At 68.5% G+C, this 55595-nt stretch carries 58 protein-coding genes, 1 tRNA gene and 2 pseudogenes (2 of these 61 cut by a window edge); 38 read left to right on the top strand and 23 right to left on the bottom strand.

Features of this window, described 5'->3' with window-relative positions:
* Positions 1-124, top strand: partial view of a hypothetical protein gene (locus tag DK389_RS33860; protein ID WP_236960605.1) — the 3' portion only. It extends 17 nt beyond the left edge of the window; only the last 124 of its 141 coding nucleotides appear in the window; its start codon lies off the left edge, out of view; it ends in the stop codon at positions 122-124.
* Here the strand turns inward: DK389_RS33860 and DK389_RS33855 are convergent.
* Complete coding sequence (locus DK389_RS33855; RefSeq protein WP_236960603.1) at positions 103-264, bottom strand: hypothetical protein; 162 nt, start codon at positions 262-264, stop codon at positions 103-105. The two genes, DK389_RS33860 and DK389_RS33855, sit on opposite strands and share 22 nt — an antisense overlap.
* A gap of 50 nt (positions 265-314) precedes the next feature.
* On the opposite strand from DK389_RS33855, the gene DK389_RS33850 reads away from it, so the two are divergent.
* From DK389_RS33850 to DK389_RS04250, 4 genes are all read left to right on the top strand, one after another.
* Complete coding sequence (locus DK389_RS33850; protein ID WP_236960601.1) at positions 315-545, top strand: hypothetical protein; 231 nt, start codon at positions 315-317, stop codon at positions 543-545.
* A gap of 77 nt (positions 546-622) precedes the next feature.
* The gene (locus DK389_RS33845) at positions 623-778 is read left to right on the top strand and encodes a hypothetical protein (protein ID WP_236960599.1); all 156 of its coding nucleotides are present in this window, start codon (positions 623-625) and stop codon (positions 776-778) included.
* A 142-nt stretch (positions 779-920) separates the two neighbouring features.
* Positions 921-2183 carry an N-acetylmuramoyl-L-alanine amidase gene (locus DK389_RS04255; RefSeq protein WP_109887580.1) on the top strand — a complete coding sequence of 421 codons (1263 nt, stop codon included), beginning with the start codon at positions 921-923 and terminating at the stop codon, positions 2181-2183.
* Positions 2184-2365: 182 nt separating this feature from the next.
* Entirely contained in the window at positions 2366-4789 is a 2424-nt protein-coding gene (locus DK389_RS04250; RefSeq protein ID WP_109887579.1) for a penicillin-binding protein 1A, read from the top strand.
* A 123-nt stretch (positions 4790-4912) separates the two neighbouring features.
* Here the strand turns inward: DK389_RS04250 and DK389_RS04245 are convergent, their stop codons facing one another.
* Both DK389_RS04245 and DK389_RS04240 read right to left on the bottom strand, forming a co-directional pair.
* Positions 4913-5884: a DUF1775 domain-containing protein gene (locus tag DK389_RS04245; protein WP_109887578.1), complete on the bottom strand. Its 972-nt coding sequence runs from the start codon at positions 5882-5884 to the stop codon at positions 4913-4915.
* A gap of 42 nt (positions 5885-5926) precedes the next feature.
* Positions 5927-6250 carry a hypothetical protein gene (locus tag DK389_RS04240; RefSeq protein ID WP_236960597.1) on the bottom strand — a complete coding sequence of 108 codons (324 nt, stop codon included), beginning with the start codon at positions 6248-6250 and terminating at the stop codon, positions 5927-5929.
* A gap of 294 nt (positions 6251-6544) precedes the next feature.
* Here DK389_RS04240 and DK389_RS04235 point away from each other — a divergent pair, with 294 nt between their 5' ends.
* A complete protein-coding gene (locus DK389_RS04235; RefSeq protein WP_109887576.1) occupies positions 6545-7846 on the top strand; it encodes a L,D-transpeptidase family protein in 1302 nt (433 codons plus the stop codon).
* A gap of 603 nt (positions 7847-8449) precedes the next feature.
* Here the strand turns inward: DK389_RS04235 and DK389_RS32010 are convergent.
* Entirely contained in the window at positions 8450-9034 is a 585-nt protein-coding gene (locus tag DK389_RS32010; RefSeq protein ID WP_162560489.1) for a hypothetical protein, read from the bottom strand.
* Positions 9035-9352: 318 nt separating this feature from the next.
* Here DK389_RS32010 and glyA point away from each other — a divergent pair, with 318 nt between their 5' ends.
* From glyA to thiL, 7 genes are all read left to right on the top strand, one after another.
* Positions 9353-10657, top strand: a complete 1305-nt coding sequence (gene glyA, locus DK389_RS04230) for a serine hydroxymethyltransferase (protein ID WP_109887575.1) — start codon at positions 9353-9355, stop codon at positions 10655-10657.
* Positions 10658-10773: 116 nt separating this feature from the next.
* Entirely contained in the window at positions 10774-11283 is a 510-nt protein-coding gene (nrdR, locus tag DK389_RS04225; RefSeq protein ID WP_109887574.1) for a transcriptional regulator NrdR, read from the top strand.
* Positions 11284-11303: 20 nt separating this feature from the next.
* Entirely contained in the window at positions 11304-12434 is a 1131-nt protein-coding gene (gene ribD / locus DK389_RS04220) for a bifunctional diaminohydroxyphosphoribosylaminopyrimidine deaminase/5-amino-6-(5-phosphoribosylamino)uracil reductase RibD (RefSeq protein ID WP_109896005.1), read from the top strand.
* Positions 12395-13036, top strand: coding sequence for a riboflavin synthase (locus tag DK389_RS04215; protein WP_109887573.1), 642 nt, complete (start codon positions 12395-12397; stop codon positions 13034-13036). Before ribD ends, DK389_RS04215 begins: the two co-directional genes overlap by 40 nt.
* Before the next feature lie 133 nt (positions 13037-13169).
* Positions 13170-13691: a 6,7-dimethyl-8-ribityllumazine synthase gene (ribH, locus tag DK389_RS04210; protein WP_109887572.1), complete on the top strand. Its 522-nt coding sequence runs from the start codon at positions 13170-13172 to the stop codon at positions 13689-13691.
* Positions 13688-14173, top strand: coding sequence for a transcription antitermination factor NusB (gene nusB, locus DK389_RS04205; RefSeq protein WP_109887571.1), 486 nt, complete (start codon positions 13688-13690; stop codon positions 14171-14173). Before ribH ends, nusB begins: the two co-directional genes overlap by 4 nt.
* The gene (thiL, locus tag DK389_RS04200; protein ID WP_109887570.1) at positions 14170-15171 is read left to right on the top strand and encodes a thiamine-phosphate kinase; all 1002 of its coding nucleotides are present in this window, start codon (positions 14170-14172) and stop codon (positions 15169-15171) included. Before nusB ends, thiL begins: the two co-directional genes overlap by 4 nt.
* A gap of 18 nt (positions 15172-15189) precedes the next feature.
* Here the strand turns inward: thiL and DK389_RS04195 are convergent, their stop codons facing one another.
* Positions 15190-15498 (bottom strand): hypothetical protein, encoded by a 309-nt coding sequence (locus DK389_RS04195; RefSeq protein WP_109887569.1) that lies wholly within the window; start codon positions 15496-15498, stop codon positions 15190-15192.
* Positions 15499-15831: 333 nt separating this feature from the next.
* Between DK389_RS04195 and DK389_RS04190 the strand changes: the two genes are divergently transcribed.
* The 6 genes and pseudogenes from DK389_RS04190 (at position 15832) to DK389_RS04170 (ending at position 23592) form a co-directional block, all read left to right on the top strand.
* Complete coding sequence (locus DK389_RS04190) at positions 15832-17979, top strand: sodium-translocating pyrophosphatase (RefSeq protein WP_109887568.1); 2148 nt, start codon at positions 15832-15834, stop codon at positions 17977-17979.
* A gap of 474 nt (positions 17980-18453) precedes the next feature.
* Positions 18454-19305: a PAS domain-containing protein gene (locus tag DK389_RS04185; RefSeq protein WP_162560488.1), complete on the top strand. Its 852-nt coding sequence runs from the start codon at positions 18454-18456 to the stop codon at positions 19303-19305.
* The gene (locus DK389_RS32005) at positions 19302-19475 is read left to right on the top strand and encodes a hypothetical protein (protein ID WP_162560487.1); all 174 of its coding nucleotides are present in this window, start codon (positions 19302-19304) and stop codon (positions 19473-19475) included. Before DK389_RS04185 ends, DK389_RS32005 begins: the two co-directional genes overlap by 4 nt.
* 174 nt (positions 19476-19649) lie before the next feature.
* A pseudogene (locus DK389_RS04180) lies at positions 19650-20740 on the top strand (alkene reductase).
* Between the two features lie 253 nt (positions 20741-20993).
* On the top strand, positions 20994-22892 hold the full coding sequence (locus DK389_RS04175; protein WP_109887566.1) for a PAS domain S-box protein: 1899 nt from the start codon (positions 20994-20996) through the stop codon (positions 22890-22892).
* Positions 22893-22926: 34 nt separating this feature from the next.
* Complete coding sequence (locus DK389_RS04170) at positions 22927-23592, top strand: HAD hydrolase-like protein (RefSeq protein ID WP_109887565.1); 666 nt, start codon at positions 22927-22929, stop codon at positions 23590-23592.
* A 52-nt stretch (positions 23593-23644) separates the two neighbouring features.
* On the opposite strand, the gene DK389_RS04165 is transcribed toward DK389_RS04170, so the two are convergent.
* Positions 23645-24139, bottom strand: coding sequence for an outer membrane protein assembly factor BamE (locus DK389_RS04165; RefSeq protein ID WP_109887564.1), 495 nt, complete (start codon positions 24137-24139; stop codon positions 23645-23647).
* Positions 24140-24310: 171 nt separating this feature from the next.
* On the opposite strand from DK389_RS04165, the gene DK389_RS04160 reads away from it, so the two are divergent.
* The 6 genes from DK389_RS04160 (at position 24311) to DK389_RS04135 (ending at position 28603) form a co-directional block, all read left to right on the top strand.
* Positions 24311-24859 carry a ubiquinol-cytochrome C chaperone family protein gene (locus tag DK389_RS04160; protein ID WP_109887563.1) on the top strand — a complete coding sequence of 183 codons (549 nt, stop codon included), beginning with the start codon at positions 24311-24313 and terminating at the stop codon, positions 24857-24859.
* 11 nt (positions 24860-24870) lie between these two features.
* Positions 24871-25386: a YceD family protein gene (locus DK389_RS04155; protein ID WP_109896003.1), complete on the top strand. Its 516-nt coding sequence runs from the start codon at positions 24871-24873 to the stop codon at positions 25384-25386.
* 140 nt (positions 25387-25526) lie between these two features.
* Positions 25527-26561: a phosphate acyltransferase PlsX gene (gene plsX / locus DK389_RS04150; protein WP_109887562.1), complete on the top strand. Its 1035-nt coding sequence runs from the start codon at positions 25527-25529 to the stop codon at positions 26559-26561.
* 22 nt (positions 26562-26583) lie between these two features.
* On the top strand, positions 26584-27561 hold the full coding sequence (locus DK389_RS04145) for a beta-ketoacyl-ACP synthase III (RefSeq protein WP_109887561.1): 978 nt from the start codon (positions 26584-26586) through the stop codon (positions 27559-27561).
* Between the two features lie 150 nt (positions 27562-27711).
* The gene (locus DK389_RS04140; RefSeq protein ID WP_109887560.1) at positions 27712-28035 is read left to right on the top strand and encodes an integration host factor subunit alpha; all 324 of its coding nucleotides are present in this window, start codon (positions 27712-27714) and stop codon (positions 28033-28035) included.
* 73 nt (positions 28036-28108) lie between these two features.
* Entirely contained in the window at positions 28109-28603 is a 495-nt protein-coding gene (locus DK389_RS04135; RefSeq protein ID WP_109887559.1) for a MerR family transcriptional regulator, read from the top strand.
* Positions 28604-28763: 160 nt separating this feature from the next.
* Here DK389_RS04135 and DK389_RS04130 read toward each other — a convergent pair.
* The 6 genes and pseudogenes from DK389_RS04130 to DK389_RS04105 form a co-directional block, all read right to left on the bottom strand.
* Positions 28764-29629 (bottom strand): annotated as a pseudogene (locus DK389_RS04130) (MBL fold metallo-hydrolase).
* An 81-nt stretch (positions 29630-29710) separates the two neighbouring features.
* A complete protein-coding gene (locus DK389_RS04125; protein ID WP_109887558.1) occupies positions 29711-30721 on the bottom strand; it encodes an SDR family oxidoreductase in 1011 nt (336 codons plus the stop codon).
* Between the two features lie 124 nt (positions 30722-30845).
* On the bottom strand, positions 30846-34058 hold the full coding sequence (locus tag DK389_RS04120) for an efflux RND transporter permease subunit (RefSeq protein ID WP_109887557.1): 3213 nt from the start codon (positions 34056-34058) through the stop codon (positions 30846-30848).
* A 130-nt stretch (positions 34059-34188) separates the two neighbouring features.
* Positions 34189-35310, bottom strand: a complete 1122-nt coding sequence (locus DK389_RS04115) for an efflux RND transporter periplasmic adaptor subunit (protein WP_109896001.1) — start codon at positions 35308-35310, stop codon at positions 34189-34191.
* Between the two features lie 152 nt (positions 35311-35462).
* Positions 35463-35783: a rhodanese-like domain-containing protein gene (locus DK389_RS04110; protein ID WP_109887556.1), complete on the bottom strand. Its 321-nt coding sequence runs from the start codon at positions 35781-35783 to the stop codon at positions 35463-35465.
* 177 nt (positions 35784-35960) lie between these two features.
* Positions 35961-37247 carry a glycosyltransferase family 4 protein gene (locus DK389_RS04105; RefSeq protein WP_109887555.1) on the bottom strand — a complete coding sequence of 429 codons (1287 nt, stop codon included), beginning with the start codon at positions 37245-37247 and terminating at the stop codon, positions 35961-35963.
* Positions 37248-37393: 146 nt separating this feature from the next.
* Here DK389_RS04105 and DK389_RS04100 point away from each other — a divergent pair.
* Positions 37394-37471, top strand: a tRNA-Pro gene (locus DK389_RS04100).
* 419 nt (positions 37472-37890) lie between these two features.
* Here the strand turns inward: DK389_RS04100 and DK389_RS04095 are convergent.
* Together DK389_RS04095 and DK389_RS32000 are read right to left on the bottom strand one after the other, a co-directional pair.
* Entirely contained in the window at positions 37891-38301 is a 411-nt protein-coding gene (locus DK389_RS04095; protein ID WP_109887554.1) for a DUF1810 domain-containing protein, read from the bottom strand.
* 400 nt (positions 38302-38701) lie between these two features.
* A complete protein-coding gene (locus DK389_RS32000) occupies positions 38702-38872 on the bottom strand; it encodes a hypothetical protein (RefSeq protein ID WP_162560486.1) in 171 nt (56 codons plus the stop codon).
* Between the two features lie 253 nt (positions 38873-39125).
* Here DK389_RS32000 and DK389_RS04090 point away from each other — a divergent pair, with 253 nt between their 5' ends.
* Together DK389_RS04090 and DK389_RS04085 are read left to right on the top strand one after the other, a co-directional pair.
* Entirely contained in the window at positions 39126-39383 is a 258-nt protein-coding gene (locus DK389_RS04090) for a hypothetical protein (protein WP_162560485.1), read from the top strand.
* A 31-nt stretch (positions 39384-39414) separates the two neighbouring features.
* The gene (locus DK389_RS04085) at positions 39415-40839 is read left to right on the top strand and encodes an arylsulfatase (RefSeq protein WP_109887552.1); all 1425 of its coding nucleotides are present in this window, start codon (positions 39415-39417) and stop codon (positions 40837-40839) included.
* Positions 40840-41035: 196 nt separating this feature from the next.
* Here the strand turns inward: DK389_RS04085 and DK389_RS04080 are convergent, their stop codons facing one another.
* Positions 41036-42409, bottom strand: coding sequence for a transposase (locus DK389_RS04080; protein ID WP_109887551.1), 1374 nt, complete (start codon positions 42407-42409; stop codon positions 41036-41038).
* A 203-nt stretch (positions 42410-42612) separates the two neighbouring features.
* On the opposite strand from DK389_RS04080, the gene DK389_RS04075 reads away from it, so the two are divergent.
* From DK389_RS04075 to DK389_RS04045, 8 genes are all read left to right on the top strand, one after another.
* Positions 42613-43527, top strand: a complete 915-nt coding sequence (locus DK389_RS04075) for a LysR family transcriptional regulator (RefSeq protein ID WP_109895999.1) — start codon at positions 42613-42615, stop codon at positions 43525-43527.
* 120 nt (positions 43528-43647) lie between these two features.
* Positions 43648-44394 (top strand): SDR family NAD(P)-dependent oxidoreductase, encoded by a 747-nt coding sequence (locus DK389_RS04070; protein ID WP_109887550.1) that lies wholly within the window; start codon positions 43648-43650, stop codon positions 44392-44394.
* A 34-nt stretch (positions 44395-44428) separates the two neighbouring features.
* On the top strand, positions 44429-44827 hold the full coding sequence (locus DK389_RS04065; RefSeq protein ID WP_109887549.1) for a (R)-mandelonitrile lyase: 399 nt from the start codon (positions 44429-44431) through the stop codon (positions 44825-44827).
* Positions 44828-45250: 423 nt separating this feature from the next.
* Positions 45251-45460, top strand: coding sequence for a hypothetical protein (locus DK389_RS31995; RefSeq protein ID WP_162560484.1), 210 nt, complete (start codon positions 45251-45253; stop codon positions 45458-45460).
* Between the two features lie 42 nt (positions 45461-45502).
* Positions 45503-45742 carry a hypothetical protein gene (locus tag DK389_RS04060; protein WP_109887548.1) on the top strand — a complete coding sequence of 80 codons (240 nt, stop codon included), beginning with the start codon at positions 45503-45505 and terminating at the stop codon, positions 45740-45742.
* A gap of 303 nt (positions 45743-46045) precedes the next feature.
* Positions 46046-46363 (top strand): DUF6894 family protein, encoded by a 318-nt coding sequence (locus DK389_RS04055; protein WP_236960594.1) that lies wholly within the window; start codon positions 46046-46048, stop codon positions 46361-46363.
* A gap of 86 nt (positions 46364-46449) precedes the next feature.
* Positions 46450-46806 (top strand): ArsR/SmtB family transcription factor, encoded by a 357-nt coding sequence (locus DK389_RS04050; RefSeq protein WP_109887547.1) that lies wholly within the window; start codon positions 46450-46452, stop codon positions 46804-46806.
* Entirely contained in the window at positions 46793-47311 is a 519-nt protein-coding gene (locus DK389_RS04045) for an SRPBCC family protein (protein WP_109887546.1), read from the top strand. The genes DK389_RS04050 and DK389_RS04045 overlap by 14 nt, the downstream gene beginning before the upstream one ends.
* Before the next feature lie 172 nt (positions 47312-47483).
* Here DK389_RS04045 and DK389_RS04040 read toward each other — a convergent pair whose 3' ends face one another.
* Positions 47484-47834 (bottom strand): MmcQ/YjbR family DNA-binding protein, encoded by a 351-nt coding sequence (locus DK389_RS04040; protein WP_109887545.1) that lies wholly within the window; start codon positions 47832-47834, stop codon positions 47484-47486.
* 507 nt (positions 47835-48341) lie between these two features.
* Here DK389_RS04040 and DK389_RS04035 point away from each other — a divergent pair.
* Positions 48342-48764, top strand: a complete 423-nt coding sequence (locus DK389_RS04035; protein WP_162560483.1) for a c-type cytochrome — start codon at positions 48342-48344, stop codon at positions 48762-48764.
* 532 nt (positions 48765-49296) lie between these two features.
* On the opposite strand, the gene DK389_RS04030 is transcribed toward DK389_RS04035, so the two are convergent.
* The 5 genes from DK389_RS04030 to DK389_RS04010 form a co-directional block, all read right to left on the bottom strand.
* The gene (locus DK389_RS04030) at positions 49297-50331 is read right to left on the bottom strand and encodes an IS110 family RNA-guided transposase (RefSeq protein WP_109887543.1); all 1035 of its coding nucleotides are present in this window, start codon (positions 50329-50331) and stop codon (positions 49297-49299) included.
* A gap of 416 nt (positions 50332-50747) precedes the next feature.
* A complete protein-coding gene (locus DK389_RS04025; protein ID WP_109887542.1) occupies positions 50748-51638 on the bottom strand; it encodes a 3'-5' exonuclease in 891 nt (296 codons plus the stop codon).
* Positions 51639-51830: 192 nt separating this feature from the next.
* Positions 51831-52058: a hypothetical protein gene (locus tag DK389_RS04020; protein ID WP_109887541.1), complete on the bottom strand. Its 228-nt coding sequence runs from the start codon at positions 52056-52058 to the stop codon at positions 51831-51833.
* 80 nt (positions 52059-52138) lie between these two features.
* Positions 52139-52381, bottom strand: a complete 243-nt coding sequence (locus DK389_RS04015; RefSeq protein ID WP_109887540.1) for a hypothetical protein — start codon at positions 52379-52381, stop codon at positions 52139-52141.
* A 163-nt stretch (positions 52382-52544) separates the two neighbouring features.
* Entirely contained in the window at positions 52545-53879 is a 1335-nt protein-coding gene (locus tag DK389_RS04010; protein ID WP_109887539.1) for an IS1182 family transposase, read from the bottom strand.
* A 347-nt stretch (positions 53880-54226) separates the two neighbouring features.
* Here DK389_RS04010 and DK389_RS04005 point away from each other — a divergent pair, with 347 nt between their 5' ends.
* The gene (locus DK389_RS04005) at positions 54227-54562 is read left to right on the top strand and encodes a hypothetical protein (RefSeq protein ID WP_109887538.1); all 336 of its coding nucleotides are present in this window, start codon (positions 54227-54229) and stop codon (positions 54560-54562) included.
* A gap of 42 nt (positions 54563-54604) precedes the next feature.
* Here the strand turns inward: DK389_RS04005 and DK389_RS04000 are convergent, their stop codons facing one another.
* Together DK389_RS04000 and DK389_RS03995 are read right to left on the bottom strand one after the other, a co-directional pair.
* Positions 54605-54877, bottom strand: a complete 273-nt coding sequence (locus tag DK389_RS04000; RefSeq protein ID WP_109887537.1) for a hypothetical protein — start codon at positions 54875-54877, stop codon at positions 54605-54607.
* 98 nt (positions 54878-54975) lie between these two features.
* Positions 54976-55595: the 3' portion of a hypothetical protein gene (locus DK389_RS03995; protein WP_109887536.1), read on the bottom strand. The gene runs 124 nt beyond the window's last position; 620 of the gene's 744 nt are visible here — the last part of the coding sequence; its start codon lies beyond the right edge, outside the window; it ends in the stop codon at positions 54976-54978.

Below are 55595 nucleotides of genomic sequence, written 5' to 3'. Positions count from 1 at the left end.
AGCGCTTCCCGGCTGGCGCAGCGGGACGGAATCCTACCTACGCGTCCTGCACGCGCTCATGCTCCGCGACATGCGCACCCGGTTCGGCGGCTCGCACCTGGGCTACGCCGTCGTGGTGCTGTAGCCCGTCGTCCACATCTTCATGCTCATCGCCATCCACGTCTTCCGCAAGGTGCCGGCGCCGATCGGCGACAGCCGGGCGCTCTTCTTCGCGAGCGGCGCGGTGCCGTGCCTGATCTTCCAGTACGTCTCGCCCAAGGTCATGAAGGCGGTGATGATGAAACGTCCTCTGGCCGACTATCGTCAGGTACAAGGTGTTCCACGTCGTCTTCGCAGACGTCATCATCGAGACCGTCACGGGATTTCTCGGCCTCTTGTGCGTCTTCACGATCTTGATCGCGCTCGGCGTCGATCCGCGCCCGGCCGACGCCATGACCGCGATCAGCGGCGACCTCGCGGCGATCTGCTTCGGTATCGGGATCGGCACGATAAATGTCGAGACCGTGGCGTTCTTCCCGGCCTGGATCATGGGTTATCAGCTGTAAAATATCCTCATGTTTATCTTCAGCGGCGTGATGTTCCTGCCGAGCTACCTGCCGCCCGAGCTCCACAACGCCTTCAAGTGGACCCGGCCCTGCAGATCATCGAGTGGGTGCGACTTGGTTATTTTCCGAGCCTCGGCGTCAAGGTGGACTACGCCTATGTGATGCTTTTCGCGCTGTTCTCGCTGACCTTGGGACTTCTCCTGGAATGCTTCGTCGTGCGCCAGCGGACCTGAGCGGCCGCGCCTCAAGTCCCGCGCGTCGCCCGGTGTCGCGCCGCCGCCACAGCTTTGGTACGATTGAAACCGGGCAGGGAACTATCGGTTAACCCTGTCAGCCCTATGTCCTAATCCAGGCATCGGGAACAGCCGCCGACAGATGCTGACACGCACCCGCCTGATTCGATCCGCGCTCCTGCTGCTCGCCCTTGCCGGCGCGGGTGCGGCCGGCGCACAGGATGGCGCGAGGGGCCGCAACGCGGCGGTGGCGATCGCCGCCGACGTCTCCGCGACCGCGACCGGCACGACCCGCCTGACCTTCACCCTCTCCAAGGCGGTCGAGGCGCGCGCCTTCGTGATGGAGCGGCCGGACCGCGTCGTGATCGACCTCGCCGAGCTCAACTTTCAGCTCGACCCCGAGAGTGGGCGCCGGCGCGAGGGGCTAATCCAATCCTACCGCTACGGCCTGTTCGCGCCGGGCCGCTCGCGCATCGTCATCGATCTCACGGCGCCGGCGACGGTCGTCCGGACGGAGTCTGTGACGCGCCCGAAGGACGGCGCGGTCCTGTTCTCGATCGAACTGCAGAAGACGGACCGGGAAGCCTTCCGGAGGGCGGCCGTCGCCAGCGATCCGGCGCCCTCGCAGCGCAAAGTCACCGCGCCCGCCGATGCATCCGATCTTCGGCCGTTGATCATGATCGATGCGGGCCACGGCGGGATCGATCCGGGTGCGATCGCCGCGACCGGCGTGTTTGAGAAGGATATCGTCTTCGGCTTCGCACAGGCTCTGACGAAGCGGCTGGAGGCCGGCGGCCGCTACCGGGTGCGCATGACCCGCGACCGGGACGTGTTCGTGCCCCTTGGCGAGCGGGTGCGGATCGCCCGCGAGACGAAGGCCGACCTCTTCGTCTCGATCCACGCCGATTCGATCTCCGCCGCCCCGCAGGTGCGGGGCGCCACCATCTACACCGGCTCCGAGAAGGCGACCGACGCCGAATCTGCCCGGCTTGCCGACCGGGAGAACAAGGCCGACGCCGCCGCCGGCACCGATGCGAGCGAGGGACCGGGCGACATCGCGGATATCCTTCAGGAACTCACGCTGCGCGAGACGCGCGGATTCTCGTCGGGCTTCGCCCGCACCCTGATGGGCCAGCTCGACCCGGTGATGGAGATGAGCGCCAAACCTCACCGCGAAGCGGGCTTCAAGGTGCTGCGCTCGCCCGATGTTCCGAGCGTTCTGGTGGAGCTCGGTTACCTGTCGAGCAAGCGCGATCTCGACCTCCTGCAGTCGGAGGAGTGGCGCGAGAGCGTGACGGGCTCGATGGCGAGGGCGGTCGACCTCTTCTTCTCGAACCGCGCCAGCCTGACCCGGCCCGGCCCGGCCGCGCGCAAGGCGGCCGCGATCGCCCCAGTTTCACCATAGATCCGGTGTCGATACGGGGTCCATGACAGCCCCGCACGCGGCGTCGAGAGATCGACATCCGCCCGGGGGCGTGACACCACCGCCATGAGCCTCGGATACCGCCCATGAGGTGGTGTCCGGCTGCCTCTGGGGCCAAGCGCGGCCCGCCGCGGCGGCAGAGCAATCGACGGACGGGACACCGGATGCGCTTGATCCTTCGTTTCTTCGGCTTCCTGTTCAGCGCGGGCGCCGTGGTGTTCGTCCTGCTGGCTGCGGCGGGTGCCTTCTTCTACTGGAAGTACAGCCAGGATCTGCCGGATCACGCCGCGCTCGCGAATTACGAGCCGCCCGTGATGACCCGCCTGCATGCCGCCGACGGGTCGCTGCTCGCTGAGTATGCCCGGGAGCGCCGTCTCTATCTGCCGATCCAGGCGATGCCCAAGATCGTCGTCGCAGCCTTCCTCTCGGCCGAGGACAAAAACTTCTACAAGCATGGTGGCATCGATCCCGAGGGCATCGTCCGCGCCGTTCTCACGAACGCCAAGAGCGGCAAGAAGCAGGGCGCCTCGACGATCACACAGCAAGTGGCCAAGAACTTCCTGCTCACCAACGAGCAGACGCTCGACCGCAAGGTCCGCGAAGCGCTGATCGCCCTGCGGATCGAGGCGACCTACTCGAAGGACAAGATCCTCGAACTCTACCTCAACGAGATCTTTCTCGGCACGATCGTGCCGGGCCGCAACCTGCACGGGGTGGCGGCAGCCGCGCTCGATTATTTCGGCAAGTCCGTCCACGAGCTGACGATCAACGAGGCCGCCTATCTCGCAGCCCTGCCGAAGGGGCCGAACAATTACCACCCCTATCGCCAGACCCAGAAGGCCCTTGATCGCCGCAACGAGATCATCGGCCTGATGGCCCAGAACGGCTACATCACCCGCGAGGAAGGGGATGCGGCCCGGAAGATGCCGCTCGGCGTCAACCCGCGCGTCGCCTTCCCGAATGCCGCCAATGCCAATTACTTCACCGAAGAAGTCCGCCGCGAGATCTCCGAGCGCTACGGCGAGAAGAAGCTCTACGAGGGCGGCCTCTCGGTGCGCGCGACCCTCGACCCGAAGATGCAGGCCTGGGCCCGCAAGGCTCTGGTCGACGGGCTGATCCGCTACGACCAGCAGCACGGCTGGCGCGGCCCCCTGACTCGCGTCGACCTGACCGGCCGCGACTGGGGCATGGCCGTGGCCGAGGTTCCCGCTCTCGGGGATGTCGCGCCCTGGCGGCTCGCGGTGGTTCTCTCGACGGCCGGCGGCTCCGTTCAGGTCGGTCTGCAGCCGCGGCGCGAAGCATCGGGCGCCGTCACCAAGGAACGGGAAACCGGCACGATTCCTCCCGATGGCATGCGCTGGATCGGCCGCGGCGCCGGCGCGCTCTCGGCCGGCGACGTCGTCTACGTCGAGGCGATGGACGGTGGCCGTGGCCAGTTCCGTCTGCGGCAGAAGCCGGAACTGTCCGGCGCGATCGTGGCAATGGACCCCTATACGGGCCGCGTCCACGCCATGGTCGGCGGCTTCTCCTTCGACGAGAGCGAGTTCAACCGCGCGACGCAGGCCCAGCGCCAGCCGGGCTCGTCGTTCAAGCCGATCGTCTACTCGGCCGCGCTCGACAACGGCTACACCCCGTCCTCGATCGTGCAGGATTCGCCCATCACCATCGAGGCGGGACCGGGCCAGGAGGCATGGACGCCCTCGAACTACGACGGCAAGTCGGGCGGTCCGCACACCCTGCGGTACGGAATCGAGCACTCGAAGAACCTGATGACGGTGCGCCTCGCCAAGGATGTCGGGATGCCGCTCATCGCCGAGTACGCCCGCCGCTTCGGCGTCTACGACGACATGCTGCCCGTGCTGCCGATGTCGCTCGGGGCCGGCGAGACGACGGTGATGCGCATGGTCACCGCCTACTCGATGCTCGCCAATGGCGGGCGCCGCATCCGCCCGACGCTGATCGACCGGATCCAGGACCGGACCGGCGAGACGATCTACCGGCACGACAACCGCAAATGCGTCGGCTGCGACGCGGAGAAATGGTCGGGTCAGGACGAGCCGAAGCTCGTGGACGATTCCGAGCAGGTGCTCGACCCGCTGACGGCCTATCAGATGGTCTCGATCATGGAGGGCGTGGTCCAGCGCGGCACCGCGACGATCCTGAAGCAGATCGGCAAGCCGCTCGCCGGCAAGACCGGCACGACGAACGACGCGAAGGACGCGTGGTTCGTCGGCTTCTCGCCGGATCTCGCGGTGGGCGTCTATCTCGGCTTCGACAAGCCGCGCTCCCTCGGCGATCGGGCGACCGGTGGCGGCCTCGCCGCACCGATCGTCCTCGACTTCCTCAAGAACGCGCTCAAGGACAAGCCGCCGACGCCGTTCCGCGTGCCGCCGGGCATCAAGCTGATCCGCGTCAGCGCCTCGTCCGGCATGCGTGCCGGCTCGGGCGAGGGCGCGGGCACGATCCTCGAGGCGTTCAAGCCCGGCACCGCACCGCCGGATGCCTATGTCGCTCAGCCTGCCGCTCCGCCGCCGGGCGCCGTGCCGCCGGACGCCGACCGTGCCGCGCAGGCCGGAGGCCTGTACTGAGGGCGCGAGCGCGCGGATCGCGCTCGCAGTTCCGATCTGAGGATTGCCCACGCCGCAGGGATCGCCTGCGGCGTGCCTCGATCTGGGCCCCGTGACGCCCGATCCTTCCCGGGCGGGTACGCATCAGTGGTGCTGATGCCCGCCGCCCGTGGCGGTCGGCGCCTGAGCGCCGATCGGGGCCACGGAGAAGGTCACCGGCACGGCGCCGGCCCTCTCGAAGGTCAGGGTGCCTCTCACCGGCTCACCGACCTTTGGGGCCCCTGTCAGATCGAGGAACATCAGGTGCAGGCCGCCAGGCTTCAGCTCGACGGTCTCGCCGGGCTTGATCGCGAGGCCTCCCACGACGGGCGCCATCTTCATGACGCCGCCCTCCATCGACATCGTGTGGATCTCGCCGCGCCCGGCGAGGGCCATGCTCGCACCGGTCAACCGGTCGGGCTGCGAGCCGGTGTTGGTGATGCGGACGTAGCCACCCGCCACCTTCGCGCCGCCGGGGGTCGCGCGCAGCCAGGGTGTATCGATGGCGAGGTGCCCCGTGCGGGCCGCCGGAATCGACGAGGAGCCCTGCTCGGCGGCAGCGACGACGCGCACAGCCGGCGCAGGCGATTGGAGGTCGGCTGACTTCTGGCCCTCGACCGGCACCTCGCTCCAGCGGTAGCCGCCCGTCGCGCAATCCTGCTCCACCGGAAAGTAGATCGTGGCGCCGGGGCCGAACGCGTCGGAGACGCGCGCGAGGAAGGTGAATTCGTCGACCTGATCGTCGGGCAACTCACCTCCGCTCCAGGTGATTTTCTTCACGCCCTCGCTCACGGTGCCGTGGAAGGAGGGGTAGGGCTTCGCGTAGGCTCCCCGCGCCGTGGTGATCTGCCACCCGGCCTTCGGCATCGGCTTCGCGCCGGTCACGCCTTCCGGGATCGTGACGCTGACCCGCGTCGTCGGCTGGCCGTCGCAGCCATGCATGATCTGAACGACGCCGCGGTAAGCGGCATTCGGGCTCGCCTCCTTCCGCTCGAGAACCGCATGGGCGTGGGAGGCAGGAGCGGATACGGCGAGGCCGAGGGCGGCGCAGAGCGCGGCCCGGGAAATGCTGCACATGGTCGTGGTCCATCGTCTGAAGGGATCGGTGAGCGAGAACCTTCAGCCGGCAGGAGGTCCGCGCGGATGGGCGATCCGGCCGGGCGGCGCGCGCGGCAGGGCCTCGGTCGCCCGAGTCCAGGCGATCCGAACCACGGCACGCCGCGGCCAGTCCGCCCTCGTCGCAGAAGCGCGCGGCAATTCGGCCGCTCCCACGATCTGGGCCGCCGTGCAGCAATCGGCGTGGCGATGGATCGGCGCCGGTTCTCCCTCGCCCGCACCGATGTCGGATGCGTGAAGGCAGAGGATCCGGTCGGGGCCCGAGGCCGCGACCGGCATCAACCCAGCGATCACGAATTGGAGCACCAAGGCGTAGAGCGCGATCACGGCCGTCGCCGCGCGCCATGCGCTCCGTTTCCTGCTCCCAGATCTCATCGTGGCACCCAGTAAACGATCGTGCCGGAGCGCGCCATTCGTGCAACAGGCACCCTCACCGCGCTGTTGCCGCAGGGCCGCACGGCCGAGGCGTGTGCGCTGGAGCACGGCCGTGCCACATTCTGGCCCGGAGAACATGGGTTCTTAACCGTACCTCGACACCCTGAGGGCACGCAGTTTCCGGCGCGTCGGCGTCCTTCAGCCCGAATATGCCGTGCTCCATTCTTGGACCAGAGCTTCCGACCGATGCTGACCCAGGCCCACACCACCCGCTCGCTCGGCTTCGCCCTCCTCGCCGCCGTGGCGATCGCGCAGCCGGCCGCCGCCCGCGATGCCGGCGGCTTCGCCCAGGCCGAGTGGGCGCAGGACTACGCCTCGCCCGCCGCCATGCAGGTGCAGCGCTCCCTCACGCCGATCCTGTCGCCGCAGACGGTGGCGGCGACCGAGCAGATGGTCGAGCGCTATAGGGATATCGTCGCCCGCGGCGGCTGGCGTCCCGTCTCCGGCGCGGACCGCCTGCGCATCGGCGGCCGCGGCCCCGCGGTCGCCGCCGTGCGCCAGCGCCTGATCGTCACCGGCGACCTCGACCCGGTGGCCGGCACCTCGGGCGTCTACGATTCCTACGTCGCCGCCGCCGTGAAGCGCTTCCAGGCCCGCCACGGCCTCAGCCAGACCGGCCAGATGAGCATGGCGACGCAGCAGGCGATGAACGTCCCCGCCGACGTGCGGCTGCGCCAGCTCGAGATCAACGTCGTGCGCCTGCGCTCCTACGCGGGCAACCTCGGCAACCGCTTCGTGATCACGAACATCCCGGCGGCCCTCGTCCAGACGGTCGAGAACGGGCAGGTCGTGACCCTGCACGCCGCGGGCGTCGGCAAGATCGACCGCCAGTCGCCGATCATGAACACGAAGGCGACCGAGATCAATTTCAACCCGACCTGGACGGTCCCGGCTTCCATCGTGAAGAAGGACCTGATCCCGAAGATGCAGAAGGATCCGAACTACCTCTCGGACAACAAGATCCGCATCCTCTCGGGCGCCGGCGAGGTCTCGCCGAAGTCGGTCAACTGGTTCTCCGACGAGGGCACCCGCTACACCTACCGCCAGGATTCGGGCGCCGACTTCAACTCGATGGGCATCGTGCGCATCAACATCCCGAACCCGCACGGCGTGTTCATGCACGACACCAACACGAAGGGCGTGTTCGGCGACGATTTCCGCTTCATCTCCTCGGGCTGCGTGCGCGTGCAGAACGTGCGCGAGTACATCACCTGGCTCCTCAAGGACACGCCCGGCTGGGGCCGCAACGAGGTCGAGCAGGCGATCGAGAGCGGCAAGCGCGTCGACGCCCGCCTGACCCAGCCGGTGCCGGTCTACTGGACCTACATCACGGCCTGGTCGACCCCGGACGGCCTCGTGCAGTTCCGCGACGACATCTACAAACGCGACGGCGTGAACGTGCCCTCGACGATCTCGGCACCGACGCCGGTGGCGAGCGCCGAGCAGACCATGCCCGAGACCTTCGAGCCGGGCGACGAGGAGAACTGAGCCTCATCCGGAGCGGTGCGGCCGAGACCGCACCGCTCGAAGCGCCTGCGCGCTGCGCAGGTGAGTTGAACAGGATCGAGACCATGGGCGGCGCGCAGTCGCGTCCGCACATTCGGGAACAGCGCTCACCGCCGCCTCTGCGCCGCGAGCAGTGCCTCGATCGACGGCAGCGAATCGATCGCCGACTGCGCGTGGCGAACCGCCGCGTCCGGGGACAGGAGAACGCTCTCCTGAGGGTCGAAGACGACGCCCCCACGGCCTTCCCGTACGCCGCGGCGCAGACCCAAGCGCCCACGAAGCCCGGCAGCGTATTCCAATAAAGGGCGAAGGCATGCCGCCACGGCCCGCCCAGATCCAAGTCGTCGTAGGTTCTGAAAACGTCCTCGCAGTCGATCGGCCCGAATTCGAAACCGACCTCGCGATCATGCCAGATGGCCGGAAGATGTCCCTTCGACGTGAGGAGGTCCCGATCGGAATCGATGCGGACTTCGAAGCCTAAGTCATCGATGTGGCGCTGCCAGTCGATTGTCGATCTGATCGCGCGATCGCAGAAAATGTATGCTTCAAAAGACATGTCTTGCGCCTCATTTTAATTGGATAAATTCATAGATTGTTCAGGGGCGCACACCTTTTGTCTTGATAAAAAGTCGAGATGATTTGCTTGACATTGATGCCGCGAAGGATGTGAATTTCGATGATTGGCACATCTTTGCCGACCCCCGCGGCTGCTCGAATCTCGGCAGCGCGAGCTTCTGTGAGGCGCGCATTACCTGTTTTGAAGTCCCAAATTGCTAGAACACGCCCGTTAGTCCCTTCTGCATCACGCAAAATAACATCTGTTCGAATGCTACCATTGAGCCCGTACCTTACAAGGTCCCCGGCACTGAAGCTCTGCTCAACACCGTCTTTGCCAATTCCAGGCAGGTTGAGATCGCGGATGCGTTGCGCTGAATTTGTATGTATATATACACCATATAATGGACCGCTTCCGGCACCAATTTCTTGGACGACTTCTTTCACAATATCGAGCAGCAAATCAGTTTTAGCATCGATTTTTGGATCGCCGGTTCGATCTTTTCTGATGACCTCTACATGACTTTGTCCCTGAAGGCACCAGCGTCCGCACTCGTCGCGCGGTTGATCGGGATTGAAATTTGCCTTCTCGTTAAGTAAAATTTCGATCTTCAAGATGTTAAAACTGAATTTCGAGGAATGCGAACTCGGATCTAATTTCCAGCTCCGTCGGATGAATAGTCATTCTTGGCGACCTCCTCAAGGAAAGCAGGTCGACTGTTGCAAATTTTCCTAAAAATGTCAATTATTCCTGACGGCCTGAAGAAGCTCGAATGGCGGCCCGCACGCTCAATTTTTTTGAAGGGGGCGGCAAATTCGCCTGTGCTTGGCCTGGCATTCCAGCCCGTGTAGAACTCCCTGCTTGAACGCCCGCCCGTGCACGCCGACGGGTCTACCGGGTCGTCACCCGAGCATAAGACAAGAGGCCATCCAATGAGCGCCGGTACCGCCGCCGACAAGCATTTCACGAACACGTTCTTCGCCGCCTCTCTCGCCGAGGCCGATCCCGAGATTGCCAAGGCCGTCGAGCAGGAGCTCGGCCGTCAGCAGGACGAGATCGAGCTGATCGCCTCGGAGAACATCGTCTCCCGCGCGGTGCTCGAGGCGCAGGGCTCCGTGCTCACGAACAAGTACGCGGAGGGCTATCCGGGTCGCCGCTATTACGGCGGCTGCCAGTTCGTCGACATCGCCGAGGAACTCGCGATCGACCGCGCCAAGCGCCTGTTCAATTGCGGCTTCGCCAACGTGCAGCCGAACTCGGGCTCGCAGGCGAACCAGGGCGTGTTCATGGCCCTGATGCAGCCCGGCGACACCTTCATGGGCCTTGACCTCGCGGCCGGCGGCCACCTGACTCACGGTGCGCCTCCGAACGTCTCGGGCAAGTGGTTCAAGCCCGTCTCCTACACCGTGCGCCGCGACGACCAGCGCATCGACATGGAGCAGGTCGAGCGTCTCGCCCACGAGCACAAGCCGAAGGTGATCATCGCCGGCGGCTCGGGCTATCCGCGCCACTGGGACTTCGCGAAGTTCCGCGAGATCGCCGACGCGGTCGGCGCCTACTTCTTCGTCGACATGGCCCACTTCGCGGGCCTCGTCGCGGCCGGCGTCCACCCGTCGCCGTTCCCGCACGCGCACGTCGCCACCACGACGACCCACAAGACGCTCCGCGGCCCGCGCGGCGGCATGATCCTCACGAACGACGAGGCGCTCGCCAAGAAGTTCAACTCGGCGATCTTCCCCGGCCTGCAGGGCGGCCCGCTCATGCACGTCATCGCGGGCAAGGCGGTCGCCTTCGGCGAGGCGCTGAAGCCCGAGTTCAAGATCTACGCCAAGCAGGTGATCGAGAACGCCAAGGCGCTCGCCGACACCATCATTTCGGGCGGCTACGCCATCACCTCGGGCGGCACCGACAACCACCTGATGCTGGTCGATCTTCAGCCGAAGGGCCTCACCGGCAAGGCGGCCGAGGCCGCGCTCTCGCGCGCCCACATCACTTGCAACAAGAACGGCGTGCCGTTCGACCCGCAGAAGCCGACCATCACCTCGGGCATCCGCCTCGGCACCCCGGCCGGCACGTCGCGCGGCTTCGGCGTCGCCGAGTTCAAGCAGATCGGCGGCCTGATCGTCGAGGTGCTCGATGGGGTTGCGGCCAAGGGTGACGGCGGCGACGCCGAGGTCGAGGCCCGCGTCAAGGACAAGGTGCACGAGCTGACCCGCCGCTTCCCGATCTACGGCTGAGGCGGGCGCACCGGCCGGATTGCGCTTCCGGCCGGGCCGACACCACGTTAGAGAACGGCCGCGGGCTCCTCAGTCCGCGGCCGTTCCCGTTCGATCACACGAGGTTTGAGCGCCCGATGCGCTGTCCCTATTGCGGCGGCTCCGACACGCAGGTGAAGGATTCGCGCCCGAGCGAGGACGGCGCCGCGATCCGCCGCCGCCGGGTCTGCCCCGATTGCGCCGGGCGCTTCACCACCTTCGAGCGCGTCCAGTTGCGCGAGCTCATCGTGCTCAAGCGCTCAGGCAAGCGCGTCCCCTTCGACCGGGACAAGCTCCAGCGCTCGATCGACGTGGCGCTCCGCAAGCGGCCCGTCGAGCCGGAGCGGATCGAGCGCCTCGTCAGCGGCATCACCCGGCAGCTCGAGAGCGGCGGAGAGGCCGAGATCGCGAGCGAGGCGATCGGCGAGCTGGTGATGGAAGGGCTGAAGGGCCTCGACGACGTGGCCTATGTCCGCTTCGCCTCCGTCTACAAGAATTTCCGCGAGGCCAAGGATTTCGAGGCGCTCCTCGGCACGCTCGGCGAGGCGGCGGCCCCGGCGGAAGCCGCACCGCCGCGGCCGCGGCGCGGGGCCCGAGCGCGCCCGTGAGCGAGACGGACATCCGCTTCATGCGCCTCGCCCTCTCCCTCGGGCAGCGCAATCTCGGGCGCACCTGGCCGAACCCGTCGGTCGGGGCGGTCGTCGTGGCCGGACCGCCCGGCGCCGAGCGCGTGGTCGGGCAGGGCGTCACGGCCATCGGCGGCCGGCCCCACGCCGAGCCCCTGGCCCTCGCGATGGCGGGCGAGGCGGCCCGCGGCGCCACGCTCTACGTCACGCTGGAGCCCTGCTCCCATCACGGGCGCACGCCCCCCTGCACCGATGCGATCGTCGCATCGGGCATCGCGCGCGTCGTGACGGCGATCGAGGATCCGGATACCCGCGTTGCCGGGCGCGGGCACGCGCTTCTCCGGGCGGCCGGCATCGACCTCACCACCGGGATCCTGCGCGATCAGGCCTTCCGCGACCACATCGGCCACTTCACCCGGGTGGCCGAGACGCGCCCGTCCGTCAGCCTCAAGCTCGCGCAGACCCGCGACGGCTTCGCCGCGAACACCGGCCGCGAGCGCCTGCGGATCACCGGGCCGATCGCCGACGGGGCGGTGCATCTCTGGCGCGCCCACGCGGATGCGATCATGGTCGGGATCGGCACCGCGCGCGCCGACGACCCGTCGCTGAATGTGCGCCTGCCGGGGCTGACGGACCGCTCGCCCCTGCGCGTCGTCGTCGATTCGCAGTTGCGCCTGCAGCCGTCGAGCGCCCTGGTGCGGAGCGCTCGGGACGTGCCCACGCTCGTCATCTCGACGCGCAGTGCCCCCGCCCACGCCAAGCGAACGCTCCAGACCTTCGGGGTCGAGGTGGTCTGCGTCCCTGCTCTCCCGTCCGGGCGGGTCGACCTGCGCGCGGCGCTGAACGTGCTCGCAGAGCGCGGCCTCACGCGGATCTGCAGCGAGGGCGGCCCGCTCCTCGCCGACATGCTCGCCGCGGACGACCTCGTCGATGCCTGCACGCTGATCACCGGGCCGGCCGAGCTCGGCTCCGCCGGGGGCTTGCGTGCGGTCGGCCCGCACCTTGCCGCGCGGATCGCGAGCGGCCACCTGCGCGAAACCGGGCGGCGCGGCCTCGGCCCGGATCGCGCCGTCATCTACGAGCGGAGCCCACCATGTTCACCGGTCTCGTCTCCGACGTCGGCACCGTCCTGAGGGTCTCGGGCGACGAGCGCCTGCGCCGCCTGGAGATCCGCTCGACCTACGACCCCGCCAACATCGCGATCGGCGCCTCGATCGCGTGCGCCGGTCCATGCCTGACGGCCGTGACCGTCGAGGCGTTCGAAGGGGGCGCCGTCTTCGCCGTCGATGCGGCGGCCGAGACCCTGGCACGCACCAGTGTCGGAGCGTGGCGGGAGGGGACGCGCGTCAATCTCGAGCGGTCGCTGAAGATCGGCGACGAGCTCGGCGGCCATCTCGTCACCGGCCATGTCGACGGCCTCGCCGAGATCGTCGCCCGGGACCCCGTGACTGGCGGGGAGGGCGATTGGGGGGCAAGTGAGCGCTTCACCCTGCGCGCGCCGCACCACCTCGCGCGTTTCATCGCGCAGAAGGGCTCCGTCTGCCTCGACGGGACCTCGCTCACCGTCAACACGGTCGAGGGCGACCTCTTCTCCGTCCTGCTCATCCCGCACACGCTCGCCGTCACCACCTGGGGCGAGCGCCGGTCGGGCGACCGCCTCAACCTCGAAGTCGATCTCATCGCCCGCTACGCCGCGCGTCTCGCGGAGAGCCGCGCCGCGGTGGAGGGGCCGTGATTGCCAGGGCTCGGGGCGGCGTCCCGCCGCTTGTGAAGGGGCTGCCTTCGGTCTATCGCTCGCCACCCGCCGCAGGCCGCGCCGGCCCGCCCGAACCCGCGGCGCACTGGACGCTCCATCGACGAAGGCCCTGATGGTTTCGACGCCGAACACACCGCGCCGCGAGTCGGGCCCCGCGCCCGTGCTGCGGGATGCCCGCATCCTCGTGGTCGAGGCCCGGTTCTACGATCACATCGCCGACGAACTCCTCGCGGGGGCGCACGCCGCGATCGCCGCGGCCGGTGCGCGGGCCGTCACCGTCACCGTCCCGGGCGCCCTGGAGATTCCCGGAACGATGGCGATCCTGCTGGAAGCCGCCGAGCGCGCGGGCGAACCCTACGACGCCGTCGTGGCCCTCGGCTGCGTGATCCGCGGCGAGACCGGCCATTACGACATCGTGGCGGGCGAGAGCGCCCGCGCGCTGATGGACCTGTCGGTCGCCCTGCGGCTCCCGCTCGGCAACGGCATCCTGACCGTCGAGACCGAGGCGCAGGCCCTGGCACGCGCCCGCGTCGCGGAGATGAACAAGGGTGGTGGAGCGGCCGAGGCGGCCCTCGCCATCCTCGCCCTGAAACGCGCCGCCGAGGCCGGCTCCGTCGCGGGAGTGGAGGCATGACGAACGACCGGGAGACGAAGATCAAGGAGCGCAGCGGCGCCCGGCTCGCCGTGGTGCAGGCCCTCTACGACATGGAGATCTCGGGCAAGGGCGTCCTCGACGCGCTCGCCGAGTTCGAGGTCTTCTGGATCGGCCAGGAGGTGGACGGCGTGGCGCACCCGCCCGCCGAGACCGCCTTCTTCCGCGACCTCCTGCGCGGGATCGTCGAGGAGCAGCGGACGATCGATCCGCAGATCGACAAGGCGCTGACGCAGGGTTGGCCGCTGAAGCGGATCGAGGCGGTGCTCCGCGCGATCCTGCGCGCGGGCGCCTACGAGCTGATGTTCCGGCACGACGTGCCGGCCCGCGCGGCGATCTCGGAATATGTCGACGTCGCCCACAGCTTCTACGCCGGCGACGAGCCCGGCCTCGTCAACGCCGTGCTCGACAAGGTGGCGCGCGGCACGCGGAGCGACGAGCTCGCCGGCGCGAAGCGCGGGTGAGCGCGGCCGCGCCCGACCGTCCGGGCGAGGACGCGCTGATCGCGCGCTATTTCGCGCCGCTGGCGGGGGAGGGGGCGGACGGCCTGCGTGACGACGCGGCGAGCCTGACCCCGCGGCCGGGCCACGATCTCGTCCTCACCGCCGACGCCATCGTGGCGGGCGTCCACTACTTCCCCGAGGATCCGCCGGAATCGGTGGCCCGCAAGGCGCTCGGCGTGAATCTCTCCGACCTCGCGGCCAAGGGAGCGGCGCCCCGCGCCTACCTGCTGAGCCTCGGCTTGGCGCCGGACTGGACCGAGGCGTGGCTCGCCGGCTTCAGCGCGGGCCTCGCGGAGGCCGCGTCCGCCTTCGGGTGTCCGCTCCTCGGCGGCGACACGGTCCGGGCCGCGGGGCCCGCCTTCATCGGCATCACGGCCCTCGGCGAGCTGCCCTCCGGCACCATGGTCCGGCGGCAGGGCGCGCGGGTCGGCGACCGGGTCTGCGTCAGCGGGACGATCGGGGACGCGGCCCTCGGGCTCGCCCTGCGGCTTGCGCCGGCGGGCGCCGCGCTGGCGCGACTGGAGTCCGACGCCCGCGCCGTCCTGCTCGACCGCTACCTGCACCCGCGCCCGCGACTCACCCTCGCGCCGCTGCTGCGCCGCTACGCCAGCGCCGCGATGGACGTCTCGGATGGCCTGGCCGGCGATCTCGCCAAGATGATGGGGGGCGGCCGCCGGGCCGAGATCCGCGAGGCGGACGTCCCGCTGTCTCCGGCCGCGCGTCTGGCGCTCGCGGCCGACCCTGCGCTCCTCGACACGGCGCTTACGGGCGGTGACGATTACGAGATCCTGTGCACGGTCCCGCCCGGTGCGGAGGCCGCCTTCCGGGCCGAGGCGGCGGCGGCCGGCGTGCCGGTCGCCGTCATCGGCGTAGTCGGAGCCGGGGAGGGACCACCGATCTTCACGACGGAAGAGGGCGTCTCCCGGAGCCTAAGTGCCGGATCCTTCAGCCATTTCTGAAGGGTGCGGGCGCCGGTCTCATCGCCGGTCCGGGAGCGGCGGCTCCGGCGGAAGGCCCCGCGGGCCCATCCCGAGCTGGGCGCGCACGTCGTCCATCAGCGCGGCGGCGACCACCGGCATCCAGAGGGCGAGGTCGGCCTGCGAGACCCGGCCCGTCGGCGCTCCGGTCCGCGGATCGGGCGTCGCGAACGAGCGCTGCAGCAGGGTGAGCAGGTCCTCCCGGATGTCCTCGGGCTGGTCGCTGATCCGCTCGGCGAGGAGGAACTGGACGGCCTTGGTCAGGGTCTCGATCGTGGCGGCCAGCCGCGCGACCTGATCGCTGCTCATCCTCTCCCCCGGCACTGACGCAACCACTGATTAGCATTGCGCCGGCCGCCTGCAATCGCAATCGGGGCTTGCGGCGCCGCCCGGGCGATCACGATCGCGACCGGCCCGCGTTGATCGCGATCATGGTCCGGATACTGAATAATTTTGCGCTGCAGCAATATCCGCTGTTCGAAAGGGTACGCGCTGTTTGCGCTGAGCCGCGAAGTTTGGCAATCAGGTCACGCACTTCCGGGGAGGAAGGCATCAAGCCCCGAGCGTCGCGTCCCATGGCCGGCCCGGCCAAGCTCGGAGAAACAAGCCCAAGCCAGGCACCATAACCCCAAGGACGGATGAATGACCGCATTGCTGCTGATCATCCTGGGCGGGCTCTGCGCCGTCGCCTACGGAATCGTCACGATCAACGACGTGATGAAGCGAGACGCCGGGACCCAGCGCATGCAGGAGATCGCGGGGGCGATCGCCGAGGGCGCGCAGGCCTATCTCCGCCGCCAGTACACCACCATCGGAATCGTCGGCATCATCCTGTTCGTCGCGCTCGCCTATTTCCTCGGGATCAAGGTGGCGGTCGGCTTCCTCGTCGGTGCGGTGCTCTCGGGCGCGGCCGGCTTCATCGGCATGAACGTGTCCGTGCGGGCGAACGTCCGCACCGCGCAGGCCGCGTCGACCTCGCTCGGCGGCGGCCTTGAGGTCGCCTTCAAGTCGGGGGCGGTCACCGGCATGCTGGTCGCCGGCCTCGCCCTGCTCGGGGTCGCGCTCTACTACACTTACCTGACCCGCTTCGCCGGTCTCGCGCCCGCGAGCCGCGAGGTCATCGACGCGCTGGTCGCCCTCGGCTTCGGCGCCTCGCTGATCTCGATCTTCGCCCGCCTCGGCGGCGGCATCTTCACCAAGGGCGCGGATGTCGGCGGCGACCTCGTCGGCAAGGTCGAGGCCGGAATCCCGGAGGACGACCCGCGCAACCCCGCCACCATCGCCGACAACGTCGGCGACAATGTCGGCGACTGCGCCGGCATGGCGGCCGACCTGTTCGAGACCTACGCCGTCACCGTCGTCGCCACGATGGTGCTCGCCGCGATCTTCTTCGCGGGCCAGACCGAGGTCGGGGGACGCAACGTCCTCGAGGCGATGATGATCTACCCGCTGGCCATCGGCTCGGCCTGCATCCTCACCTCGATCGCCGGCACCTACGCGGTCCGGCTCGGGGCGAACCAGTCGATCATGGGCGCGCTCTACAAGGGCCTGATCGCGGCAGGCGTCCTCTCGATCGGCGCGATCGCCGCCGTGAACTACGCCCTGTTCGGCGGCTTCGCCACCGAGTTCAAGACCAGCACCGGCCAGACCTTCACCTCGGGCGGCCTGCTCGGCTGCGCGGTGATCGGCCTCGCCATCACGGCGCTGATCGTCGTCATCACCGAATACTACACCGGCACGAACTATCGCCCGGTGAAGTCGATCGCCGATTCGTCGGTCACCGGCCACGGCACCAACGTGATCCAGGGCCTCGCGATCTCCCTCGAATCGACGGCCCTGCCGGCCATCGTGATCGTCGCCGGCATCATCGGCACCTACGCGCTGGCCGGCCTCTTCGGCATCGCCATCGCGGTCACCGCGATGCTGGCGCTGGCGGGCTTCATCGTGGCCCTCGACGCGTTCGGGCCGGTGACGGACAACGCGGGCGGCATCGCCGAGATGGCGGGCCTGCCCTCCGAGGTCCGCAAGTCGACGGACGCCCTCGACGCGGTCGGCAACACCACCAAGGCGGTCACCAAGGGCTACGCGATCGGCTCGGCGGGCCTCGGCGCGCTCGTGCTGTTCGCCGCCTACACCTCGGACCTGAACTACTTCATCGCCAATGCGAGCCCGACCCAGTACCGCTTCTTCCAGGGCGTCTCGGTCGATTTCTCGCTCTCGAACCCCTACGTCGTCGTCGGCCTGCTGCTCGGCGGCCTGATCCCGTACCTGTTCGGCGGCATCGCCATGACGGCGGTCGGCCGCGCGGCCAGCGCGGTGGTCGAGGAGGTGCGGCGCCAGTTCCGCGAGAAGCCCGGCATCATGGAGGGGCGCGACAGGCCCGATTACGGCCGCGCCGTCGACATGCTGACCCGGGCCGCCATCAAGGAGATGGTGGTGCCCTCGCTGCTGCCTGTCCTCTCGCCGATCGTGCTGTTCTTCGTCATCCAGGCGATCGCCGGCAAGGCGCAGGCCTTCGCCACGGTGGGCGCGATGCTGCTCGGCGTCATCATCACGGGCCTCTACGTCGCGATCTCGATGACCTCCGGCGGCGGCGCCTGGGACAATGCCAAGAAGTTCATCGAGGACGGGCACCACGGCGGCAAGGGCTCGGACGCCCACAAGGCGGCGGTGACCGGCGACACGGTCGGCGACCCCTACAAGGACACGGCCGGCCCCGCCGTGAACCCGGCGATCAAGATCACCAACATCATCGCCCTGCTGCTGCTGGCTGTCCTCGCCCACAGCTGAGCGATCCTTGGAGCGGCTTCCGGATCCCCGGATCAGGAAGGCCGCTCCAAGCTCTCGATAGAGGGCGCTTTCTGTACGCGAACCGATATCCGCTCCGCTCGAAAATGCGCGGGCGGCAACAACGGCGCGCCCGTCACCGGCGGGCGCGCTTTTTCGTGGGTGCGCGGACGCGATGCGCCGGATTGCTTTTTCAGCGATTTAAGGTCACGCTTTTATCATAGGTAAATCCTGCACGTATCCGTCCGCGGCGGCCGGCTGCATCCAGCGTCAAGGAATGTACCGAAGGCTCCAGACCGACGACGTCGCGCGACGTCGGACAGGTTCGGCAATGTCAGGTTAGCGAAACGATGCTCCACGCGAGGTGTGAGATCTATCGCAGGGCGGGTCTCCCGCATGAATGACGGGAACGATGGCTTCCCACCCCGGCGCGGGAGCCCTTATACAACTGAAAGTTATATTTCCGACGACTTGCCCGTGGCGAGCACCGCGCGGCTCGCCTTCTCGTCGCGCGAGATGCTGCGCCGGATCGAGAGCTTCGGACTGACCGGAAACTGGGGCTGGACCTTCGCGACCGAGGCTCACGTCTGGTCGCCGGGCCTCTTTCGACTCCTCGGCCTCGAGCCCGGCATCGTGCGGCCGAGCCTGGGCGCGTTTCTCGCCGCCATTCACCCGGCGGACCGGCCGTCCGTCGAGCTCGCGCTGGGCACGATGCGCGAGGGCATCCTGAGTGATCGCCGCTTCCGCGTGATCGGCCCCGACGGATCGGTGCGCACGCTGCTCGGCCACAGCGAGACCTACCACGCGCCGGACGGGCGACCGATCGGAGCGGCCGGGCTCGTCATCGACATCTCCGACAGGGAGAGGATCGGGCAGGCGCGCGAGATCGAGCTGCGCCGCCGCCGGAGCCTGTTCCAGGAGACGGGCGCCTACTTCGCGCATATCCCGTTGGATCCCTTCGATCCGTACCCACCCGAATTGCTGGAACTCACCGGCCGGCGTCTCGAGGCGTTCCACGACGACTGGCTGTGCGCGATCCCGGCGGAGGAGCACGGCTACTGGAACGGGCCTCTGGTGCAATCTTGGGCGGGAAATCGGCCCTTCACCTATCTCTACACGCAGATCCTCGGAAGCGGCGAGCGCGTGCGCTACCGCGGCACCTTCGCGCCGGTCCTCGACGCAACCGGGGGATCAGCGCCTGGGCGGGCTACACTGGTCCCGAGCGGATGCCGGTCGGGCCGGCCGGGGGGATCCTCGCTGAAGGGTTGGAGAGCGCCGTCGCCGGTTGGCACCTGCGTGCGGCCCGCGCGCTCCTCGACTGGTCGATGATGGATTTCGCCAAGGCGAGCGGTCTGTCCTTCTCGACCATCCGCCGCCTGGAGGAGAACAACGAGGCCGCAGCCGCGAACAGCCGGCGCATGGCGATCGCCGCGCTTCGGCGCGCGGGAATCCGCTTCACGCTGATGGACGGCAGCACGATTGCGGTCGCCCGGACCTGACCGGCGCCCGAGCAGGGCGCAGCCTGACCGTGTGCGCAGGCGCACGCGGGCGGGCGCGGGCCCTCTGGCGCCGCAGCCCGCAGCGACCACGTAGCAGGCCACCGCGTGACCCCGGTCACGGATGATCGGCCCGTGCCCTTCGTGCGGCGCCGGCCTGCTTTCCAGAGAGATTTCATGCCCTCACTGTTCGATCCGATCCGCCTCGGAGCCATCGAGGCGCCGAACCGCATCCTGATGGCGCCGCTGACCCGCGGCCGCGCGACTCGGGGCACGTCCCGACGCCGATCATGGCCGAGTACTACGCGCAGCGCGCCGGCGCCGGTCTCATCATCTCGGAGGCGACCGGCATCAGCCGCGAGGGCCTTGGCTGGCCCTACGCGCCGGGTCTGTGGTCGGACGAGCAGACCGAGGCCTGGAAGCCGGTCGTGAAGGCCGTGCACGCGGCCGGCGGCCGCATCGTCGCGCAGCTCTGGCACATGGGCCGGATCGTGCACCCGGACTTCCTCGACGGCGAGAAGCCGGTCTCGGCCTCCGCGACCACCGCCCCCGACGCGGCGCACACCTACGCCGGCAAGAAGCCCTACGCCGAGGCCCGGCCGCTCCGCCTCGACGAGATTCCGCGCCTGCTCGGCGATTACCGGAACGCCACCCGCAACGCCCTTGCGGCCGGGTTCGACGGCGTCCAGATCCACGCGGCGAACGGCTACCTGATCGACCAGTTCCTGCGCGACGGCTCGAACCTGCGCGACGACGCCTATGGCGGCGCGATCGAGAACCGCATCCGCCTGCTCACGGAGGTGACGCAGGCCGTGGCGGATGTCGCCGGCAAGGACCGCACGGGCGTGCGCCTGTCGCCGAACGGCGCGATCCAGGGCGTCGACGATTCGAACCCGGAGGCTCTGTTCGGCGCGGCCGCCGAGGCGCTCGGGCGCATCGGCATCGCCTTCCTCGAACTGCGCGAGCCGGGTCCGAACGGCACCTTCGGCACCGCGAACCACCCGCCCGTGGCGCCGACCATCAAGCGCGCCTTCGAGGGCCCGCTGGTGCTCAATTCGGATTACGACGGGCGCTCGGCGCAGGCCGCCCTCGACGCGGGCGTCGCCGACGCGATCGCCTTCGGCCGCACCTTCATCGCCAATCCCGACCTGCCGCGCCGGATCGCCGAGGACGCGCCCTTCAACAAGGACGTGGCCAGGACCTGGTACTCGCAGGGCCCCGAGGGCTACATCGATTACCCGACGCTGACGGAATCGCAGGCCGCCTGACGATCGCCCGCGGGCATCGCCCATCATCTCCGGATCGTGGGCGATGCTGTGAGGGCCCGGGACGCGCGTCCCGTCGCGCGTGCCGGTCCCGTCCCGCGCGGCGAGGATGCGCGGGCGGCATCGGTCCTGCGGCCTCGCCGGTGAGGACAAGTCCGCGTTTCGTCGGAGCGCCCCCGGCTCGGCGCGCGACCCGTTCTTCCCCGCGGCCACGTTTCACCCTATGTCTTCCGCCTGTGGGTAAGGATTCAGACTCGTGACGGCCGAGGTTCGGGACGACGATCGGCCTCCGGCCTGGACCGAGGCCGAACGTCTCGCGGACCTGCGCGCGCAGAAGATCCTCGATAGCGGGCAGGAGGCAGCCTACGACGACCTGACGCGGATCGCCGCCCTCGTCTGCGAGGCGCCGGTGGCCCTCGTCAGCTTCGTCGACGAGGCGCGCCAATGGTTCAAGGCGGCGATCGGCTTCGGCTGCTCGGAGACGAGCATCGAGCGCTCGATCTGCGCGCACGCGATCCGCGAGGAGCATCTGCTCGTTCTTCCGGATCTGACCGTCGACCGGCGCACCCGGGACAATCCGCTCGTGCGCGGCGAGCCGTACATGCGCTTCTACGCCGGCGCCGTGATCCGCAGCCCGGACGGCCTGCCGCTCGGCTCCCTCTGCGTCCTCGACCGGGTGCCGCGCCCGCAGGGCCTGACCCCCGCGCAAGCCGAGACGCTCTGCGCCCTGGCGCGCCAGATCTCGGCGCTCCTCGCCCATCGCCGCACCCTCGAGGCGGTCTCCGCCCGCGAGGCGGAACTCGCCGCGAGCGAGCGCCGCTTCCGCGTGATGGCGGCGGCGATGCCGCAGATGGTCTGGACCACCCTGCCGGACGGATTCCACGACTATTACAATGACCGCTGGTACGAGTTCACAGGCGTCCCTTACGGCTCGACGGACGGCGAGGGCTGGAACGGCGTGTTCCACCCGGACGACCAGGAGCGGGCCTGGGCGCGCTGGCGCCATTCGCTCGCCACCGGCGAGCCCTACGAGATCGAATATCGCCTGCGCCACCACACCGGCGCCTACCGCTGGACGCTCGGCCGCGCCATGCCGATCCGCGACGCGGACGGCCGCATCGAGCGCTGGTTCGGCACCTGCACCGACATCGAGGATCTGAAGCGGGCGGAGACCGAGGCGCGCAAGCTCGCGGCCGTGGTCGAGACCTCGAAGGACTTCATCGGCGTCACGGATCTCGCGGGACGGGTCGTCCACCTCAACGAGGCCGCGCTCCGCCTCGTCGGCCTGCCCGATCTCGCCGCGGCCCGGGAGACCCGCATCCCCGACTACTTCATGCCGGCGAGCCAGCGCATCATCGACGAGGTGGTGCTGCCCGCCGTCAAGGCGTCGGGCTGGTGGGAGGGAGAGCTCGCCTTCCGGCATTTCGGCACCGGCGAGGGGATCGCGGTCCTCTACAACATCTTCCCCGTCCGCGACGCGAACGGCGCCGAGATCGGCTACGCGACGGTGACCCGCGACCTGCGGGAGCGCAAGCGCGCCGAGGAGGCCCGCGACCTGCTGATCCGCGAATTGTCCCACCGGATCAAGAACATCTTCGCGGTGGTGAGCGGCATCGCGGCGCTGACCGGCCGCAGCGACCCGCAGGCCAAGCCCTTCGTCGAGGCGTTCCGCGAGCGCCTCGGCGCGCTGGCCCAGGCCCACGAATACGTGCGCCCCCACTCGCCCGAGAGCGCGCCGACCGTGGCGGGGCAGACCCTGCTCGGCCTGATGCGCCTTATCATGGCGGCCTACGCGCAGGAGGGGCGGGAGCGCGTGGCGATCGGTGGCGACGACGCGCCGGTCGGCGAGCGGTCCGCGACCGCGCTCGCGCTGATCATGCACGAGCAGGCCACGAACGCCGTGAAGTACGGCGGCCTCTCGACGGAGGCGGGAACGGTTTCGCTGACGGGGCGGATCGAGGGCGAGACCTACCATCTCACCTGGGCGGAGGCGGGCGGGCCCGCGATCACCGACACGCCGAGCCGCCGGGGCTTCGGCACCGTGCTGGCCGAGCGCAGCGTGGCCGGCCAGCTCGACGGCAGCCTGGAGCACGAATGGGCGCCGGACGGGCTCGTCATGCGCCTGCGCTTCCCGGTGGCGAACCTGCGCTATTGACGCGTCCCGCTCCCTCCCGACCCGAATCCCGGCCATGACAGACGCGCGCCCGCCCGCGCCCTACACCCTCGTCGTCCTCGACTTCGACGGCACGCTCGCCGACAGCTTCCCCTGGTTCTGCTCGGTCATCAACGGCGTGGCCGACCGCTACGGCTTCCGCCGCATCGCCGAGGAGGAGGTGGAATCGCTGCGCGCGCTCGGCGCCCGCGAGATCGTCGCCCGGCTCGGCGTGCCGCTCTGGAAGCTGCCGGCAATCTCGCGCCACATGCACGCGCTGGCGAGCCGCGACATCGACGCGATGCGCCTGTTCCCGGGCGTTCCGGAGGCGCTGACGGCGCTGGCGCGGCGGGAGGTCCGCCTCGCGGTGCTGAGCTCGAACACGGAGGCGAACGTGCGCCGCGTCCTCGGGCCGGACCTCGCCGCGCTCGTCGAAGCCTACGCCTGCGGGGCCTCGCTGTTCGGCAAGGCGCGGCGCCTCTCCGCGCTGATCCGCCGCTGCGGCCTCGCGCCCGAGGGCGTGCTCAGCGTGGGCGACGAGATCCGGGATGCGGAGGCGGCGCGGGCCGTGGGCTGCGCCTTCGCGGCGGTGACCTGGGGTTATACCCGGGCGGACGCGCTCCGTGAGAGCGGGCCGGACCACCTGTTCGCCGAGCCGGGCGAGATTGCCCGTTTCTTTGCGGGCGCGCCCATCGCGGCCTGAGCGCGGCCGATCGGTGAATGCGGCGCCCCCCGTGGCGGGCGCCGCCCTGCGATCAGAGGCCGCGGTTGGCGCCGGGCGCCGGGCTGCCGCTGTTGCCGCCGAAGGGCTCGTAGCGGGTCAGGCCGCGGAAGAGCTGGCTGAGGAAGGCCCGGTCCTGGCCGCTCGTCGGCGTGGTGCGCTCGATGAAGTCGAAGATGCGCCCGTCCTGCAGGCCGTAGAGCGCCACGCGCTCCACCTTGAAGCCGCCGGTGAAGTACACTGCGACCACCTTCTGGTCCTGCACCGACTCGCCGAGGAACATCACCGTGCGGCGGGTGTTCTGGGAGATGTAGTACCAGGACTTGTTGCCGACCGTGGACACCGTCGAGGGGGTGCCGAGCGTCTGGAGGACCTGCTCCGGGCTCGAGCCGGGCTTGATCGACGCGACGGCCGCCTGATCGATCTGGTAGCCGTGCCGCAGATCTTCGCCGATGCAGCCGGAGACGCCGGCGCCGAGCACGCCGATCACGGCGAGACGAGCGAGCGCAGAGACGAGACGGCGCGACATCGGCCCCCCTTGATTCTGTTGGCAAACCAGACACGGATGCGGGCCCGGGCAGCAGACGCCCGATGGACGCTTGCGCCTTGGCCGTGGGTTGCCGTACCGCGGGGTTATGGTTTTGACAAGGCAAGCTCGGCCACACCCCACGCCCTTCGCGCGACGGCCCGGGGCGGCCCGATGATCGCCCGGTTCTTCCGCCGCGCGGACGACCGCCGCGCCACGATCCGGCAGCTTCACGCGCGCATCAACGAGGCCTCGCGGCAGGCCGGGCTCTACACGCGGCTCGGCGTGCCGGACACGGTCGAGGGCCGCTTCGAATGCCTCAGCCTGCACGTCATCCTGGTGCTGCGCCGCCTGAACCGGCTGCCGCCCCCGGCGGCGGACGTGGCGCAGGATCTGGTGAACTCGGTCTTCCTGCAGCTCGACGCGTCCCTGCGCGAGCTGGGCGTCGGCGATTTCGGCGTCCCGAAGCGGATGAAGAAGCTCGGCGCCGCCTTCTACGGGCGTGCCGAGGGCTATGACGCCGCCCTCGACGCGGATGACCGGGCCGCACTCATGGCGGCGCTCGCCCGCAACGTGCTCGGCCGCGACGAACCCGAAGCGGCCGCCGGGCTCGCGGCCTACGTGGCGGCGGCCGCCGACGGCCTGTCGCGGGCCGATCTCGACACGGTCCTCGCCGCCGGCCCGCCCTTCCCCGACCCGGACGCGTTCGGAGGCCCAGCATGACCCGCAGCGAGATGAACCGTCACGAGGGCGGCCCGCTCACCCGCTCCGTGAACGTCGAGCGCCTGCCGCAGGGGCGCGGCGCCGTGACGGTGGAGGCAACCCAGGCCGAGTGCGATGCGCTGGCCAGGGATTTCGGCATTCCGGCGATCCGCGACCTCGTCGGCCGGTTCGACCTCGACGGGTCGCCGAGCCAGCTCCGCGTCACGGGAAGCGTCGAGGCCTGGGTCACCCAGGTCTGCACGGTGAGCCTCGACCCCTTCGAATCGCGGGTCGTCGAGCCGGTCGAGGTCGACTTCACCAGCGCCGATCAGCTCGTCGGAACCGACGCGGAGGATGTCGAGCTGCCCGACCCGATCGTGAACGGGCGCATCGATTTCGGCGCGCTCACCGCCGAGTTCCTGGCGCTCGGCCTCGATCCCTACCCGCGCAAGCCCGGCATCGCGTTCGAGGAGCGGCGGGAGGACGAGGCGGAGAAACCCTTCGCCGCGCTTGCCCGCCTGCGCGGCGGAGCGCGGGGTCCGGAATAGGCTCGGATCCGGCCCGGTCTCAGATTTCGTTTGCCCGTCCGCCGCGGATCGCTATTTTCCGCGGCGCCGGGCGGACCCCTCGATCCGAGCGAGCCCCCGCGACCCGGCAGCCCTCCGCACGAGGCCGCGACCCAGGACCCATGTCACAACGCGTGTGCATCTCGCTCGACGCCATGGGCGGCGACCACGGGCCGTCGACCGTCGTGCCGGGCGCGGCTCTCGCCCGTGAGCGGCATCCCGAGACGACCTTCATCATGTTCGGGGACGAGGCCGTGATCCGGCCCCTCGTCGAGGCCGAGCCGCGCCTGAAGGGGGCCGTCGAGATCCGCCACACCACGTTCTCCGTGGCGATGGACGACAAGCCGAGCCAGGCCGTACGCCAGGGCCGCGGCAAGTCCTCGATGTGGCAGGCGATCCAGGCGGTGCGCGACGGGCAGGCCGACGCCTGCGTCTCCGCCGGCAACACCGGCGCCCTGATGGCGATGTCGAAGATCTGCCTCAAGACGATGTCCGGCATCGAGCGTCCGGCCATCGCCTGCCTGTGGCCGACGATCCGCGGCGAGAGCGTGGTGCTCGACGTCGGCGCCACGATCGGCACCGATGCCGAGCACCTCGTCGAGATGGCGGTGATGGGCTCCGCCATGGCCCGGATCGTGTTCGATCTCGACCGGCCGACGGTCGGCCTCCTCAATGTCGGCACCGAGGAGATGAAGGGCAACGAGGCGGTCAAGGAAGCGGCCCGGCTGCTGCGCGAGATGGAGCTGCCGAATTTCGCCTATCACGGCTTCGTGGAGGGCACGGATCTCGGCCGCGGCACCGTCGACGTGGTGGTGACGGAAGGCTTCACCGGCAACATCGCGCTCAAGACCGCGGAGGGCACCGCCAAGCAGATCGGGTCCTATCTCCGCTCGGCCATGAGCCGTACCCTGTCCGCCAAGATCGGATACCTGTTCGCCCGCCGCGCGTTCCGGGCGCTCCGCGAGAAGATGAACCCGAGCCGCGCCAATGGCGGCGTCTTCCTCGGGCTCGAGGGCATCGTCATCAAGAGCCACGGCTCCGAGAACGCGCAAGGCTTCGCTGCGGCGATCGACCTTGCCCACGACATGGCCCGCCACGACCTGATGCGCACGATCCGCGACATGCTCGACCAGACGCCCGCGGTGGTGTCCGCTTGAGACCGGCGGGAGAAGGATCCTCATGGTAGCCCTGCGTTCCGTCATCGTCGGCTGCGGCTCGGCCCTCCCGGCGCGGGCCGTGACGAACGACGAGCTCGCGACGCGCGTCGACACCTCGGACGACTGGATCGTCCAGCGCACCGGCATCCGCCAACGTCACCTCGCGGACGAGAGCGAGAGCACGTCGGTGCTCGGCACGCGGGCGGCGCGGGCTGCGCTCGACGAGGCGGGGCTCGGGCCCGAGGACATCGACCTCGTCATCTGCGCCACCTCGACGCCCGACCACACCTTCCCTTCCACGGCGACGCAGATCCAGGCGGGGCTCGGCATCCACCAGGGCGCCGCCTTCGACCTGCAGGCGGTCTGCGCCGGCTTCGTCTACGCCGTCACCACGGCCGACAAGTTCCTGACGACCGGGGCCGCGAAGCGCGCCCTCGTGGTCGGCGCCGAGACGTTCTCGCGCATCCTCGACTGGGAGGACCGCACCACCTGCGTCCTGTTCGGGGACGGGGCGGGTGCGATCGTGCTGGAGGCCCGCGAGGGCGCCGGCACGAACGCGGACCGGGGCGTGCTCAGCGCGAGCCTGCGCTCGGACGGGCGCCACCGCTCGAAGCTCTACGTCGATGGCGGGCCGGGCACCACCGGAACCACCGGCCGGCTGCGCATGGAGGGCCGCGAGGTGTTCCGCTTCGCGGTGGGTTCGGTCACCGACGTGATCGAGGATGCCTTCCGGCGCGCGGGGCTCGGCGCCGGGGAGCTGGACTGGTTCGTGCCGCACCAGGCCAACCGCCGGATCATCGAGGCATCGGCGGACAAGCTCGGCATCGCCCGCGAGAAGGTGGTGCTGACGGTCGACCGGCACGGCAACACCTCGGCCGCCTCGATCCCGCTCGCCCTCGACGTCGCCCGCAAGGACGGGCGCATCCGCGAGGGCGACCTCGTGATGATCGAGGCGATCGGCGGCGGCTTCACCTGGGGTGCCGCACTGATCCGCTGGTGAGCCCCCGCCATCGCTGGCGTTGCGCAATGGTCCGGGATTGATTTTCCGGAATCTCTCGCCAGGGCCGCGGTTGACCCGGGGTACAACGCGGATTAGCGTGCCGGATCATAGAGATACGCCACAAGCGTCGAATCGCCGAGGGGGAAACGCATGACGGGAAAGACGGTCACACGCGCCGATCTGAGCGAGGCCGTCTACCAGCAGGTTGGTCTCTCGCGGACGGAATCGGCGGCCCTGGTCGAGACCGTGCTGTCGGAGATCTGCACCTGTCTCGCGCAGGGAGAGACCGTGAAGCTGTCCTCGTTCGGGTCCTTCGTGGTGCGCAGCAAGGGCAAGCGCGTCGGCCGCAACCCGAAGACCGGCGTCGAGGTGGCGATCGAGCCGCGGCAGGTCATGGTGTTCAAGCCGTCGAACGTGCTGAAGGCGCGGATCAACGGGATGAACGGCGCCGATCACACCGACAGCGACGATTGACGCGAACCTGTTCCGGCTGCGACGAACGGTTCAACGTCCGCGCCCGGCCGGCCGGTAGGGAAGGGGAGCGACCATGCCGCTCGCAGCCGTGACCGAGGATGTCGAGGGCGCCGCCCGCGCCGAGAAGGCGCCGGACGCCTTCCGCACGATCAAGGAAGTCTCCGACCATCTCGACGTGCCCCAGCACGTCCTGCGGTTCTGGGAGACGCGCTTCTCGCAGATCCGTCCGGTCAAGCGGGCGGGCGGCCGCCGCTACTACCGCCCCGCCGACGTCGACCTCCTGCGCGGCGTGCGCCAGCTCCTGCACGGTCAGGGCTACACGATCCGCGGCGCGCAGCGGGTGCTGCGCGAGCACGGCGTGCGCTTCGTGCAGGCGGTCGGCCGCGGCGAGGCCGCTGCGGACGCTCCCTCGCCGCTGGAGACCGAGCCGGGGCAGGATTCGAGCGCCGGGGAGCCGGCGCGGAACGCCGTGGCCGACACCGGCCGGGCCGCGCTCGCAGCGGCCCTCGCCGATCTGAGGGCCTGCCGCGTGGTCCTGGCGTCGCTGCGACTGCCGCCGGAGGAATAAGGGGGTCCCACACCGCCGCGCCCGAGATGAGCGCGGGCTCCTTCTCCCGTTCGGGAGAGGGCTGGGGGGAGGGGTGCGACAGATCCGGAAGAGCCTGATCCCTCACCCGGTGCGCTGACGCGCACTCGACCTCTCCCGGACGGGAGAGGTGGGCGGTCGCCTATCCCCTCAGGCTGTCCAGCGGCACCGGGGCCGCGTGGGGACGGGTGCCGAGCATCCGGTCGATGAGCGCCAGCACCTCGGCCCGTCCGCAATTGGCCGCCGGCTCGAAGGGCGTCCAGGTCTGGGTGAAATCGAGCCTCTCGAACACGTCCCGGTAGCGGCGGAGCTCGTTGACCGTCAGGGGGACCCCGCGCACGAACGCCTTGTGGGCCGAGATCGTCAGGGCGGTCCGGACATCGCTCGGGTCGAGCTCGAACTTCAGGGCATCGCCGCAGAACAGGATCTTCCGCGCGCGGTCGAACAGGACGGCGTGGCCGTCGAAATGGCCGGCCGTGCGGTGAAGCTCCAGCCCCGGCAGCGGCTCCAGGAAATCGTCGTAGGGCCAGGAGACCTGCAGCGCCGCGCTCCACGTGAAGTCCGCCGCCGGCAGGCAGAGTTCCGGGTCGAACCGATCCTGCAGCTGCACCAGGGCGCCGTAGGAATGCGGGTGCGAGGCCGACAGGACCTGCATGCCGCCGAGGCTCGCGATGTGATCGAGCGCCGCCTCGCTGAAGACCGGGCAGGCCTCGAAGCCCATGTTCCCGTTCTCCGTCCGGATCAGGTAGGCGCTCGGGCCGATCCCGGAGACCGGCTCGTTCCAGAAGCGCCAGATGCCCGGCTCGAGTTCCTGCCAGTGGCAGGGAAGCGCTCCTGCGCCTGCCGCTCGCTCCAGAACCGCCAGCCGTCCTGCGGCACGACGTGTCGGGCATCGAGACACATCGGGCATTGCGGAGGCGCCTCGAAATGGCGCTGCCAGAACCCGCAATTGTCGCAGGTATAGGCCGGTAGCTTGAGGGCGCCCGCGAAGGGCAGGTATCCGGGCACGAAGCGTCTCGCGGCAGGTGTCGATGAAGGCTGTCGGGGATGACCTAGCAGGGGCGCCGTCCGAATGCACGGGGCCGACGGCTACCGGCGCCCGAGGAGACGGCGGGGCGCCCGCGCCGCGGCGGCCAGCCCCGCGACGCCGATGGCCGCCACCCCGGCGAGGCCCAGCACCACGAGGTCCCGCTCGCGGCTCGTCCAGAACTCGGAGCGCGTGCGCCGCGTGCGATCGCCGAAGCGCCCGTCCGTGCCGACGTTGCCGGGCACCGGCTCGAACAGGTTGCCGTCCCGGTCCGGCACCGGGCGCTCCTCGAGTTGGCTCTCCCACGCCTCGGCCGCCTTGCGATCGGCAAAGCCCGGCGCCAGCCCCTGCGCCAGGGCCATCATCAGCGAGGAGCGCCCGACCCAGATCTCGCGGCGGGGATGCTCGACCGCGAAGTGGATCGCCTCCGCGCAGAGACGGGGGTCGAAGACGGGGTCGGGCGCGTTCTGCCCGTGCCCCGTGCGGGTGCGCGCCCAGTTGAATTGCGGGGTGTTGACGGCGGGCAGGTAGACGACGGTGAGCGAGACATCGACGCTGTCGTGGATCAGCTCGGCGCGCAGGGAATCCGTGAAGCCCGAGACCGCGAACTTCGCCGCGCAATAGGGCGCCTGGAGCGGCGCGGCCCGGATGCCGAGGCCGGAGGAGACCTGCACGATGGCGCCGCGGTCGCGCTTCTTCATGTGGCGCAGCGCCGCGAGCGTGCCGAAGACCTGGCTCAGATAGGTGGTCTCGGTGACCCGCCGGTACTCGTCGGGCGCGATCTTGTCGGCCGGGCTCACCACCGTCGACATCGCGTTGTTGATCCAGGCTCGGATCGGCCCGAGCTCCTGCTCGATCCGCTCCGCCGCCGCGTCGACCGCTTGCGCGTCGGCGACGTCGGCCGAGATCGCCAGGACGGGACGGCCGTAGGCCGAGAGCGCCGCCTCGGCCGCATCGAGGCGCCCCTGATCGCGGGCGATCACGGCGACCGACCAGCCGCGGGCGGCGAAGAGATGGGCCGTCGCGAGCCCGATCCCCGACGTTCCCCCCGTCACGACTGCCACACGCGCCATACGACACCCCGATCAACGCCCACCAGGGCGGTCAATGCGGGGCGCCCGAAACGGTTGCGGCCCCGCCCCGGTGCCGAATCGACACGGGGGCGGGGCCGCGAGGTGAGGCGCCGAGCGGCCCGCGCTACGGGTGGGCCGGCCTCGCGTGCGGGTCGTGCTTGTCGGGTGTCGTGTTCTGCGGGTCCTTGCCGCGCTTCTTCGCCACCCAGATCAGCACGTTGCGGATCACCACGTAGAAGACCGGCGTCAGGAACAGGCCGAAGAAGGTGGCGCCGATCATGCCGAAGAACACGGCGGTGCCGAGCGCCTGTCGCATCTCGGCGCCGGGGCCCGTCGCGACCACGAGGGGCAGCACGCCGAGGATGAAGGCGAAGGCCGTCATCAGGATCGGGCGCAGGCGCAGGCGGCAGGCCTCGACGGCCGCGGCCACCGGCCCCTTGTGCTCGCTCTCCTCGATCTGGTGGGCGAATTCCACGATCAGGATCGCGTTCTTGGCGGCGAGGCCGATCAGCACGATCAGCCCGATCTGGGTCAGGATGTTGTTGTCCTGTCCTCTCAGCTGCACCCCGAACAGGGCGGCGAGCACGCCTGTCGGCACCACGAGGATGATCGCGAGCGGCAGCGCCCAGGATTCGTACTGCGCGGCGAGCACGAGGAAGACGAGGAGCACGCCGAGGGCGAACACGTAGATGGCGGTGCCGCCCGCCGCCTTCTGCTGGAAGGCGATCTCGGTCCAGTCGTAGGCGTAGCCGCCGGGCAGCGCCTTCTGGGCCATCTGCTCCATCGCGTCGAGCGCCTGGCCCGTCGAGATGCCGGGCTTGGCGGTGCCCTGGATCGGCACCGAGTAGAACAGGTTGAACCGCTGCACGATCTGCGGGCCCGTGATCTCGCGGATCTGCGCGAGCGTGCCCATCGGCACCAGCGCCCCGGTCGAGGAGCGGACCTTGAGCTGCGTGATGTCCTCCTGGCTGACGCGGAAGGGCGCGTCGGCCTGCACGCGGACCTGATAGATGCGGCCGAGCGTGTTGAAGTCGTTCACGTAGGCGCCGCCGAGGTTCGATTGCAGCGTCGAGAACACGTTGGCGAGCGGCACGTCGAGCATCCGCGCGACCGTGCGGTCGATGTCGATGAAGAGCTGCGGCGTGTCGTTGCCGAAGGTCGTGAAGACCCGCTGCACCTCGTTGCTCTGGTTGGCTTGGCCGACAAGCTCGCCCACCGCCGCGAGCAGCGGGCCGATCTCCGAGGATTGCCGGCTCTCGACCTGCATCTTGAAGCCGCCGCCCGTGCCGAGGCCGCGCACCGGGGGCGGCGGGATCACGATGATCCGCGCCTCCTGGATGCCGGCGGTGGCCTTGAGCACGTCGCCGGTGATGACGGCGGCGCTGCGGCCCTGGGATGCGCGCTCCTTGGCGTTCTTGAGCGTCAGGAACATCACCGCGGCGTTGGTGGTGTTCGTGAAGGTGGCGCCGTCGAAGCCGGCGATGATGACGGTGTTCGTCACCCCGTCGACCCCGCGGGCGATCTCGGCGGCCTTGTTCACGACGGCGGTGGTGCGGTCGAGGGAGGCGCCGGAGGGCAATTGCACCACGCCGATCAGGTAGCCCTGATCCTGGTCCGGGATGAAGCCGGTCGGCGTCGTGTGGGCGAGGTGCAGCGTCCCGGCGATCGAGGCCGCGTAGATCAGCAGCATGGCGATCAGGCCGATCGCGTTCGCTGTGAGGAAGCGGATCGTCGCGGCGTAGCCGTGCGAGAGCTTGTCGAAGGCCTTGTTGAAGCCGTTGGCCAGCCAGTTCACGAAGCGCGCCAGGAAGAATCTCGGCGGCTTGTGTGCGTGGTGCGGCTTCAGGAGCAGCTTGCAGAGCGCGGGCGACAGCGTCAGCGAGTTGAAGGCCGAGATGATGGTCGAGGCCGCGATGGTGAGCGCGAACTGCTTGTAGAACTGGCCCGAGATGCCGGGGATGAAGGCGGTCGGGATGAACACGGCCGCGAGCACGAGCGCGATGGCGACGACGGCGCCGCCGACCTCGTCCATGGTCTTGTGCGCGGCCTCGCCGGGCGAGAGCCCCTCGGCCATGTTGCGCTCGACGTTCTCCACCACGACGATGGCGTCGTCGACCACGATGCCGATGGCGAGCACCAGCCCGAACAGGGTCAGGTTGTTGAGCGAGAAGCCGAGCGCGGCCATCACCGCGAAGGTGCCGACGAGGGAGACCGGAATCGCGATCACCGGGATCAGCGCGGTCCGCCAGCTCTGCAGGAAGACGAGCACCACGATGACGACGAGGGCGACCGCCTCGAACAGCGTCTTGTAGACCTCGTGGATCGATTCCTCGATGAACTCGGTCGGGTTGTAGGCGATGCGGTACTCGACGTCGGGCGGGAAGTTGCCCTTCAGCCGCTCCATCGTCGCCTTCACCGAGGCGGCGGCGGCGAGCGCGTTCGTGCCGGGACGCTGGAAGGCGCCGATGCCGACCGCGGGCGTCGCGTTGAGGAAGGAGTTCGTCGTGTAGTCCTTCTGGCCCATCTCGACGCGGGCGATGTCCTTCAGGCGCACGAGGCGCCCGTCGCGCGCCTTGACGATCACGCTGGCGAACTCGTCGGGCGTCTGGAACCGCCCCTGCGACTGCACCACGAGCTGGAAGGCGCTGGAGGTCGGCGCCGGCGGCGCGCCGAGGGCGCCCGCCGCGACCTGGACGTTCTGCTCCTGCAGCGCGCCGGTCACGTCGGTGGTGGAGAGCCCGTAGGCCGCGAGCTTGTCCGGATCGAGCCAGATGCGCTCGGCGTACTCGTTGCCGCCGAAGATCGTGATGTCGCCGACGCCGTCGAGGCGGAGCATCTCGTCGCGGATGTTCAGGTAGATGTAATTGGCCAGGTAGTTCTGGTCGTAGGTCTTGTTCGGCGAGAGCAGGTGCACGACCAGCATCAGGTCGGGCGAGGCCTTGCGGACGGTGACGCCGAGGTTGCGCACGTCCGGAGGCAGGCGGGGCTGGGCCACCGAGAGCCGGTTCTGCACCAGCACGTTCGCGATATCGAGGTTTGTGCCGACCTTGAACGTCACGGTCAGCTGCATGTTGCCGTCGTTCGTGGAGAGCGACGTCATGTAGAGCATGTTGTCGACGCCGTTGATCTCCTGCTCGATCGGCGTCGCGATGGTGGCCGCCACCGTCTCGGCGTTGGCGCCGGGGAAGGAGGCGCGCACCGTCACGGTCGGCGGCACGATCTCGGGATATTGCGAGACCGGCAGCGACGCGTAGGCGACGTAGCCGAGGATCAGGAAGATGATCGACGTGACCGACGCGAAGATCGGGCGATCGACGAAGAAATGGGCAAAACGCATCGGTCAAACCTCTCGCCGCCTGGCGCCTCGCGGCGGCCGGCGGCCTGCGTCGTCATCGGCGCGACGCCCGGGGGTTCGAGGCCCCCGGGCGGCGATCATCGTTCGTCTCGCGCCCGGGGCGCCGCTCGGCTCAGGAGCGGGTCGGCGGCAGGGTCTTGGTCTCGGGCGTCACCTTGGCGCCCGGGCGCACGCGGGTGAGGCCGTTGATCACCACGGTCTCGTCGCCCTTCAGGCCGTCGCGGATGACCCGGTAGCCGTCGACCTTCGGGCCGAGCTTGACCTCCTTCGCCGAGGCGGTGCCGTCCTCGGCGATCACGTAGACGATGCGCTTGTCCTGGTTGGCCGAGACCGCCTCGTCGGGCAGCAGGACGCCCTGGAACGGCTTCGTCGCCGGCAGCGAGACGATGCCGAACAGGCCCGGCTTGATGAAGCTGTCCGGGTTCTCGACCGTGGCGCGCAGGAGCACCGTACCGGTCTGGTTGTCGACGCGGTTGTCCACGAAGTCGAGGGTGCCCTTGCGGGTCGGCTTGTCCTCGCCGGTGAGCGCGATCAGGATCGGCACGCCCTTGCCCTGCTGCGAGGCGCCCATGCCGATGCCGAGGCTGCCCTGGTACTTCAGGAACGAGCGCTCATCGACGGTGAAGCCGAAATAGATCGGATCGAGGGAGACGATCGTCGTGAGCTGGGTCTGGTCGGTGATGACGATGTTGCCCTCGGTGACGAGGCGCCGGCTGATGCGGCCGCTGATGGGCGAGCGGACCTCGGTGAAGTCGTAGTTGAGCTGCGCCTGCCGAAGCGCGGCCTCGGCGTTGTCGACGTCGGCCTGCGCGGTCTGCGAGGCTTGCCGCCGCTGGTCCGTCACCTGCTCGGAGATGTTGCCCGAGCGGCTGAGCGTCTGCGCGCGCTCCAGATCCGTCTGCGTGAAGTTGAGGCGGGCCTTGGCGGAGACGAGGGTCGCCTGCGCCTGGTCGAGGGCGGCCTTGTAGGGGCGCCGGTCAATCACGAAGAGCAGGTCGCCCTTCTTCACGTTGGCGCCGTCCTGGAAGGCGATCTTGTCGAGGTAGCCGGTGACGCGGGCGCGCACCTCCACGATCTCGACCGGATCGAAGCGGCCGGTATAGGAATCGCGCTCGACGATCTCGCGTACCACCGGCTTGGCCACCGTGACGGTGGGCGGCGGTCCGCCGGGAGCCTGGGCATGGACGGGCGCGGCGAGGCAGGCTGGCAGGAGCGAGACCCCCAGCCCGGCCATGCGGAGGAGGTTCGAGAACCGAGGCTTGTGCATGTTGGGTTTCCCTACGCCCCGCGCCCTACTCGGCCAGGAAGCGGAGCGTGGTGCGCCACCGCACACGCCCGGTACGCAAGCGGGATGACGGCGCCCGCTGAGGCCGAGGCCCCGTTCGGTCACTCGACCGGCTCGCCCGCGCCGAGCCAATCCTTGAACCCGCCCCGGTAATGCGCCTCGATCGGCAGGCCCGCCGCCTGGGCGGCGGCGAGCGCGTGCACCGAGCGGACGCCCGAGGCGCAGGAGAAGACGGGCTGGCGCGGGTCGTTGCCGATCAGCTCGGCCAGCGCCTGCGTGTCGAAGGTGGATAGCGGGTGCGTGACCGCGCCCGGAATGTGCCCGCTCTCGAACTCGTGCGGCTCGCGCACGTCGATCACCAGGAGGGCGTTATCGGCGAGCCCCTTCCTGATCGCGTCCCTATCCAGATCGACGACCTTCATGCGATCCATCCTTGCCCAAATCCGCGCGGCCGGCGCCGCGAACCGACGCATCCATAGCCGAGGGAGCGGGCCCGAGGCGACGGGGATGCGGCGCGGGAGTTCGGCGACCGGCGGGGACGACGTGCGACTGACGTCTTTCCATATTCGTCAGCCATCACCGGTGCAACCGCGGCCGGGTCAGGGCAGGGCCGCGAGCGCCGCCTCGACCCGCGCGAAATGCCCTGTCCAGGTCGGCGGCGCGTAGCGGGCGAGGCGGCCGCTCAGGTCGGCGCGCAGGGTCGAGCCCGGTGCGCTCAGGGCCTCGACGGCGTCGCGCCAGCCCGGCCCGTCGAGGGGATCGAGGAAGTTCGCGAAGCTGCCGCCGACTTCCCTGTGGACCGGAATGTCCGAGGCGATCACGGGCAGGCCGCTCGCGCCGGCTTCCACCACGGGCAGGCCGTAACCCTCCGTGAACGAGGGCATCAGCAGGGCGGTGGCCGAGCGCATCAGCGCCGCGAGCCCGTGCGTCGAGAGGCCGGACACTTCCACGACGCTGCCGCGGATCGCACGGCACCGATCGAGCAGGTCGATGATGTTCTCCGCCTCCCAGCCCCGCCGCCCGACGAGGACGAGGTAGGGTGTCGCCTCGCCCATCCGCTCGGCCAGGCCGCGCCAAAGATGGAGCAGGAGCAGGTGGTTCTTGCGGGGCTCGATCGTGCCGCAGACGAGGAAGACCGGCCGGTCCGGGGACAGACGCGGCCCCTCCCGCCCGAAGGCCGGCTCGATGCCGAGATGCCCGACCGTGATGCCGGGCACGGTGAACCCCTCCGCCTCGATGTGCCGGGCCACCTGCGCGCCGACATCGCCCGAATTGACCACGATATGAGCCGCGTGCCGCGCCCCGGTCCGCAGACGGAGGGCGTGCCGCTCGGCCTCGCCGGGACGGCCGTATTCCGGATGGGTGATCGGGATGAGGTCGTGCAGGAAGAAGACGGGGCGCAGGTCGCGCCGGTCGTAGAGCCAATCGAACCGCTCGGGCCGGTCGAGGCGCAGATGCGACGTATGGATGTAGAGGGTGCCGGCCGGAAGGGCCTCGGGGCCCCGCGCCCGCAGGGTGCGGAGCGCCGTCTCGGCCTGGATCCGCCTGCGGCGCCACGGCTCCTCGCGCCCGCGCCGCGGCGCTCCCGACGCGGCGCTGCCGGCCTGCGCATGGAGGCGCGCGGCGAGGCGCCGGTAGACCGGATCGCCCTCGGCCTCGACATCCTCGACCCAGCCGGCCGCGACGGCGTCGACGATCGCGCTGGCGCGCGCCCGATCGACCACCCGCGGCCCGTAGGCCGTCGTGACGAGGCCGAAGCGCGGTCCCGCGCCGCCGAGCGCCCAGCGCGCGTAGGCGAGATCGACCCGGTCGATACCGGTCGGGCTCGCGTGGCGCAGGCGCGTGATCAGGCGGGTGAGATCGAAGGCGACCGGTCTGTTTGTCATGGGGATCCGGGCAAGGCGGCGGGCGTCTCGGGCCGACCGGGTTAGCGCGCCCAGGCCCCCGCTTCCAGCGTCCACCGCCGGACCCGCTGATGGGGGTTGCGCAGCCGAAACCGGAAAGCTAAGACGCGCAGGCCCTCTCGGGGCGTCGGAGCGTAGCGCAGCCCGGTTAGCGCACTAGTCTGGGGGACTAGGGGTCGGAGGTTCGAATCCTCTCGCTCCGACCATCAAACCCTTTGAACTCAAAGGGAATTCCATCCGGCGATCTCATCTGCTGCGCCGCTTGTAGCGGCGCCGACGAGCCGGAATAGGCGCAGAGCCGCGCCCAAGTACCCACGTTTTTACCCACACCCGGTTCTGGATCGTCTCGCGCCTCAAGTGCACGCGCATGCGGGGACGATCGCGGAGACCGAGGATGCCGGCGCCGGCCTCGGCCACATTCGCTCGGCTGCGGCTCACTCGCAGATCTCGACGACGCAGCCTCGTCCTAGGGGAGTATCGTATCGTGGCTGTTCACAACCGGAGCATGGGGTCTGCCCCCAACGCGGCCGAGCTTAGAACGAGAGAGGTGGCGCGCAGAACCCTTTGACTTTGATGCAGCTCTCGATGCCGCCGGCGGATTGTGCCGTCAGGATGGCTGCAGCTTTTACAGCGTGCGCGAATCCTCCTGCCCGTCGAAGAAGCGCGCGAGCGCCGTCCGAAAGGGTAATGCGCCTGGCGCAGCGCGCCCGAACAAAGTCATGCTCGAGCGGAACTTCATGTCGTCGGGAGAGCCGAAGATGGCATGCGCCGAGCGCCCTGACACCCGGTTCACAGCCTCTGTGCAGCGCTTCAGGCGAGGTCCAAGCACGGGATGCTCAAGGTAGGCGCGTGCCTCGTCGATCGAACCGATAGCGTAACGCTGGGCCATGGCGCTGAACCCGAGACCGGCGATCTGAGGAAAGATGAACCACATCCAATGGCTGCGCTTTTGCCCCGCCGTCAGCTCCCGCAGCGCCTGCTCATAGACACCGCTCTGAGCATCCACGAACCTTGCAAGGTCAAAAGGATCGGTCATGGCCGGATAACGGGGGAGGGGACATGAAGGTCTCTTCTGCACAAAGCCTGCTGATCTCCGGAGCACCCTGTTTGCCCCGCTGTGTGCTGCCAAGCCTGAGCAACGCAGATGCGGCCGCAAGACCGAAGGCGGCAACTCGCGACTCCGTCCAGGCCCTTGAAGCGTCTGCTCTCGGGCGGTTTGCGTTCAATGCCCTCGAACGACCGATGGTGGCCGTAAGCCGTCTGTCTGCTTCGAGGCACAAGATGCAGAGAAGCGGACATGCAGCGTCAGCACCACTGGTTCGGCGCTCGGCCTCTATTTCGCCCCATCCCCAACTCCTCCGGTCCTGGCTGATCCTCGCAATGAGCCCGGTCCAAAGCCAGCCGGTCAGGTCAGTTCGTAGGCGTGCTGCGAGTGGTCATCGCTCGCCCCTCGCGACCCTGATCTGTTCCTCCTCCAAGTCGAGCTCGGCCATAAGCGCTGCCATGTCCTCATGCTCCAAATCATCCTTGTGGTCGGCCAGCACCTCGGTCTGGGCGGCCTCGACGGCCGTGAGCCGCAGGTCGAGCCGTGCGAACAGCCACTCCACTTCGTTTCCGGTTTCCTCGCTTGTCAGGGCGACACGCGGTTGGGCCAGCGCAGAGCGGGTCGTTGAGCCCGAGGCGGCCCAGCGTTGTTCGAGGTGCGATGGCTTCCATCTGCGCCGGCGACAATCCGCAATTGTTCAGGCTCCAGTCGTTCGCGCTGTCGCACCTGCAAGCTGTGATGGTGAGCACGAGATCGCACGTACACGAACGAGGCGGATGCTCGCCGCGTTGCCTCGCGCAGACGCGATTGGGTGGATGGAGCTGGCGATGGTCAGTTGGCGGTCCATGGAACGAGCTCCGCGCGACGGTCGACGGATCATTGCCATCAACCGAAACGATCCCGATCGGCGCGCCGTGATCCGCTGGGATCCCGAACGCTTCGGCGACGCCCATCCTTGGCACGTCTTCTCATGCGAGCAGGGCCATGCGGACGAAACGTTCACGGATTGGATGCCGTTTCCGGATTGTCCGCCGAGCGATGCAGAGCCGAAGCCCCTGGTGGCGAAATTCTGATTGAGGTCGGCGGTAACGAACGGGGCGTGAGATGAAGAAGCCCACCTTACTCCTCGGTATGGCGCTTCTCGCGAGCAGCGCGCTCTCGCCGACAGGCGCTCTAGCGCAGTCCTCACCTGCACGGGACGGCAGGCCGAACATCGTCTTCATCCTCATGGACAACCTCGGCTACGGCGAAGTTGGCGTCTACGGCGGCGGCATCACCCGTGGCGCACCGACGCCCCGCATCGACCGGCTGGCCACTGAGGGGACCCGGCTGACCAACTACAACGTCGAGGCGCAGTGCACGCCGAGCCGCTCGGCCATCATGACCGGGCGCTTCTCCATTCGCTCGGGCACCCATTCGGTGCCCATCGGCGGCGGCCTCGAAGGACTGACGCGGTGGGAGGTGACGATCGCCGAGACCCTATCGACAGTCGGCTATGCCACCGCCGCCTTCGGCAAGTGGCACCTGGGCAGCGAGCAGGGCCGACTGCCGAACGAACAGGGCTTCGACGAGTGGTATGGCATCCCGCGCACGACCGACGAGGCGTTCTGGCCCTCCGAGCCCGCCGCGAAGGCGGCCGGTGCATCGTTCGAGCACATCATGGAGGGCCGCAAGGGTGAGCGGAGCCGCGAAGGTCCCGTCTACGACCTCGACCAGCGCCGGCTGATCGACGCGGAGTGCGCCCGTCGCACGGTCGATTTCATGAAGCGCAGCGTGGCCTCGGGCAAACCATTCTACGCCTACGTCCCGTTCACACTCGTGCACTTCCCGACGCTGCCGAACCCGCAGTTCGCCGGCCGGACCGGCTACGGGGACTTCCCCGACGCTCTTGCCGAGATGGATGCGCATGTGGGCGAGATCCTCGACGCCATCGACGACCTACGCGTCCGAGAGAACACCATCGTCGTGTTCACGAGCGACAACGGCCCCGAGGCGACATGGCCTTGGCAAGGATCCTCTGGCCCGTGGCGTGGCTACTACTTCACGCACATGGAGGGCTCGCTGCGGGTGCCGTTCATCGTGCGCTGGCCGGGTCAGATCCCTGCGGGGCGCGTAAGCAACGAGATCGTGCACGAGGTCGATACATTCACGACCTTCGCCAAGGTCGCGGGCGCGGCGGTGCCGCAGGACCGCCCTATCGACGGGTTGGACCAGAGCGACTTCCTGCTCGGCAAAGCGGAGACATCCTCCCGCGAGGGCTTCCCGGTGTTCGTGGCGGACCGGCTGGAAGCGGTGAAGTGGCGGAACTGGAAGCTCGTCTTCTACGACGAGCAGCGGGATTGGTGGACCCCGCCGACCAAGCTGGGCTCACCCAAAGGGTTCGACCTCATCACCGATCCGAAGGAGGAGTACCCCGCGACGGGCCTTCGGAACTCGTGGAATGCCGGCCCGGCGATGCGGATCATGACGGAGTTCGTCGAGAGCCTGAAGAGGACCCCACCCATTGCGCCCGGCACGCCGGATCCTTGAGGCACAGCCCGGCAGCGGCATGATCCATGACACCACTGGGCGAACGAGCGCTTTGGAGATGCTGATTGGGTCCGGCGAACGGCAGCAGTGGGCGCAATGCCGAATGGCTGATGCTGGCCGATTTCGTTGAAAAACTCGCGGTTGGCCTGGATTGAGATTTGACCGGGTGCTTGGCCGGGGGGCTCCCGCCAGCCGGTCAGGCTAGGCTCGGCTGCCCCAGCGGGATCAGCTTGGCCAGCTTCCGTAGGTTCTGGGCGGCGGCCGCGAGGTGGAACTCGTCTCGGGCCCCGTCTGGCCCCCGCAACCGAAGCCGATCCAGCCGCAGGATCCGCTTAAGGTGGGCAAACAGCATCTCGACCTTCTTGCGCTCACGCCGCGAGGTACGGCCCGCCTCCGAGGCGCAGATGTCGCGCGCCATCTGCCGGGCGCCCTCGTGGATCGAGCGTGGGATCTTGCGGGCGGATGCGTTGGGGCAGCATCGTGGCTTCAGCGCGCAAGCTTCGCAGTCGTACTTGCTCGCGCGGTAGCGCAGCATCCCGTCTGCGTCGACGAGCGGGGGCGGTGACCGATAGACCTTCTGGCGTTGCCGCAGGTGCTTGCCGGCCGGGCAGGTGTAGGCGTCGGCGCCAGGGTCGTAGGTGAAGGCCGACCGGCTGAAGGTGCCGTCGCGGCGCTCGGACTTATCGAAGACGGGGATGTGCGGCTCGATGCCCTGCTCGTGGGCGAGCCAGCCCAGCATCGCGGCCGAGCCGTAACCGCTGTCACCGGCGAGCCGGGCCGGGTAGAGGTCGAAGCGCTCGCGCGAGCGCACGATCATGCGCTTGGCGGCCGTGACCTCGGCCTGCCGGATCGCGGTGGTCGGCTCGACGTCCACGATGACCGCGTGGTCGAGGTCGATCAGGTAGTTGGCCGCGTAGGCGAAGTAGGCCAGCCCACCGTCCGCACCCGTCCAGCGCGCGGCCGGGTCGGCGGGGGAAACGAGCTTAGGCACGACCGGCGTCGCAGCTCCGAACGCGGCGTCGTCGAGCACAGCCAGGTACTCCCGGGCGGCGCGGCTGACGCTCTCGGGTGGCAGGCCGTTCGTACCCTCAACACCCTTCTGCCGGTTGGCATCAGCCTTGATAAGGCTGGCGTCGACCGCGAAGCCCTCGCCGCCCACGAGCCCCTCGGCGATGCAGCGGGCGAGCACGGTCTCGAACAAGCAGCGCAGCAGGTCGCTGTCGCGGAAGCGGCCATGGCGGTTCTTGGAGAAGGTCGAATGGTCCGGCACCCGGCCGTCGAGCCCGAGCCGGCAGAACCAGCGATAGGCGAGATTGAGGTGGACCTCGTCGCACAGGCGGCGCTCGGATCGGATGCCGAAGCAGTAGCCGATGAGCAGCATGCGGATCATCAACTCGGGGTCGACCGAGGGCCGGCCCGTCGAGCTGTAGAACGGCTGCAGGTGCGCGCGTAGACCCGACAGGTCAACGAAGCGGTCGATGGCGCGCAGCAGATGGTCGGCTGGGATATGTGTATCGAGCGAGAACTCGTAGAACAGGGCACCCTGCTCGACTTGCCGAGGTCCCATCATCTGCTTCGGTCTCCGTCTCTCGACAGAAGTGAATCACCTCACGACTACCGCCGCAACACCCGAGTTTTTCAACACAATCGGCCGAAAGCGGCTGATCCGCTTCGGAGAAGGCCCGCCGGAAAAGCAGACAGCCTACCGCCGACCCACCTCGGTCATGATCCTGTATGGATTGCTTTTCGGCCAGCGGTCATTCCACTGCCTCGATGCGGATCAATCGAACCGAACTGGCTGATCTCGGAACGTTCCTCGCCATCGCGCGCCATCGCAGCTTTCGGCGGGCCGGGCTGGACCTCGGAGTCAGCGCTTCCGCCCTCAGCCATGCGCTCAGGGCGATGGAGGCACGCCTCGGCGTGCGTCTCCTCAATCGCACAAGCCGGAGCGTCACGCTCACAGCCGCCGGGGAGGATCTGCTTGCGTCGCTGGACGCCCCGTTCACGGCGATCGGCTTCGCGCTCGACGTGCTCAACAAGCACCGGGAGCTGACGAGGGCGACCGGGCGGATCCGCCTCAACGTGCTCGAACATGCGAGCACGCTGCTGCTCGCCCCCGTACTGCCCCTCTTCCACGAGCGCCACCCGCAGGTCGAGATCGACGTCCGCGTGTCCAACGATCTGCTCGACGTCGTGGAGGCCGGAGCCGATGCGGGCATCCGCTATGGCGGAACGGTGCCTCAGGACATGGTCGCGCAGCGCCTGTCTGCCGATCTGCGCTGGGTGGTGGTCGGCGCCCCGACCTATCTCGACCGGTATGGCACGCCCGATCAGCCGCGGGACCTCGCGGCACACCGGAGCCTGCGCATCCGCCTCGGCGACGACAGCCTCTACCGATGGGAGTTCGAGAGGGCGGGAGAAGCGCTCGCGCTCGACGTACCCGGCGCGGTAACGATCGACAACACCCAGTTCGCGCTCGCGCTCGCGGTGGCGGGCGGTGGGCTCGCCTATCTGCCCGAGCCGTGCGTCGGCCCCTCGGTTGCCCGCGGCGAGCTTCGTGTCGTGCTGGCAGAATGGGCGCCAACGGGGCCCGGCTTCCACCTCTACTATCCGGGACGCCGCCAGTTGCCGAGCGGATTGCGGCTGCTGATCGACCTGATCCGCGAGGTGAAGCCGCTCGGCCTGTAGGATCCGCATCGTCCGACGATGAGATCCACTCATCGTTCCGTTGAGAGACGAGCGGCTGATCGGCAGCGCGAGCGGTGTCTACATCAGGCTCCTCATCAAGGTCAGCGGAGAGATCGAGTGATGCGCCGTTTCAACGGGAAGGTCGCCTTCATCACGGGTGCCGCCAGCGGCATCGGCCGCGCCGCCGCCGTCGCGTTCGCGAGGGAGGGCGCGCGCGTCGCGATCACGGACCGGTCAGAAGCCCCGCTGCAGCGGCTTCGCGGCGAGATCGAAGCGGGCGGCGGTGAAGTGCTGGCGGTCTGCTGCGACGTGTCAGTGCCGGAGGACGTGGACGTGGCGGTGGCCCGAACCGTCGAGCGGTTCGGCCGCCTCGACTGCGCCTTCAACAATGCGGGCGTCGAGAACAAGGCCGCTCCCGTCCACGAGATCGCTCTCGACGAGTGGGACCGCATCCTCGACATCAACCTGCGCGGCACGTTCGTGTGCATGAAGCACGAGATCGCGCAGATGCTGCGCCAGGGTGGCGGCGTGGTGGTCAACACCTCGTCCGGCGCGGGCATCAGGGGTGTGGCGGGCGGAGCAAGTTACGCTGCCTCCAAGCACGCACTCATCGGTCTCACCAAGTCGGCCGCCCTCGACTATGCGAAGGCGAACATCCGCGTGAACGCTGTCCTGCCCGGGAACATCGAGACGCCGATGATGGACCGGTTCACCGGCGGCGACATTCAGAAGGCGATCGACCTTGAGCCGGTCGGGCGGCTGGGCAAGCCCGAGGAGATCGCGGAAGCGGTTCTTTGGATGTGTTCGGACCTCGGCGCGTTCGTGACCGGCGCATCAATCTCGGTCGATGGCGGCTGGTCGCTCTGAGAAGTGTTCTGCGAGGCGACGAAGGAGCGATCGGATGGACATCAAGCGCAGCGGAAGCCAACCCTCAGGTCCCGGACCGTCCGAATGGTTCACGGGCAGCGTCCGGATTGACCCTCTGCACAGCGCGTCCGATCCCGCCCGCGTGGCGATGGCGAGCGTCACCTTCGAGCCGGGTGCGCGGACGGCGTGGCACACGCATCCGCTCGGCCAGACGCTGATCGTCACGTTTGGGCGCGGATGGGTTCAGCGTGAAGGCGGCCCGATCGAGGAGATCGCCCCGGGCGACGTCATCTGGTTTGAGCCGAACGAGAAGCACTGGCACGGTGCGACAGCGACCACGGCGATGACGCACATCGCGATCCAGGAGCGCCTGGACGGCAAAGCCGTGACTTGGATGGAGCAGGTCACGGATGGACAGTATGCCGGGCCGTGAACCTCGATTTTGAGATCCACTTTCGGCTAGACGGCGCTGAGAGCGAACGGTCGCAAAACCACCCAGCACGGTCGTAGGCGGACGCGGATCGGGACATCTGGGCCTGGCCGAAAGCGGAATGGCGGCTTTCGGCCGAACGACTTCGCTATGCGGACCTTCCGGTTCGGCTCGCGTTGTTTCCGGCCAAGCCCTCGCGAGCGACGTTTCAATAGGTTGTTAAACGTCGACGGGTTCGCCGTTCCAGAATGCTGAATGACGTGTGCGGAACGTCGTACGTCGGCGCGCGGAATGGTCCACACGGGCAAGCCCTATTGAAACGCAGGCAGCTACGAGGGCGTGGGGCAACCGTTTGAGCTTGATCTGAGTTGCGGCGCTCAACGTTGCGCAGGCCGAAGCGCAACCGGCTTGGCTCGGGAGCGCGCGTTGGACTGCAAGGATCGCATCACGATCGTCGGGATCGCTCGCGTCGAAGGCGTCGAGGTGATCGACGGCGGCGACACCGTCGCCATCCGCCTTCGAGCAGCAGATGAGCGAGAGATCACGCTACTCGTGCCACAAAGGGTTGCAGCCGATCTCCAAGCCAACCTAAACGTTGGTCTGCAAGAAGCGCAGGATCGTCGTCGCGCCAGGTGATCATCTCGGCAGGGCTGCGCCATGAGTGAGAACGCTCGGACCTTGGCCATCAGCCTGATCGAGGCCATCCTCGAAGGCGAGATGACCGCCATCAAGTTCGCTGACGCGGCCTGGGAGATCGAAGCGACGCGATCGCGCCGGGACGCCGAGGCCACACGCTGGCTTGCCCGGCACCACCGGGTCAAGGCACTCGAAAATCGGGGCAGACTGGCGGCCCTGGGCAGCGAGGCCGGCTGGGACTTCTCCAACACGTCCAAGCCAAATCCGCAGCCTCGTGCGTGAGATGCGCGGATCATTTGCGATTGTCGGCTTTTGGGGTGAGGCAGAGCATCAGAGAGCACCCCAGCTTATGAGAGCCCTGGGGCGGCAGGCACCGGCCGCGCTCGCTTCAATCCCCCCAACGATGTCGTAGCCGGTGACCCAGTTCCTAGAGCCCCGCTGACGCGAGGCGGCCGGCTTCATACTGCCTCTTGCGCGACATTTGCGTCGCCTCGCGCGCACGTGAAGAACGCCTCAACCCGTGTGAATGACACGGCAAGCGAGGCGGTCGATGGAACTGGCGGATCGCACAGCCCGAACACGCCCATGCCGCGCTACTTCTTCGATCTCCATGATGGCGGTTGGCAGCGCGACGAGCGCGGCACGGAGTTCGCGTCAGAGGCGGACATGCGCCAAGCTGCCAAGCATCTCCTCCCGAGCATCCTCCGCGATCAGGTGCCCGACGACGAGGAAGAGAAAAATCTACACGGTGGCCGTGACCGACGAGAGCCACTGCCCCGTCTACTCGGCCACGGTATCCTTCATGGGGCTTATGCTCAGCCGAAAGCCATCAGGGCGGGTGTCATAGACGCGCATCCGCGAAAGCCGATGCTTCGAGCCGCCGCGAACGACAATGACGTGTAGTCACAATCCCTCGTCGGCCGCGTTGGTGCAGCGCTCGGGAGGGATCCCTTGAACGACGCCGGCCAGCGCACTAGACACTGAACTGCATGGTTCAGTTTTCAGCACCTCGCCTCGATGCCTCCTTCGCCGCGCTTTCCGACGCCACGCGACGGGGCGTTCTCGAGCAGCTCGGGCGTGCGGATGCTTCGATCACGGAACTCGCAGACACGTTCAACATGACCCTCACGGGCATGAAGAAGCACGTCGGGGTCCTGGAGCAGGCCGGACTGGTCACTACGCAGAAGGTCGGACGCGTGCGGACCTGCAAGCTCGGCCTCAGCCGACTGGCCGAAGAGACAGCCTGGATCGAGGAATACCGCCGGCTCTGGGACGCACGTTTCGACGCCTTGGATCACATCGTCGAGGAACTGAAGCAGGGGGAGACGTTCGATGGACGCAGGTAAACGGAGTGATCCCGCTCCCGGGAAGGCCCGCACGACGGTGGAGCGGACATCGGACAGGGAGCTCGTCGTTACGCGAACCGTCAACGGTCCGGCGCGCCTCGTGTTCGAAGCATGGTCGAAGCCGGAGCTGTTCCAGCGATGGTGGGTGCCTCAATCGTGCGGCCTCTCCTTGATCTCCTACGAGGCCGATGTTCGCACTGGCGGCGCCTACCGTTTGTTGATGGGCCATCCTTCCTCGGAGCAGCCCATGGCGTTCTTCGGTCGATACATCGAAGTGACGCCACACTCGCGCCTCGTCTGGACCAATGACGAAGGGGGTGAAGGTGGAGCCGTCACCACGGTGACCTTCGAGGAAAAGGACGGCACCACACGGGTCGTCGTGCACGAGCTTTATTCCTCGAAAGAAGCGCTCGACGACGCCATGGCCTCGGGAAGCACGAGCGGGTGGGGCGAGCAATTCGAGCAGCTGGACGACTTTATCGTCATCCTGGACGCGAAGGCCTGAAGGCCATGGCGAGGTGCACGTCAGGAGTTTCACCGTGTCCACCAGCAGCTTCGGGGCCAGACCGGGCCAGGGCCTGAGCACCGAGGGGCAGAGGCCGAGCCAGCACGAACGTCAATACCGGGCTGCCGCGGGCCGGGCACATCAGTCAATCGATCGGCATCGTGGCCGTGCGTTAGCTGCTCACACCCCGCGCGATGAAGGTGGCTGCCAGTCGTTTAGGCGCAACCGCGCGCCACCGGCGCTCCAGGAATGGCATCAGCCTCGCCGCGTCCAGATTGCTCAGCCGCGCCAGCACGATAGCGTAGCCCTCGTAGTGCGGCGTCGTGTGAAAGGTGTCCGGATCGGCGTTGATCAGCATCTCGCGCTCCTCCGCAGGCACGTCAGGCAGCACCAAGCTATCGTCTTCCGGGCGCAGACGCGTCAGAAGCTTGCCCCTGACTTTCAGGGCAGGAGTGCCAAAGGAGGTCGAGACCTCCACGTCCGGCAAGTTCCGGCCGAGCACCACGACGTCGTCCCAAGTCATACGACGGCCTCCTCGCGGGGATCGTTACAGCTTGACCAGCGAGCTTGCCAATCAGGCGGCAGCCTCCTCGCGGCGCATCCTGACGACAGCAACGACGGTCGTCAGCCCGAGTCGGATGTCGAAAGGGGAGCAGCAATTTCGCCGCGCGAGCTCAACCACTCAGTCGGCAGCGTTCGGATCGCCCGTCTGCTGGGTCGGCGTGTCCGCTTTTCAGTTTCGGCAGAACAGCCCTTTTCGTCCACAATGGGCGCAGTGCCGAACGGCCGACTTTGCAGGCGGGTGGGCAAAGAGGGCGCGGATGTCCGGCGTCGGGAGGCCGCGATCCTGATCCGCCACTCCTTTCGCCTCGCCGAGACGGCTGGGATTTCACCGACGAGCCGCCGGATCACAGTGGGCATAGCGCCTCCGGTCTGGACCCGGACAGGATTACAAGTCCAGGTGCACTCGCCTATGCATTACGGAAGGGGTCGGGAACAGGTGTGGGATCAGCGGTCAGGGAGGTGCTTCGTGAATAAGTTCAGCGCGCCGCAGATCCGGCTGACGACTACCGGCTGTGTGGCGATGGTTTCGTTCCTCGGTCCGTTGTTCGTCGGGCAGCCCATCCATGCCGCCGGCGGTCCGTTCACGGCTCAGCAGGCGGAGGACGGCCACACCAAGTACAACAGCCACTGCGCCCAGTGCCATCGTCCCAACCTGCAGGGCGGCACCGGACCGGCCCTGACCGGAGACGCCTTCAAGGGTAAGTGGGCAGGCAAGCCCGTGGCTGACCTGCGCACCTACAACCAGACGAAGATGCCGCCGAACGCGCCAGGAACGCTGCCGGACGATCAGATCGACCCGATCACGGCCTATATCCTGTCCAAGAACGGCGTGCCGCCCGGCGATACGCCGCTGGGCGAGGATACCGCCTCGGCACAGATCCCAAAGTAGGCCGAGGTTGATCCCAAAATCTGTCGCTCGGCAGGAGGCCCGGGCGTGAGGCGAAGTCTCCAACGCGCAACCGGCGATCGGCGTCACGTTGCCGAACACCTTTACTCGTAGCCGTCGCCCGCGGCGAATAGGACTATCGGTGGCTGCCGATCAACAGCTTCGCGCAGCGTCGGATCGCTCGATTTGATTGGGACGAACGATCCGCATCGTCACCGCTCCGGGTTCTTGAGCGCGGGGCAACCGCCAACCCATACCGCCTCTACGTCCTGTGTGGATGGCTCCCGCGTTGCAAGGGGATCTGTGACGGATTGGCATTTCGGTCGGGTGCCGTCTTGTGTTCGGCCTGTTCGCGCGGTCATCGACCGCTGGCCCTGATGGTTTCCGCGGACGAGGTCCCATCCTGCTTCGCGGGCTTCGACGCCCTCGACGTTTAGCGGGTTGTCCTCGTCCCCGGTCTGACCGGTGCGCCATCACTTCACAGGGTCCTCGCAACCTCCTTCGCGCGGTACCGGGCTGATTGGTGAGTTCCCCCTCAGACCGCCGCGATGCCGAGCGCGGGCGTCCGGTAGACCTCGCCCCGGACCATGATGGCCCAGATCGCCCGCGCCGCCCGATTGGCCATCGCGACCGTGGCGAGGCGGACCGGCTTGCGAGCGAGCAGTGCGTTCAGGCGCGGGTCGGCCGCGCTGGGATGGTGCTTGTTGCGCCGGACGAGCGAGGTCATGCCGGTGACGAGAAGCCGGCGCAGGTACTGGTCGCCCATCTTCGAGATCCGGCCGAGCCGTTCCTTGCCGCCGCTGGAGTTGTTGAGCGGTGTCAAACCCAGCCAGGCCGCAAACTGACGCCCGGAGCGGAAGTGGCTCGGATCAGTGACGGTGGCGGCCAGCGCGGTCGCGCCGAGCAAGCCGACGCCGGGCACGGTGGCGATGCGTCGGGCGAGATCGTTCGAGCGGTACCAAGCCAGCAGGTCGCGTTCGAGCCGGTGGATGCTGTCCTGCACCGCGATCGCCTGCTCGGCCAGGGCGCCGATCACCTTGGCGGCCAGCTTCGGGACCTCGTGCGCCTCACCGGCGATCGCACGCCGTACGAAGGCGAGGGCATGAGTGAGGCCCTTCGGGATATCGATGCCGAACTCGGCCAGCAGCCCGCGGACCATGTTGACCAACTGGGTGCGCTGCCGGACCAGGAGATCGCGCGTCCGATGCAGAGACAAGGCTGATTGCTGCTCGACCGATTTGATCGGCACGAAGCGCATGGTCCGGCGCGTGACAGCCTCGCAGATCGCCTCGGCGTCCGCCGCATCAGTCTTACCGCGCTTTACGTACGGTTTGACGTAGGCCGGCGGCATCAGTCGCACCGCGTGACCGAGGGCCGTGAGTTCGCGCGCCCAATGATGGCTCGTGCCGCAAGCTTCCATGCCGATCAGACAGGGCGGGAGCTTGCGGAAGAAGGGCATCACCTGCGCCCGCCTGAGCGCGCGCCGGACGAGAACCTCGCCCGTGCAACTGATGGCGTGCACTTGGAAGACGTTCTTGGCCAGGTCGAGGCCGACGGTCGTGATCTCCATCGTAGTGGCTCCAAGCTCCTGCTGCATGACAGCACCTTCTTGGCGCCGCAGCGCCGGGAGCGGGAGCCATCCAGCCCATCTGCTTCGGAGACCCTCTACAAATCACATGGATGGCCGGAATGGGCGGATTGTGTTGAAAAACTCCGCGGCGCGGTCGAAGTCCTCTATAGCTAGTATTTGTCGCCCGATACGACCCCAGGTGTTGTAGGTTGATGTCCTCGAAAGAGGGGCAAACGGAGTTTTTCAACACAATCGGCGCAATTCGGACCGTCCGCTTTGCCGCAGGAAGCCGACCTCACCTGCTATCTCGAACCCGAACTTGTAGGTGAGAAGGGAAGGGGGCGCCGAACGCCCACGTTGCGAGGAGTATAAACGGACCGCCGCGCATCCCATCCCGATTGCGAACCTCTCCGTCCTCAGAGCTCCGGGTTCGTGCGTGCCGAGAAGCGATCGCGGGCGGTGAACCGGTCGGCCGGCAGGTGCGCGACAGGGCGCCGGAAGATGGTCTCGCTCAGGAACGTGCGCTCGATCTCCATTTGCGCCTCGTCCAGGTCGATGTACCAGCTGCGGCGACGCTGGCTCCAGCGGTAGCTGTGCGCCTTCAGCAGATCCTTCGTCTCGATCGGAGAGCCCTCCGCCCAGAGCCGCACCGTCGGCTTGCGCGCCGTCTCGAGCAGGCAGGACAAGGCCAAGCGGCCGGATACCTTCAGCGGCCGTGCCAAGAGCTGCAGCAGGGCGTGGCAGTCATCGATCGCCCGATGGCCGTGATGAAAGAAGCCGCAGTCGATCAGCAGGTAGCCGAGTTTCAGGCCCTCGTGCCCTTCCTCGCGCCAGGGCACTTGGTTGAGGGAACAGGCCCAGTTCCGCTCGGCGAACACAGGCCAGCGCCGCTCGCACATCTGCCGGTTGAAGCTGGCATTGTGGGCGATCACCACGGCGGCGTCGGCCGCAAGCATCCCCACCGCCGCGTCGTCGATCCGCTGCCCGGCGACCGCGCCATCGGTGATGCCGGTCAGCCGGGCGATCTCGGGCGGGATCGGCCGGCTGGGCTGATGGAGTTGGTTGAAGCTCTCCAGCACGCGGTAGATCCGACCGCTGGCACCGTACTCGAACTTGATAATGCCGAGCTCGATCACCTCGTCCTGCCCGAAATCGACGCCGGTGGTCTCGGTGTCGAGGATCAGGCCGAAGAAGGTCGGCTCGTCGGGCTGAACAGGGGAGGGGGCGAACGGCGCGATCCGGCGCAGCACGCGGTACTCGCCCGTCTCTTCGAGCACGCTGGCGATGCTGTCGAGGGGCTGATTCACGGCGCCGCTTGGTCCTGTTCCGCTTCTTCCGACCGCCAGCACTTGTGTCGGCAGGCAAGGGCGGAAGCGTAACGCTGGCGCGGACGGATCGAACAGCCGTGGCGCCGGCGTTTCCACAGCCGGATCCGTCGATGGTAACGCGCGGCAGCCTGAAACCGCGTCTCGCGAATCGGCCTCGCCTCCCGCTCGGTTTCAGACGAGAACGTGGTTGATCACGACCTCACTGCCGCCTTGACGTGCCGGCTTGGCAATCGCATCCGAGGCGCTCGGAAATCCGCCGCCCGATGTCCCGCGCTCCTGAGATCCCTTCCCGTCGCGCTCCGCCGCGTGCAGGTCACGGAAGGTGAGCGCTTTTGCGGGACGGGTGCGGCGCCTCTTGATGAGCCGAACGGTACGGCTACCATCCTTGATCCGCCCCATCCAGCACTCCTCCCATCCGCACTCCCGCTACTTAGGCGAGGCGCTGGCGGCCAAGGGTTACCGGAGACGCACGCCCGCCATCACGCCAGCTCGCTCGGCCACAGCGGAGGCGGATCCTTCGGGTCGAGGCAAGAGACGTAGGCGCAGAACTGCCGCGCCCGCTCCCCGTCGAGCCGGCCATTCTCGAAGCAGGCGTCATAGCCGAGTTGCAGCGACGCGAGCGCCTCGACGGTTTGGAGGTCGGCGTGGGTGAAGTAGCCGGCCCGCACCAACTCCAGCCAGGTCAGCCGCTCGTCGCCGTTCCTCAGGATGGCCTGCAGCACCGATTGAGGCAGTGCCGCACCGATCGCACAGACCGAGCCATCCTGGTGGATGAACAGGGGCTCGGTCGCGCCCCGCTGAATGCCTAGGAGCCTGTCCGAGTAACGGTGTTTGAGGCCTGGGTAGAGGGGGCGAGACCGGAGCCGATGAGGGCGGACAGCGGGCTCAACGGTCGGCCTGTGCCAGCTTCAGGAGGTTATGGGCCGTGCAGATCATCGCCCACTCGCCCCGGACCTGCTCAAGCCCTCTCATCAGGAACTGTCGGAAGCCTCGGGCCTGCTTGATCTGCCCGAACACCGGCTCGACGACCTGCTTCCTGAGGCGATAGCGACTGCGGCGGCCAGCCCGTTTTAGGCGGGCGGCCATCGCGCTCATCAACGGCATCTTGGTCAGCCTCCGGCGGCCGGCCGCATCCGCCTCGCCGTGTCGCGCCCGGCCCGGAGCGAGGTAGCCCGTAATGCCCCGCTCCTTGAGCGCGACGAGGTTCGCCTCGTTGGCAAACCCGGCATCGCCCGAGACCTCCCGCGGCTTGCGCCTGAGATGAGCGCGGACCCCGTCTACAAGCGGCACGAGGGCGCGGTAGTCGGCCGAGTTGGTCACGAGGCGGTGCGCGACGATCACCTGATGCGCGGCATCGACCGCGATCTGACCGTTGTAGCCCTGCACGAAGCCGTCGCGCATGGGCAGGATCCGGCTGTCCGGGTCGGTGAAGTTGCGCTGCGCCCGGTCGGGCGGAGCGCCGTCGTCACCGCGCAGTGGCCGACCCTGCCAGCGCATGCCCGACGAGGCACCCGGCCCGTTCTCGTCCTCCGGATCGGGCGGATCTGCGGCCTCCGCTTCCAGCGCGGCCTTGGCGGCGCGGATTGCTTCCAGCCGTCGCTGCTTGTCGGCCATCCAGTCCGGCGTTTCGTCGCCCCGACGGCCGGCACCGTGAGCCTGATCCTCCGCCGCGTCAGCCTCGCGCGCTCGCTCCAGCCAAGCGTCCACCTCGGCCGCCAGGGCCGGCTCGGCCGTCTTCATCCGCCCGTAGCTCATCGCTTTGTGGCGCGAGGCGTTGGCCTTCAGCTTAGTGCCATCCACCGCCACGTGAGCGAACTCGACGAGACCGGCCGCCCGACACAGGCGCAGCACCTGCACGAACAGGTCCGACAGGGCCACGAGGTGGCGCTTGCGGAAGTCGGCGATGGTTCGGAAGTCGGGCCGGTTCAGGCCGGTCACTGCCATGACATCGACCCGCTCCTCGCAGGCGCGGGCGAGCTGGCGCGAGGAGTACAGGCCTCGGCTGTAGCCGTAGAGCAGGAGCGCCACCATCATGCCCGGATGGTAGGGCGGGTAGCCGCGCTCCTCGGTGTAGGTGTCGAGAATGGCCGAGAGGTCGAGCGCCTCTCGCACCGTGTCGCGCACGAAGTGCGCCCTGTGCCCGGGCGGCACGAACTCGTGCAGCGAGGGCGGCAGCAGCCAGCCCTGATCGACGTCCCAGGAGCGAAACACCTTGGCCATGAGCCGAGTGAATCATCCCGCGGCCTCGTCGTCGAGACACTTACTCGGACGGGCTCCTAGACGGTACTCGGCGATCGCGGCCTGCGCACTCCGGATGAGGTCGGCCTCGGTCAGTACAGGCATCGTGGCAACGGGCATGGGTAGGGCCCTGGCAAGCAGGAGAGGCCGGTGCGAGGCTGGTTTGGCACGGACACGGCCCCCTCGCCCGTGCCAAACCTTACCGCCTGCACAACACCCAGGAGACCGACACGGCCGCCGGTACGTCGGGGTGCACAACCGCCTTGGCCATGACGCCTGTACGCTGAATTTGTCGGGCCCTCGTGGTCTCATCCCTCGTGGAGACAATTATGACCAAGCGTGAGGTGACAGACCTGCTGGAGCGTGACCCGGGGCAGGAGGAGCGAGCCGGCATCCGGCTCGAGGGGCTGCTCGCCGTGCTCGATGAGACGGGATACGGGGGTGAGCCGCGCCTCGAGATCCTGGGCGAGATCGTGTCGAGGGAGGGCGACCGGTTCCCGATGAACGCCCGCATCCAGATCGTCGCCTTGAACGAAAAGGATCAGGTCGTGGGCCGCATGGAGATGGCCGCCTCGCAGGGCGATCCGGGATACGAGGCCTTCGAGGAGAGCACCGGGCTGCAGGCTCTGCCGGCCCGGATCAAGGTCGTGATCTCGTCCCGTTGATCGCCCTCGGGGAGGCGGCCCCTACTCGGTCAGGAGGAGATCCTAGCCCTCCCGAACGCCGCCGGCCTCGGCCTCCCGCGCCCACTTCTCGAAGAAGGGCAGGGTCGAGGCCTCCTTGAGCAGGCCGGTCTCGGGATCGAAGGCGTCCTCGTCATCGACCTCGGGCGTCGGGGGGTGCGAGGCCTCCCAGAGCAGGTGGGCGTGCACCTCGCCGATCTCCGCCTCGATCATCGGGCGCGTCTTCCCCCCCATCGGCATGAAGGTCATCACGATATCGGTCGCCAACTGCTGCATCATGCGGTCTTCATCGAGCATCGGTGATCCTTGGAATTCGTGGGTTCATGGAGGTGGGACCGGCGTGAAGATCGCCGGCACGTGTGGGGGGCGCCCTTGATGAGGGCGCCCCGTGACGATTACCCGTGGATGGGCTCGGCTAGGACGAGCGGCCCCTTCACCATAGGGATCCGCCCATTGAGGACGCCCCGGAAGATCTGCCGGCAGACCCGCGGGATATCGACCGGACCGACGGACCTCACCTCGATGTCGGAGATCCCATCCCGTCGGTACAGGAAATCGTGCCGCGCGATATGCGCCTCGACCGTCTCCCTCGACTGGGACCCAGGGGGCACCAGTAGAAGACCGTTGAAGAGCCCCCTTCGATCGAATGCCTCGTTCGGCCACGTAACCGTCTTGAGGGATCCATGATCATCGGCACATCCGATCAGGGCCGGCGCTTCCCCGCACGCGGAACGAGGCCCGATCCGGCTCGTCAGCTTGGAGAAGAGATGCCGGACGGGAGCGTGAACCCTGACGGGGATCTCGCTCTCGCACCAGATGAGTTTTTCCACTTGGACCCGGACGAGGTGAGCGGAACACCCCTCCCGGATCTTCTGCCGAGCCACCTCGACGTAGGCGTCGATGACGGGAACGACCTCCTGCAGAAATCGCCGATCACCGTCTCGGTAAAAATATTTGTAGTCGGTCCGGTGGGCGTAATACGGTCGGGGGCCGTCGTTCTTGAACTTCCTGTCGA

The organism is Methylobacterium durans (genome assembly GCF_003173715.1).
In the GTDB taxonomy this organism is placed as follows: domain Bacteria; phylum Pseudomonadota; class Alphaproteobacteria; order Rhizobiales; family Beijerinckiaceae; genus Methylobacterium; species Methylobacterium durans.
This window is presented reverse-complemented; position numbering and strand designations above follow the sequence as displayed.

Excerpts from the sequence above, each read along its gene's own strand:
- DK389_RS33855 (WP_236960603.1), bottom strand. The coding sequence starts at position 264 with ATGACCTTGGGCGAGACGTACTGGAAGATCAGGCACGGCACCGCGCCG.
- DK389_RS04255 (WP_109887580.1), top strand. The coding sequence starts at position 921 with ATGCTGACACGCACCCGCCTGATTCGATCCGCGCTCCTGCTGCTCGCC.
- DK389_RS04250 (WP_109887579.1), top strand. The coding sequence starts at position 2,366 with ATGCGCTTGATCCTTCGTTTCTTCGGCTTCCTGTTCAGCGCGGGCGCC.
- DK389_RS04245 (WP_109887578.1), bottom strand. The coding sequence starts at position 5,884 with ATGTGCAGCATTTCCCGGGCCGCGCTCTGCGCCGCCCTCGGCCTCGCC.
- DK389_RS04235 (WP_109887576.1), top strand. The coding sequence starts at position 6,545 with ATGCTGACCCAGGCCCACACCACCCGCTCGCTCGGCTTCGCCCTCCTC.
- glyA (WP_109887575.1), top strand. The coding sequence starts at position 9,353 with ATGAGCGCCGGTACCGCCGCCGACAAGCATTTCACGAACACGTTCTTC.
- nrdR (WP_109887574.1), top strand. The coding sequence starts at position 10,774 with ATGCGCTGTCCCTATTGCGGCGGCTCCGACACGCAGGTGAAGGATTCG.
- ribD (WP_109896005.1), top strand. The coding sequence starts at position 11,304 with ATGCGCCTCGCCCTCTCCCTCGGGCAGCGCAATCTCGGGCGCACCTGG.
- DK389_RS04215 (WP_109887573.1), top strand. The coding sequence starts at position 12,395 with ATGTTCACCGGTCTCGTCTCCGACGTCGGCACCGTCCTGAGGGTCTCG.
- ribH (WP_109887572.1), top strand. The coding sequence starts at position 13,170 with ATGGTTTCGACGCCGAACACACCGCGCCGCGAGTCGGGCCCCGCGCCC.
- nusB (WP_109887571.1), top strand. The coding sequence starts at position 13,688 with ATGACGAACGACCGGGAGACGAAGATCAAGGAGCGCAGCGGCGCCCGG.
- DK389_RS04195 (WP_109887569.1), bottom strand. The coding sequence starts at position 15,498 with ATGAGCAGCGATCAGGTCGCGCGGCTGGCCGCCACGATCGAGACCCTG.
- DK389_RS04190 (WP_109887568.1), top strand. The coding sequence starts at position 15,832 with ATGACCGCATTGCTGCTGATCATCCTGGGCGGGCTCTGCGCCGTCGCC.
- DK389_RS32005 (WP_162560487.1), top strand. The coding sequence starts at position 19,302 with ATGATGGATTTCGCCAAGGCGAGCGGTCTGTCCTTCTCGACCATCCGC.
- DK389_RS04170 (WP_109887565.1), top strand. The coding sequence starts at position 22,927 with ATGACAGACGCGCGCCCGCCCGCGCCCTACACCCTCGTCGTCCTCGAC.
- DK389_RS04165 (WP_109887564.1), bottom strand. The coding sequence starts at position 24,139 with ATGTCGCGCCGTCTCGTCTCTGCGCTCGCTCGTCTCGCCGTGATCGGC.
- DK389_RS04160 (WP_109887563.1), top strand. The coding sequence starts at position 24,311 with ATGATCGCCCGGTTCTTCCGCCGCGCGGACGACCGCCGCGCCACGATC.
- DK389_RS04155 (WP_109896003.1), top strand. The coding sequence starts at position 24,871 with ATGAACCGTCACGAGGGCGGCCCGCTCACCCGCTCCGTGAACGTCGAG.
- plsX (WP_109887562.1), top strand. The coding sequence starts at position 25,527 with ATGTCACAACGCGTGTGCATCTCGCTCGACGCCATGGGCGGCGACCAC.
- DK389_RS04145 (WP_109887561.1), top strand. The coding sequence starts at position 26,584 with ATGGTAGCCCTGCGTTCCGTCATCGTCGGCTGCGGCTCGGCCCTCCCG.
- DK389_RS04140 (WP_109887560.1), top strand. The coding sequence starts at position 27,712 with ATGACGGGAAAGACGGTCACACGCGCCGATCTGAGCGAGGCCGTCTAC.
- DK389_RS04135 (WP_109887559.1), top strand. The coding sequence starts at position 28,109 with ATGCCGCTCGCAGCCGTGACCGAGGATGTCGAGGGCGCCGCCCGCGCC.
- DK389_RS04125 (WP_109887558.1), bottom strand. The coding sequence starts at position 30,721 with ATGGCGCGTGTGGCAGTCGTGACGGGGGGAACGTCGGGGATCGGGCTC.
- DK389_RS04120 (WP_109887557.1), bottom strand. The coding sequence starts at position 34,058 with ATGCGTTTTGCCCATTTCTTCGTCGATCGCCCGATCTTCGCGTCGGTC.
- DK389_RS04115 (WP_109896001.1), bottom strand. The coding sequence starts at position 35,310 with ATGGCCGGGCTGGGGGTCTCGCTCCTGCCAGCCTGCCTCGCCGCGCCC.
- DK389_RS04110 (WP_109887556.1), bottom strand. The coding sequence starts at position 35,783 with ATGAAGGTCGTCGATCTGGATAGGGACGCGATCAGGAAGGGGCTCGCC.
- DK389_RS04105 (WP_109887555.1), bottom strand. The coding sequence starts at position 37,247 with ATGACAAACAGACCGGTCGCCTTCGATCTCACCCGCCTGATCACGCGC.
- DK389_RS04095 (WP_109887554.1), bottom strand. The coding sequence starts at position 38,301 with ATGACCGATCCTTTTGACCTTGCAAGGTTCGTGGATGCTCAGAGCGGT.
- DK389_RS04090 (WP_162560485.1), top strand. The coding sequence starts at position 39,126 with ATGGAGCTGGCGATGGTCAGTTGGCGGTCCATGGAACGAGCTCCGCGC.
- DK389_RS04085 (WP_109887552.1), top strand. The coding sequence starts at position 39,415 with ATGAAGAAGCCCACCTTACTCCTCGGTATGGCGCTTCTCGCGAGCAGC.
- DK389_RS04080 (WP_109887551.1), bottom strand. The coding sequence starts at position 42,409 with ATGATGGGACCTCGGCAAGTCGAGCAGGGTGCCCTGTTCTACGAGTTC.
- DK389_RS04075 (WP_109895999.1), top strand. The coding sequence starts at position 42,613 with ATGCGGATCAATCGAACCGAACTGGCTGATCTCGGAACGTTCCTCGCC.
- DK389_RS04070 (WP_109887550.1), top strand. The coding sequence starts at position 43,648 with ATGCGCCGTTTCAACGGGAAGGTCGCCTTCATCACGGGTGCCGCCAGC.
- DK389_RS04065 (WP_109887549.1), top strand. The coding sequence starts at position 44,429 with ATGGACATCAAGCGCAGCGGAAGCCAACCCTCAGGTCCCGGACCGTCC.
- DK389_RS04055 (WP_236960594.1), top strand. The coding sequence starts at position 46,046 with ATGCCGCGCTACTTCTTCGATCTCCATGATGGCGGTTGGCAGCGCGAC.
- DK389_RS04050 (WP_109887547.1), top strand. The coding sequence starts at position 46,450 with ATGGTTCAGTTTTCAGCACCTCGCCTCGATGCCTCCTTCGCCGCGCTT.
- DK389_RS04045 (WP_109887546.1), top strand. The coding sequence starts at position 46,793 with ATGGACGCAGGTAAACGGAGTGATCCCGCTCCCGGGAAGGCCCGCACG.
- DK389_RS04040 (WP_109887545.1), bottom strand. The coding sequence starts at position 47,834 with ATGACTTGGGACGACGTCGTGGTGCTCGGCCGGAACTTGCCGGACGTG.
- DK389_RS04030 (WP_109887543.1), bottom strand. The coding sequence starts at position 50,331 with ATGGAGATCACGACCGTCGGCCTCGACCTGGCCAAGAACGTCTTCCAA.
- DK389_RS04020 (WP_109887541.1), bottom strand. The coding sequence starts at position 52,058 with ATGGGGCGGATCAAGGATGGTAGCCGTACCGTTCGGCTCATCAAGAGG.
- DK389_RS04010 (WP_109887539.1), bottom strand. The coding sequence starts at position 53,879 with ATGGCCAAGGTGTTTCGCTCCTGGGACGTCGATCAGGGCTGGCTGCTG.
- DK389_RS04005 (WP_109887538.1), top strand. The coding sequence starts at position 54,227 with ATGACCAAGCGTGAGGTGACAGACCTGCTGGAGCGTGACCCGGGGCAG.
- DK389_RS04000 (WP_109887537.1), bottom strand. The coding sequence starts at position 54,877 with ATGCTCGATGAAGACCGCATGATGCAGCAGTTGGCGACCGATATCGTG.